This is a genomic window from Acinetobacter sp. V102_4 (genome assembly GCF_031799005.1).
GTDB classification, from domain to species: Bacteria; Pseudomonadota; Gammaproteobacteria; order Pseudomonadales; family Moraxellaceae; genus Acinetobacter; species Acinetobacter calcoaceticus.
The window spans coordinates 1-53,631 of the sequence record NZ_JAVQNR010000035.1 but is presented as its reverse complement, the minus strand read 5'-3'; the positions used below and the strand labels follow the sequence as shown (position 1 = coordinate 53,631).

General features: G+C 39.8%; 74 protein-coding genes, 2 tRNA genes, 1 other RNA gene and 3 pseudogenes (1 of these 80 only partly in view). 61 read left to right on the top strand and 19 right to left on the bottom strand.

Features of this window, described 5'->3' with window-relative positions; all coding sequences use genetic code 11:
- From RMB13_RS07255 to RMB13_RS07205, 11 genes and pseudogenes are all read right to left on the bottom strand, one after another.
- On the bottom strand, positions 1-68 hold the start of the coding sequence (locus RMB13_RS07255) for a hypothetical protein (protein ID WP_311084828.1). It extends 379 nt beyond the left edge of the window; the window shows 68 of its 447 coding nt (coding positions 1-68); it begins with the start codon at positions 66-68; its stop codon lies beyond the left edge, outside the window.
- A gap of 9 nt (positions 69-77) precedes the next feature.
- A complete protein-coding gene (locus tag RMB13_RS07250; protein ID WP_264748028.1) occupies positions 78-395 on the bottom strand; it encodes a hypothetical protein in 318 nt (105 codons plus the stop codon).
- The gene (locus RMB13_RS07245; protein WP_311084827.1) at positions 392-1,141 is read right to left on the bottom strand and encodes a hypothetical protein; all 750 of its coding nucleotides are present in this window, start codon (positions 1,139-1,141) and stop codon (positions 392-394) included. Before RMB13_RS07245 ends, RMB13_RS07250 begins: the two co-directional genes overlap by 4 nt.
- Positions 1,138-2,061 carry a hypothetical protein gene (locus RMB13_RS07240; RefSeq protein ID WP_311084826.1) on the bottom strand — a complete coding sequence of 308 codons (924 nt, stop codon included), beginning with the start codon at positions 2,059-2,061 and terminating at the stop codon, positions 1,138-1,140. The genes RMB13_RS07245 and RMB13_RS07240 overlap by 4 nt, the downstream gene beginning before the upstream one ends.
- Positions 2,062-2,070: 9 nt before the next feature.
- Positions 2,071-2,151, bottom strand: a pseudogene (locus RMB13_RS07235) (DUF551 domain-containing protein); the annotation flags it as partial.
- An 18-nt stretch (positions 2,152-2,169) separates the two neighbouring features.
- Positions 2,170-2,304 (bottom strand): hypothetical protein, encoded by a 135-nt coding sequence (locus tag RMB13_RS07230; RefSeq protein ID WP_311084825.1) that lies wholly within the window; start codon positions 2,302-2,304, stop codon positions 2,170-2,172.
- Positions 2,304-2,690 (bottom strand): hypothetical protein, encoded by a 387-nt coding sequence (locus tag RMB13_RS07225; protein ID WP_311084824.1) that lies wholly within the window; start codon positions 2,688-2,690, stop codon positions 2,304-2,306. Before RMB13_RS07225 ends, RMB13_RS07230 begins: the two co-directional genes overlap by 1 nt.
- The gene (locus RMB13_RS07220) at positions 2,687-3,388 is read right to left on the bottom strand and encodes a hypothetical protein (protein WP_311084823.1); all 702 of its coding nucleotides are present in this window, start codon (positions 3,386-3,388) and stop codon (positions 2,687-2,689) included. Before RMB13_RS07220 ends, RMB13_RS07225 begins: the two co-directional genes overlap by 4 nt.
- Positions 3,381-3,614 (bottom strand): transcriptional regulator, encoded by a 234-nt coding sequence (locus RMB13_RS07215; RefSeq protein WP_311084822.1) that lies wholly within the window; start codon positions 3,612-3,614, stop codon positions 3,381-3,383. Before RMB13_RS07215 ends, RMB13_RS07220 begins: the two co-directional genes overlap by 8 nt.
- A 4-nt stretch (positions 3,615-3,618) precedes the next feature.
- Positions 3,619-3,804, bottom strand: coding sequence for a hypothetical protein (locus RMB13_RS07210; RefSeq protein WP_311084821.1), 186 nt, complete (start codon positions 3,802-3,804; stop codon positions 3,619-3,621).
- A gap of 192 nt (positions 3,805-3,996) precedes the next feature.
- Complete coding sequence (locus RMB13_RS07205) at positions 3,997-4,701, bottom strand: S24 family peptidase (protein ID WP_311084820.1); 705 nt, start codon at positions 4,699-4,701, stop codon at positions 3,997-3,999.
- A gap of 124 nt (positions 4,702-4,825) precedes the next feature.
- Here RMB13_RS07205 and RMB13_RS07200 point away from each other — a divergent pair, with 124 nt between their 5' ends.
- The 46 genes and pseudogenes from RMB13_RS07200 (at position 4,826) to RMB13_RS06975 (ending at position 34,929) form a co-directional block, all read left to right on the top strand.
- On the top strand, positions 4,826-5,053 hold the full coding sequence (locus RMB13_RS07200; protein WP_311084819.1) for a hypothetical protein: 228 nt from the start codon (positions 4,826-4,828) through the stop codon (positions 5,051-5,053).
- Between the two features lie 111 nt (positions 5,054-5,164).
- Positions 5,165-6,028 (top strand): hypothetical protein, encoded by an 864-nt coding sequence (locus RMB13_RS07195; RefSeq protein WP_311084818.1) that lies wholly within the window; start codon positions 5,165-5,167, stop codon positions 6,026-6,028.
- Positions 6,021-6,800 carry a hypothetical protein gene (locus RMB13_RS07190; RefSeq protein WP_311084817.1) on the top strand — a complete coding sequence of 260 codons (780 nt, stop codon included), beginning with the start codon at positions 6,021-6,023 and terminating at the stop codon, positions 6,798-6,800. The genes RMB13_RS07195 and RMB13_RS07190 overlap by 8 nt, the downstream gene beginning before the upstream one ends.
- Positions 6,801-6,811: 11 nt before the next feature.
- Positions 6,812-7,558, top strand: coding sequence for a site-specific DNA-methyltransferase (locus tag RMB13_RS07185; protein ID WP_311084880.1), 747 nt, complete (start codon positions 6,812-6,814; stop codon positions 7,556-7,558).
- On the top strand, positions 7,555-8,127 hold the full coding sequence (locus RMB13_RS07180) for a hypothetical protein (protein WP_311084816.1): 573 nt from the start codon (positions 7,555-7,557) through the stop codon (positions 8,125-8,127). The genes RMB13_RS07185 and RMB13_RS07180 overlap by 4 nt, the downstream gene beginning before the upstream one ends.
- Positions 8,124-8,627: a hypothetical protein gene (locus tag RMB13_RS07175; RefSeq protein WP_311084815.1), complete on the top strand. Its 504-nt coding sequence runs from the start codon at positions 8,124-8,126 to the stop codon at positions 8,625-8,627. The genes RMB13_RS07180 and RMB13_RS07175 overlap by 4 nt, the downstream gene beginning before the upstream one ends.
- Positions 8,624-8,899, top strand: a complete 276-nt coding sequence (locus RMB13_RS07170; protein WP_311084814.1) for a hypothetical protein — start codon at positions 8,624-8,626, stop codon at positions 8,897-8,899. The genes RMB13_RS07175 and RMB13_RS07170 overlap by 4 nt, the downstream gene beginning before the upstream one ends.
- Entirely contained in the window at positions 8,896-9,213 is a 318-nt protein-coding gene (locus tag RMB13_RS07165) for a hypothetical protein (protein WP_311084879.1), read from the top strand. The genes RMB13_RS07170 and RMB13_RS07165 overlap by 4 nt, the downstream gene beginning before the upstream one ends.
- The gene (locus RMB13_RS07160; protein WP_311084813.1) at positions 9,210-9,410 is read left to right on the top strand and encodes a Lar family restriction alleviation protein; all 201 of its coding nucleotides are present in this window, start codon (positions 9,210-9,212) and stop codon (positions 9,408-9,410) included. Before RMB13_RS07165 ends, RMB13_RS07160 begins: the two co-directional genes overlap by 4 nt.
- 195 nt (positions 9,411-9,605) lie before the next feature.
- A complete protein-coding gene (locus RMB13_RS07155) occupies positions 9,606-10,082 on the top strand; it encodes a hypothetical protein (protein ID WP_311084812.1) in 477 nt (158 codons plus the stop codon).
- The gene (locus RMB13_RS07150; protein ID WP_311084811.1) at positions 10,075-10,356 is read left to right on the top strand and encodes a hypothetical protein; all 282 of its coding nucleotides are present in this window, start codon (positions 10,075-10,077) and stop codon (positions 10,354-10,356) included. Before RMB13_RS07155 ends, RMB13_RS07150 begins: the two co-directional genes overlap by 8 nt.
- Before the next feature lie 7 nt (positions 10,357-10,363).
- Positions 10,364-11,041, top strand: a complete 678-nt coding sequence (locus RMB13_RS07145; protein ID WP_311084810.1) for a metallophosphoesterase — start codon at positions 10,364-10,366, stop codon at positions 11,039-11,041.
- 9 nt (positions 11,042-11,050) lie between these two features.
- Positions 11,051-11,599, top strand: coding sequence for a hypothetical protein (locus RMB13_RS07140; RefSeq protein WP_311084809.1), 549 nt, complete (start codon positions 11,051-11,053; stop codon positions 11,597-11,599).
- A gap of 105 nt (positions 11,600-11,704) precedes the next feature.
- On the top strand, positions 11,705-11,935 hold the full coding sequence (locus RMB13_RS07135) for a hypothetical protein (protein ID WP_311084878.1): 231 nt from the start codon (positions 11,705-11,707) through the stop codon (positions 11,933-11,935).
- A 157-nt stretch (positions 11,936-12,092) separates the two neighbouring features.
- Positions 12,093-12,263 (top strand): hypothetical protein, encoded by a 171-nt coding sequence (locus RMB13_RS07130; protein ID WP_202741498.1) that lies wholly within the window; start codon positions 12,093-12,095, stop codon positions 12,261-12,263.
- Positions 12,256-12,532: pseudogene (locus RMB13_RS07125) on the top strand (hypothetical protein). Before RMB13_RS07130 ends, RMB13_RS07125 begins: the two are co-directional and overlap by 8 nt.
- A 46-nt stretch (positions 12,533-12,578) precedes the next feature.
- Positions 12,579-12,974: a hypothetical protein gene (locus tag RMB13_RS07120; RefSeq protein ID WP_311084808.1), complete on the top strand. Its 396-nt coding sequence runs from the start codon at positions 12,579-12,581 to the stop codon at positions 12,972-12,974.
- Positions 12,975-13,038: 64 nt separating this feature from the next.
- The gene (locus RMB13_RS07115) at positions 13,039-13,527 is read left to right on the top strand and encodes a hypothetical protein (RefSeq protein ID WP_311084807.1); all 489 of its coding nucleotides are present in this window, start codon (positions 13,039-13,041) and stop codon (positions 13,525-13,527) included.
- 347 nt (positions 13,528-13,874) lie between these two features.
- Positions 13,875-14,081, top strand: coding sequence for a hypothetical protein (locus RMB13_RS07110; RefSeq protein ID WP_311084806.1), 207 nt, complete (start codon positions 13,875-13,877; stop codon positions 14,079-14,081).
- Between the two features lie 94 nt (positions 14,082-14,175).
- Positions 14,176-14,397, top strand: a complete 222-nt coding sequence (locus RMB13_RS07105) for a hypothetical protein (RefSeq protein ID WP_311084805.1) — start codon at positions 14,176-14,178, stop codon at positions 14,395-14,397.
- Positions 14,339-14,617, top strand: a complete 279-nt coding sequence (locus RMB13_RS07100; RefSeq protein WP_311084877.1) for an HNH endonuclease — start codon at positions 14,339-14,341, stop codon at positions 14,615-14,617. Before RMB13_RS07105 ends, RMB13_RS07100 begins: the two co-directional genes overlap by 59 nt.
- Complete coding sequence (locus tag RMB13_RS07095) at positions 14,614-14,769, top strand: hypothetical protein (protein WP_311084804.1); 156 nt, start codon at positions 14,614-14,616, stop codon at positions 14,767-14,769. The genes RMB13_RS07100 and RMB13_RS07095 overlap by 4 nt, the downstream gene beginning before the upstream one ends.
- A gap of 178 nt (positions 14,770-14,947) precedes the next feature.
- Positions 14,948-15,397 (top strand): terminase small subunit, encoded by a 450-nt coding sequence (locus RMB13_RS07090; RefSeq protein WP_311084803.1) that lies wholly within the window; start codon positions 14,948-14,950, stop codon positions 15,395-15,397.
- Positions 15,398-15,407: 10 nt separating this feature from the next.
- Entirely contained in the window at positions 15,408-15,590 is a 183-nt protein-coding gene (locus tag RMB13_RS07085; protein ID WP_311084802.1) for a hypothetical protein, read from the top strand.
- Positions 15,591-15,802: 212 nt separating this feature from the next.
- Positions 15,803-17,479, top strand: coding sequence for a terminase TerL endonuclease subunit (locus RMB13_RS07080; RefSeq protein WP_311084801.1), 1,677 nt, complete (start codon positions 15,803-15,805; stop codon positions 17,477-17,479).
- Positions 17,480-17,534: 55 nt separating this feature from the next.
- Positions 17,535-18,146 carry an HK97 family phage prohead protease gene (locus RMB13_RS07075; RefSeq protein ID WP_311084800.1) on the top strand — a complete coding sequence of 204 codons (612 nt, stop codon included), beginning with the start codon at positions 17,535-17,537 and terminating at the stop codon, positions 18,144-18,146.
- The gene (locus tag RMB13_RS07070; RefSeq protein ID WP_311084799.1) at positions 18,140-19,480 is read left to right on the top strand and encodes a phage major capsid protein; all 1,341 of its coding nucleotides are present in this window, start codon (positions 18,140-18,142) and stop codon (positions 19,478-19,480) included. Before RMB13_RS07075 ends, RMB13_RS07070 begins: the two co-directional genes overlap by 7 nt.
- A gap of 90 nt (positions 19,481-19,570) precedes the next feature.
- Positions 19,571-19,738 (top strand): hypothetical protein, encoded by a 168-nt coding sequence (locus RMB13_RS07065; RefSeq protein WP_311084798.1) that lies wholly within the window; start codon positions 19,571-19,573, stop codon positions 19,736-19,738.
- A gap of 10 nt (positions 19,739-19,748) precedes the next feature.
- Positions 19,749-21,209 carry a phage portal protein gene (locus tag RMB13_RS07060; protein ID WP_311084797.1) on the top strand — a complete coding sequence of 487 codons (1,461 nt, stop codon included), beginning with the start codon at positions 19,749-19,751 and terminating at the stop codon, positions 21,207-21,209.
- Complete coding sequence (locus tag RMB13_RS07055) at positions 21,206-21,499, top strand: head-tail connector protein (RefSeq protein WP_000029571.1); 294 nt, start codon at positions 21,206-21,208, stop codon at positions 21,497-21,499. Before RMB13_RS07060 ends, RMB13_RS07055 begins: the two co-directional genes overlap by 4 nt.
- A gap of 7 nt (positions 21,500-21,506) precedes the next feature.
- Positions 21,507-21,686 (top strand): hypothetical protein, encoded by a 180-nt coding sequence (locus RMB13_RS07050; RefSeq protein WP_311084796.1) that lies wholly within the window; start codon positions 21,507-21,509, stop codon positions 21,684-21,686.
- 10 nt (positions 21,687-21,696) lie between these two features.
- The gene (locus RMB13_RS07045; RefSeq protein ID WP_311084795.1) at positions 21,697-22,044 is read left to right on the top strand and encodes a phage head closure protein; all 348 of its coding nucleotides are present in this window, start codon (positions 21,697-21,699) and stop codon (positions 22,042-22,044) included.
- A 91-nt stretch (positions 22,045-22,135) separates the two neighbouring features.
- Positions 22,136-22,303 carry a hypothetical protein gene (locus RMB13_RS07040; RefSeq protein ID WP_311084794.1) on the top strand — a complete coding sequence of 56 codons (168 nt, stop codon included), beginning with the start codon at positions 22,136-22,138 and terminating at the stop codon, positions 22,301-22,303.
- A complete protein-coding gene (locus RMB13_RS07035; protein ID WP_311084793.1) occupies positions 22,296-22,700 on the top strand; it encodes a hypothetical protein in 405 nt (134 codons plus the stop codon). Before RMB13_RS07040 ends, RMB13_RS07035 begins: the two co-directional genes overlap by 8 nt.
- A 49-nt stretch (positions 22,701-22,749) precedes the next feature.
- Positions 22,750-23,211 (top strand): HK97-gp10 family putative phage morphogenesis protein, encoded by a 462-nt coding sequence (locus tag RMB13_RS07030; RefSeq protein ID WP_311084792.1) that lies wholly within the window; start codon positions 22,750-22,752, stop codon positions 23,209-23,211.
- Positions 23,208-23,570 (top strand): DUF3168 domain-containing protein, encoded by a 363-nt coding sequence (locus tag RMB13_RS07025; protein WP_311084791.1) that lies wholly within the window; start codon positions 23,208-23,210, stop codon positions 23,568-23,570. The genes RMB13_RS07030 and RMB13_RS07025 overlap by 4 nt, the downstream gene beginning before the upstream one ends.
- Positions 23,571-23,643: 73 nt before the next feature.
- Positions 23,644-24,105, top strand: coding sequence for a phage tail tube protein (locus RMB13_RS07020; RefSeq protein ID WP_311084790.1), 462 nt, complete (start codon positions 23,644-23,646; stop codon positions 24,103-24,105).
- An 8-nt stretch (positions 24,106-24,113) separates the two neighbouring features.
- Positions 24,114-24,584: a phage tail assembly chaperone family protein, TAC gene (locus tag RMB13_RS07015; protein ID WP_311084789.1), complete on the top strand. Its 471-nt coding sequence runs from the start codon at positions 24,114-24,116 to the stop codon at positions 24,582-24,584.
- 313 nt (positions 24,585-24,897) lie between these two features.
- On the top strand, positions 24,898-25,329 hold the full coding sequence (locus RMB13_RS07010) for a hypothetical protein (protein ID WP_311084788.1): 432 nt from the start codon (positions 24,898-24,900) through the stop codon (positions 25,327-25,329).
- 12 nt (positions 25,330-25,341) lie between these two features.
- Positions 25,342-25,746 carry a hypothetical protein gene (locus RMB13_RS07005; RefSeq protein WP_311084787.1) on the top strand — a complete coding sequence of 135 codons (405 nt, stop codon included), beginning with the start codon at positions 25,342-25,344 and terminating at the stop codon, positions 25,744-25,746.
- A gap of 58 nt (positions 25,747-25,804) precedes the next feature.
- Positions 25,805-28,444 carry a hypothetical protein gene (locus RMB13_RS07000; RefSeq protein ID WP_311084786.1) on the top strand — a complete coding sequence of 880 codons (2,640 nt, stop codon included), beginning with the start codon at positions 25,805-25,807 and terminating at the stop codon, positions 28,442-28,444.
- Positions 28,445-28,446: 2 nt separating this feature from the next.
- Positions 28,447-28,929, top strand: coding sequence for a hypothetical protein (locus tag RMB13_RS06995; protein WP_311084785.1), 483 nt, complete (start codon positions 28,447-28,449; stop codon positions 28,927-28,929).
- Complete coding sequence (locus RMB13_RS06990; protein WP_311084784.1) at positions 28,930-29,436, top strand: DUF1833 family protein; 507 nt, start codon at positions 28,930-28,932, stop codon at positions 29,434-29,436.
- Positions 29,433-29,753, top strand: a complete 321-nt coding sequence (locus RMB13_RS06985; protein ID WP_311084783.1) for a hypothetical protein — start codon at positions 29,433-29,435, stop codon at positions 29,751-29,753. Before RMB13_RS06990 ends, RMB13_RS06985 begins: the two co-directional genes overlap by 4 nt.
- Positions 29,750-32,572: a host specificity factor TipJ family phage tail protein gene (locus tag RMB13_RS06980; protein ID WP_311084782.1), complete on the top strand. Its 2,823-nt coding sequence runs from the start codon at positions 29,750-29,752 to the stop codon at positions 32,570-32,572. Before RMB13_RS06985 ends, RMB13_RS06980 begins: the two co-directional genes overlap by 4 nt.
- 59 nt (positions 32,573-32,631) lie before the next feature.
- Positions 32,632-34,929 carry a hypothetical protein gene (locus tag RMB13_RS06975; RefSeq protein WP_311084781.1) on the top strand — a complete coding sequence of 766 codons (2,298 nt, stop codon included), beginning with the start codon at positions 32,632-32,634 and terminating at the stop codon, positions 34,927-34,929.
- A 3-nt stretch (positions 34,930-34,932) separates the two neighbouring features.
- Here RMB13_RS06975 and RMB13_RS06970 read toward each other — a convergent pair whose 3' ends face one another.
- A complete protein-coding gene (locus RMB13_RS06970) occupies positions 34,933-35,793 on the bottom strand; it encodes a hypothetical protein (protein ID WP_311084780.1) in 861 nt (286 codons plus the stop codon).
- Positions 35,777-36,898 (bottom strand): O-antigen ligase domain-containing protein, encoded by a 1,122-nt coding sequence (locus RMB13_RS06965; RefSeq protein WP_311084779.1) that lies wholly within the window; start codon positions 36,896-36,898, stop codon positions 35,777-35,779. The genes RMB13_RS06970 and RMB13_RS06965 overlap by 17 nt, the downstream gene beginning before the upstream one ends.
- Positions 36,899-37,022: 124 nt before the next feature.
- Here RMB13_RS06965 and RMB13_RS06960 point away from each other — a divergent pair, with 124 nt between their 5' ends.
- The 4 genes from RMB13_RS06960 to RMB13_RS06945 all read left to right on the top strand — a co-directional run bounded on the left by RMB13_RS06960 (position 37,023) and on the right by RMB13_RS06945 (position 38,524).
- Positions 37,023-37,373, top strand: a complete 351-nt coding sequence (locus RMB13_RS06960; protein ID WP_311084778.1) for a hypothetical protein — start codon at positions 37,023-37,025, stop codon at positions 37,371-37,373.
- Complete coding sequence (locus RMB13_RS06955) at positions 37,370-37,588, top strand: hypothetical protein (protein ID WP_311084777.1); 219 nt, start codon at positions 37,370-37,372, stop codon at positions 37,586-37,588. The genes RMB13_RS06960 and RMB13_RS06955 overlap by 4 nt, the downstream gene beginning before the upstream one ends.
- Positions 37,578-38,132 carry a lysozyme gene (locus tag RMB13_RS06950; protein WP_311084776.1) on the top strand — a complete coding sequence of 185 codons (555 nt, stop codon included), beginning with the start codon at positions 37,578-37,580 and terminating at the stop codon, positions 38,130-38,132. The genes RMB13_RS06955 and RMB13_RS06950 overlap by 11 nt, the downstream gene beginning before the upstream one ends.
- 203 nt (positions 38,133-38,335) lie before the next feature.
- Positions 38,336-38,524 carry a hypothetical protein gene (locus RMB13_RS06945; RefSeq protein ID WP_311084775.1) on the top strand — a complete coding sequence of 63 codons (189 nt, stop codon included), beginning with the start codon at positions 38,336-38,338 and terminating at the stop codon, positions 38,522-38,524.
- Here RMB13_RS06945 and RMB13_RS06940 read toward each other — a convergent pair.
- Positions 38,521-39,735 (bottom strand): integrase arm-type DNA-binding domain-containing protein, encoded by a 1,215-nt coding sequence (locus RMB13_RS06940; protein WP_311084774.1) that lies wholly within the window; start codon positions 39,733-39,735, stop codon positions 38,521-38,523. The genes RMB13_RS06945 and RMB13_RS06940 overlap by 4 nt on opposite strands.
- Positions 39,736-40,055: 320 nt before the next feature.
- Between RMB13_RS06940 and coaD the strand changes: the two genes are divergently transcribed.
- The 6 genes and pseudogenes from coaD to RMB13_RS06910 all read left to right on the top strand — a co-directional run bounded on the left by coaD (position 40,056) and on the right by RMB13_RS06910 (position 42,310).
- Entirely contained in the window at positions 40,056-40,547 is a 492-nt protein-coding gene (gene coaD, locus RMB13_RS06935; protein ID WP_004641605.1) for a pantetheine-phosphate adenylyltransferase, read from the top strand.
- Between the two features lies 1 nt (position 40,548).
- Positions 40,549-40,812: a YfhL family 4Fe-4S dicluster ferredoxin gene (locus RMB13_RS06930; RefSeq protein ID WP_003653306.1), complete on the top strand. Its 264-nt coding sequence runs from the start codon at positions 40,549-40,551 to the stop codon at positions 40,810-40,812.
- Between the two features lie 27 nt (positions 40,813-40,839).
- Positions 40,840-41,195: RNase P RNA component class A (gene rnpB, locus RMB13_RS06925), an RNA gene on the top strand.
- 63 nt (positions 41,196-41,258) lie between these two features.
- A tRNA-Met gene (locus tag RMB13_RS06920) sits at positions 41,259-41,335 on the top strand.
- Between the two features lie 155 nt (positions 41,336-41,490).
- Positions 41,491-42,076 (top strand): annotated as a pseudogene (locus RMB13_RS06915) (flavin reductase family protein); the annotation flags it as partial.
- Between the two features lie 157 nt (positions 42,077-42,233).
- Positions 42,234-42,310: transfer RNA gene (locus RMB13_RS06910), tRNA-Met, on the top strand.
- A gap of 42 nt (positions 42,311-42,352) precedes the next feature.
- Here the strand turns inward: RMB13_RS06910 and RMB13_RS06905 are convergent.
- From RMB13_RS06905 to RMB13_RS06885, 5 genes are all read right to left on the bottom strand, one after another.
- On the bottom strand, positions 42,353-43,381 hold the full coding sequence (locus RMB13_RS06905) for a hypothetical protein (protein WP_311084773.1): 1,029 nt from the start codon (positions 43,379-43,381) through the stop codon (positions 42,353-42,355).
- Positions 43,374-44,999, bottom strand: coding sequence for an NAD+ synthase (locus RMB13_RS06900; RefSeq protein WP_205469769.1), 1,626 nt, complete (start codon positions 44,997-44,999; stop codon positions 43,374-43,376). Before RMB13_RS06900 ends, RMB13_RS06905 begins: the two co-directional genes overlap by 8 nt.
- A gap of 385 nt (positions 45,000-45,384) precedes the next feature.
- A complete protein-coding gene (locus RMB13_RS06895; protein ID WP_005042683.1) occupies positions 45,385-45,945 on the bottom strand; it encodes a hypothetical protein in 561 nt (186 codons plus the stop codon).
- 182 nt (positions 45,946-46,127) lie between these two features.
- Positions 46,128-46,580, bottom strand: coding sequence for a protoporphyrinogen oxidase HemJ (gene hemJ / locus RMB13_RS06890; protein WP_005048623.1), 453 nt, complete (start codon positions 46,578-46,580; stop codon positions 46,128-46,130).
- Positions 46,581-46,598: 18 nt separating this feature from the next.
- Complete coding sequence (locus RMB13_RS06885; protein WP_311084772.1) at positions 46,599-47,828, bottom strand: beta-ketoacyl synthase N-terminal-like domain-containing protein; 1,230 nt, start codon at positions 47,826-47,828, stop codon at positions 46,599-46,601.
- Positions 47,829-48,128: 300 nt separating this feature from the next.
- On the opposite strand from RMB13_RS06885, the gene RMB13_RS06880 reads away from it, so the two are divergent.
- The 5 genes from RMB13_RS06880 to RMB13_RS06860 all read left to right on the top strand — a co-directional run.
- Positions 48,129-49,448, top strand: a complete 1,320-nt coding sequence (locus tag RMB13_RS06880; RefSeq protein WP_311084771.1) for an EcsC family protein — start codon at positions 48,129-48,131, stop codon at positions 49,446-49,448.
- A 199-nt stretch (positions 49,449-49,647) separates the two neighbouring features.
- Entirely contained in the window at positions 49,648-50,022 is a 375-nt protein-coding gene (rpsL, locus tag RMB13_RS06875) for a 30S ribosomal protein S12 (RefSeq protein ID WP_002050319.1), read from the top strand.
- Between the two features lie 160 nt (positions 50,023-50,182).
- Positions 50,183-50,653: a 30S ribosomal protein S7 gene (gene rpsG, locus RMB13_RS06870; RefSeq protein WP_004638185.1), complete on the top strand. Its 471-nt coding sequence runs from the start codon at positions 50,183-50,185 to the stop codon at positions 50,651-50,653.
- A gap of 177 nt (positions 50,654-50,830) precedes the next feature.
- Complete coding sequence (gene fusA / locus RMB13_RS06865) at positions 50,831-52,969, top strand: elongation factor G (RefSeq protein ID WP_004641624.1); 2,139 nt, start codon at positions 50,831-50,833, stop codon at positions 52,967-52,969.
- Between the two features lie 93 nt (positions 52,970-53,062).
- Positions 53,063-53,631 (top strand): GTP-binding protein (locus RMB13_RS06860; RefSeq protein WP_311084770.1); only part of this gene is annotated, 569 nt, incomplete at its 3' end.

Below are 53,631 nucleotides of genomic sequence, written 5' to 3'. Positions count from 1 at the left end.
TCCATAGCTTCTTTCTTGAAACTTTCAATTTGAGCTTCTAGCTCTCTTTCCTTATTCAAATCTGTCATGCTGCCACCTCACCAAACCAAATATGCAATTACTTCAGTTCCTTCGTCTTTAGAAGCAACCTTTTTATATTCATCGTAATAAGATGATTCTGATCTCTCACCTGTATCGTCACTAATCCACTCTCGTTTATGCTGGGTGCATTTACTATCAAGCTCAATTTCAATCAGGTTCTCTATGAACTGCTCTTTTGTCTCATCTTGGCACTCTTCGGTAGAGCCATAGTTTTCTACAAAATAGTCATAAACATCTTCTTTGGATTTAGCTACGTACACAGCTTCATCGTGATTTTCAAAAATCTTATACCCATTGATTTCTAAGTCGTTCATGCTGCCACCTTCGCCTTAATACGCTCTTGATATAACTTTGAGTAGTACTCTTGAGCATGTGGAATTTTGTCTTTGATCTTTTGGATCATGGCTTCGTCACGTTTGTAGGTGACAGTGGTTAAGCGCTCTCTAAGATCGATACGTTCAACTAAATCAATTAGCTGCTCTCGGTCATCCCAATCTTTTGTAAGTTCAATTGGGCAAGGAAATAGCCAGAAATCAACCTCTGCAATTTCACAGTCGTAAAGCCACATGTAGCCTTGCATCTGCCAGTCATAACCTGCTTTCTTTGCCTTTTCTTCCGCTTCATCTTTAAAGAATGGGTGAGTGCCAATATCCCATGTGCATTTAGTGTCGATGATCAACTTGTTATTCAGATCAAGAATGTCGCACTCGCCAGTAATCAAATCATTTTCAAGTCGACCGCTATGTTTGTGGAATTGGCGGAAGCGAACCTTCCCAGACAAATCAATCGCAATATCTTCGAGTAGATTGCCTTTAACTGTGTACTGGTTGCCTTTGAAAGACTTGAATGTGGTCAAATCTTCTTTAACAATTGATCTGATTTCTGACTTTGCTGTATCAGACAAAGTCTTATTTTTTAATTGCTCAATCGTTGCATTCTCAGCTTCAGAGCGTTTTTTCTTTTTGATTAAAGATTCGATTTCTTCATTTCTAAACTCTTGGGCAATGCTTTGAGCATCACCCATTAACTTATGAAGACTAGAGCATCTGAATAGTTTCATAGCGCATCTACCTCACTTTTTTGAGCTTCAGTAAGCGCATAACCACCAAGAACATATTCTTTTGTGATGGCATCAGATTTAAGCTGCTCAACTAACTTTATAAAGTCGTCACTTGATACAGTAGGCTTTTGCTTCTCAACAGTTATATCAACCTTAATATCAAACCAGTCTGCGGGCTGACTCATGCCATCTTTAATGCTTGTTCCGATTTTGATAAGAGAAACAACTTGAGCAGGGGAAATAGCCTCAATACGACATTGAATTCGCTTTTCAATAGCTTCTTTAGTCACTCCATGTTTTTCAAATGACTTGAGAAGCTTTTGCACTCCTTCTGGCGAAGTGTCGGCATGTGCTTGAATGGTTGCCTCACATTGAGCAACAGCAGCATCAATTACGTCTCCTGGAATAACACCAAGGATGCAGGCACGAAGACGACGAGCACCATTGTTGGCTACAAGTTCATAGATGTCACGTGGATCTGTTAATTTATACCCGCCTTGTTTAGTGTGTCTCCAATGCTTTACTTGAAATACTTTTGTTTGACGGGTGTTTGTCTCAACATCCCAAGCAAATGCTTCAACTGTAGATTCTCCGTTTTCTGCAGATAATTCACGAATACCGAATTGAATATTCCCCCAGTTTTGGGCTAATGCCTCTGCTAATCGAATTGATGGACCAACAATTGATGTACCACCTTTTGCATATGAATAAACTGAAGATTGAGCAAGGTTAGGGCGCTGACACGCATTCATAATGCGGTCATAAGCTTCATTCATATTTCTCGGAAACTGCTTTGCAATAACTAAAGCGGCTTGAACCTCTGCAATTGCACGTTGACTATCAGATTGAACTGTAGACATTGCCTGCGATTGAGGAGCAGCAACCGCAAAAGGGTTCATGTTTTGTACCGGCGCATTCATAATCTTCTCCTAATTCTTTGGTGGTTCTGGTAGTGGCATCCAGTGGGTTACATGGGTAGGCATCATAAAATCGTATTCACCTTCATAAACAACCCAATTCCCATCATCTTAAATATGTCCAAAACCTATTGATGGATGACTATTTGAATCAGAGACAACTACGGTGTTTGAAATTTCCATTCCTGTTTGTGTGCATTCGTGCTTACATTGAGGCAAGCCTTCTTCAACACTAATCCACTCCATCACCCACCTCTCAACTCATTGATTTTTTCTTCTCTTGCCAGTTCTTCTAGATACTCATTCAACTTAAGAATCTGAATAGAAGTCAGGGCAAAGGGCATGCCTTCGACTGCGTCAACATAGTTGTATTCATCGACATGTGGGCGGCTAGAAGAAGCAACTGTCATCATGGTGTAATCCACATCTTTCCAGTCTTGATAGTCCAAGCCTTCGCCATATTCGAAAGTGTCGATTTTCTCAATTCCTTTGACACTTGCAACGATGTAGATGTGCTCAGCGTTATGAACTGATAAAGAGAACTGAACTACGCCATCCTCGACACCTACATTCATTACTTCAAGGCTTGTGAATACCGCAGCATCAAACGAGATATTGGCTAACATATTCATGAGTTAGTACCTCTCAGCTTGTCAGCAAATGCATTGCGTTCTTCGCGAGATTTGAACTCGTAAGTGACTGCAAAAACTTCTGTATTTTGTCGAGTTTCCTTATTTGGTTTAGGTAATTCTGAATTAACCTTAATTGTGCGAGGAACTATTCTGAAACTAAAATCAGGGAACTTTTCGTGGTTAAGGAAAACCCCAATATTGCAGTTAAGCGCTGTGTCCCAATCTTGTGCTCCGTAACCTGAGTACTGAACATTTTCACCAGCTAATAGGGCTTGGTGTGCATCCGCACCGCTAATCAAGGCTGGGTCTTGGGTAATGGGTTCTAATCCTTCATCTGTATTAATTTCTGATCCAACCCATTTACCTTCAAACATGAAGTAATAAATCCCATCACTGCTTTTAAAGTAGAGTCCATCAGACACTTTTTTACTTCTGTAATTCGCATCCTTCACATCATTACGCTTCAATACAACAAGGTCTCGAAGTTGAGGGAGGGTGAGTTCTTGGTGATTAGGATTTTCATCATAATAATCACGACATAGTTCGCCATCTTCAAACCCTGAGTAGATACAAGAAGTTGTAAATTTCATTGGGGTCTGGCATTTTGTGTCAGACCAAACATAACCCAACTCAAAAAACAACTCCTGAGCCTCTTTGCTCTCAGCTTCATCTTTAACTTTGATTTTGTAGTTATCCATGAGAGGGCTCCTTGTCTTGTTCAACCTTCTTGCTGTTATGCCAATCAACGAGCTCCTTATAATCAAAGAAAACTGGGGCTTGCTTTGTGGTACCCATTTTTATTGGCTTTGGAAACGTGGGGTCTTTTCTAATAGTGTGACGTAGAGTTTCACGTGTTACATCAAGTAGCTCACAGGCTCTTGGTAGGCTCACTCGAATTGGATCGATTTTGTTAAAACCACTCATCACTTCACCCCTCAACCTGAACACGCACATACATGTTCTGTTTTGCTTTGAGTTCGTTTGCTGCTTGTTCGTCAGCACATCCACGTAAGAAGGCAACAATGAAGAAGGTCATTACCCAGAAAGCTGCGAAAGCTTTTGAGCCATCCCTAAAGGCTTGGCTAAACTTGTACTTTTCAATTCTTTGATTCATACTTATCTCCGCATTAGATGCAAACCGCCTAGACTTCGACCCCTATGGCGGTTTTTGTTTGTTGATGAGATAAATATAAGATAGATTATAATTATGGTCAATAAGGAATCTTATAAAAATATAAATAAATTTATAATTCCATAATTCAGATAATAAAAAAGCACCCGAAGGTGCTTTATTTTATGAGATGGGTTATAGCAGGCCGCCTTTCCAAACCACACGACCTTCAATTTGAAGGTTATTCATAGTCTCTTGGCTTATCTCAATATCAGGGTGGTCATTTTTATCTGGATTGTCAGAGCGGATTACCCAGTGAGTAAGCATATTAACCAAGCGTTTAATATAATACTCATTATCAATACACATAAAGTAAATCTTTGAATTTCTTGGTGACACATCAGAAGTATCAACCAGAAGAACTTGCCCGTCTTCAATAGTAGGGTACATACTGTCCCCAATTGCATGAATAACTACTAATTTATCTTTATTAAGTCTTTGAGATAGTATCCAATCTTCGCTAAATACCAAACCGCCTTTAACATCCACATGGTCAATGATAGAGCCAGAGCCACAAGACCCAGCCACATCAAACTTTGGGATCAATACATATTCCTCCTTAGAAGGAACTTCACCAGCTTTGTCACCCCCAATGATTACAAAGTCATCGAACGTTCCTTTTTGTTTATCTATGTATTCTTGGCCGCTTAGAAGGTATTCACTCGATACATTTAAAGCTTTAGCTATTTGTGGCAAGTATTTTGACTGATCACTAATGTTGTTCTCAACATGTGAAATAGTAGCTTGTGTTAATTGCGCTTCCTTCGCCAATTTTTCTTGAGACCACCGCTTTAACTTCCTGCACTGACGGACGCGATCTCCTACTGTTAAGCCAACCATGAATAAGCCCATCGAAATATAAACACCCTTATAATCTACCAACATTCTTTATAAAATAATTTATTGATCTTTTATAAGTCAAGTTATATATTATAAGAAATCTTATGAAACTTGGGATCTGGTCATGGATAAACCTAACTGGGCCGAACTAATTAAACAACTTATTGAGTGCGGTTATACGGAAGAGAGCATTGCAGATGCAGTTGAGGCTACTCAACCAACAATCCACTACTTGAAGACTGGGAAGACTCAGGAAACGAAATACAGCACAGGCGCAGGAATCATTCGTTTGTGTACGTTAAATGGCATTTCAATCAACAACAAAAAAGCCCCAGTTACGGCAAATAACTAGGGCTGACACATTCATAGGAGCTTAATCGAATGAATGCAACACCAAATATAACACAGCAATCAAGACAGGTGAAGCATGGCGAAATCTGTTCTCAAGGATCAGGAGGACGAAATGTCTAAACTCCTGATAAATGAATCGCCATTGCAAGTACAGCCGTCACTCGCTATGGCAATTGGCTTGAATGAAGCAATCTTTCTACAACAACTTCACTATTGGCTTGGGGCATCTAAGTTCAAACGTGATGATCGTGTGTGGGTATATAACACCTATCCAGAGTGGTTGCTTCAGCTCAAATACATGTCTTTGGCTACTCTTAAGCGCACAATTAAATCTCTTAAGGAGCAAAAATTAATCCTTATTGAGCGCTTTGATAAGGCTAAATCTAACCAAGTGAATTTCTATGCAATTGACTACGATATTTTGGCAATTGTAGAGGAAAATATTACTCAAGCTCTTGATTCTATTGATCAGCTCAAAATGAGCCATTCGATTAGCTCAAATTGCACCATTCCATCAGCTCAAAATGAGCCAATGGATAGGGTCAAAATGAGCCAATCTCTACAAGAGAATAAACAAGAGATTACACAAGAGAATATATATAAAAAAACAAAACAAAAAAGTTCTAAGTTTTCTTTGGAAGATGCATGTGCTGTAACTCTACCAAATGGTGTTGATCGTTCACTTTGGATTGCATACATTGAGATGCGTCATGGAATGAAAAAAGCACCAACTCAAAAAGCGGTTGAGCTTGCAATTGGTGATTTAACAAAAATGGGTAGCAGCGTTCTTGCTAACCAAGCTCTTGAAAACTCAATTAAGAACTCTTGGGTTGGATTGTTCAAACCGAAAGAAGCAGTTCAGTCTTACTCGAATGCTCGCAATGATCGTGATGCAGCATGGGCTGAGTATTACCGTAATCGTGAACAACAACATGAATCAAACCTTGTAGATATTCAGGGGGTGACACATGTCTGAGTTCTTCTTTGGTAAATCTCAAGCAGAGCAGCTAGTAGACACCATGCGAGTTATTCATGGTGGCTTGTTTGCGAATCAAATGGGCAATGTTAGTCCAGCTCAAATTGAGACCATCATCATAGGCGCTCTATTTGGCATCACAGAGCAACAATTCCACTTTGGGCTATCTCAGCTTAGCTCAAGCCGTTTCTGTCCCACTATCGCTGAATTTAGAGCAATGTGCCTCACTGGTTCGTGGTGGTCTGTGGATGAAGCATGGGCGAGAGCATGCGAGTACACAAAAGATCGAAATCAAAAGATTACAACACTAACCAAATACGCACTTGAGCAAGTAGAGCACTTAATCACATTGGGACAAATGACTGAGGCACGTAGCCAATTTAAAGGCGTTTACTCAGCAAACCTCATGAAGGCTCAAGCGTCTGGCAAGCAGCAAGAGTGGTATCAAGCGCCTAAGCAAATTGCGCTCAAAGTAGCTGACAAGCCAGAAGGCAATAAGTTTGAACTCAATGATGATGAAAAGCGTATTCAACTTATGACTTCTCAACTTATGAAACAGGGAATGGGTTTTAAGCAAGCCTTCAATCAAGCGCAAATAGCCATTCGTGGTGAAATCAAGGAAATCAACAAGATGACCGACGATTTAAAAAAGCTTGAACTCAAACCCGACACTGAATATTGGCCTGATCCATTCGACCAGAAAGAAGACTTCAAACAAATGCTTGAAGCCGATGGTCTTAAGTTGCCTATGGCGTTGAGAGGTGCGGCGTGAAACATAATCTTATGTTAGGCGATTGTCTCGAACGCATGAAAGAAATTGATACGGGTACCGTGGATATGATCCTGTGTGATCTTCCTTACGGTACCACTTGCTGCAGTTGGGATGCTGTTATTCCGTTTGAACCTCTATGGGAACAGTACGAGCGTGTGATTAAAGAGAATGGCGCAATTGTTTTATTTGCAGCTCAGCCTTTTACAGCAGTACTTGCAACATCAAACCTAAAGTTATTCCGTTATGAGTGGATTTGGGAGAAACCTGCAGCGACTGGATTCTTTAATGCTCATTTCCAGCCATTACGTGCACACGAAAACATCCTTGTGTTTTACAAGGTTAAACCAACGTTTAATCCAATGAAAACCTTTGGCCATGAGCGTAAGACAGCTAAGCGTAAAGACATTGGGTCAGAGCATTACGGCAAGCAAGTAAATATCAAATCTTATGACTCAACAGAGCGGTACCCACGTTCAGTTCAGATATTCAGCAGCGATAAGCAAAAAGCTAATTTTCATCCAACACAGAAACCAGTTGCTCTTTGTGAGTACTTGATTCGCACATACACAAATGAAGGCGAAACAGTATTAGACAACACAATGGGTAGCGGTACCACAGGTGTTGCTTGTGTAAATACAGGGCGTTCATTTATTGGGATTGAGCAAGAGCAGAAGTACTTCGAAATAGCGAAAGAACGCATTGCTCAAGCAGGTACCGAGAAAGACATGCAGCCTGACCTATTTGGAGAAGCAGTATGACTCTATCAGAAATCAGAGAACAACTTGCAGTAGTTGCGGAGCGTAATGGTCGTCCACCTTATGACGTATGTGTCCTTAAGGCAGTTCAATTTGCTGTGATGAATGGCACAGAGCATCCGCTTAAAGAGCATTTGAATAAGCCTCAAGTAGAACTAAAGCGTGTGGCGACTGTGAAAGGCCCCTCAGCTAAGTCAGGCCCTAAACGTGCTCAAGCAACTACAGAAGAAATTAAAGAGCTATGTGAGTGGGTTGAAGATGAAGTAGGCCGTCAAGCAATGTTGGCTGAAAAGGCAGGTACAGCACCTTCTGTCCTATGGAGAATCAATAAAACTCAAACTTGTACTAAGGCTCTTTACAACCGTTTGATGACAGCTAGAAAAGAAATTGAAAAACGCCAAAAAGGGAATCCACTCTTAAAAACTCGTAATGAAGCAATGGATAAAGGGCTGCCTTATTACTCAGGAAGAGAGTGCGAAAAGTGCAAAACAACAACTCGCTATGTCACATGCAATAAGTGTGTCCACTGCATGGCTGAAGCTAATAAGCGCAAAAAGGAGATGGCAGCATGAGAAAGCGTAAACAAAATAAAGCTCAGCACTTCCAATTGTCATGGAACGTGTTCAATGCAGTTGAGATCGTAGAGCAATACGAAAAGCAATCAGGTGATACGACAGGTCAATTGCCATTACCAGTGCTTATGAAGATTTACCAAGGTTCATTACTTACAGCTTTGCAATTTGGAACTATTCCAAATCATCAAACTTATGGCGTGACTTTCTTCGCAAAGATCAAGAAGGATTCAGGCGAGGAAGGAATTGTAGAGCGTGGCTTCCGTATCGATACACCAATGAAGCTATCAGAGTTCATCAATGGTTATTCAGATTGCTATGTGAACAAAGGACATGGGCTTAAGACCAAAGGATGGAAAGGAGCTAAGGAAGAATGGCTTTCAATGATGGATGAAGAGTTCAAAGGCGATACATGTCTTGATGCTTGGGCAGTGGCTAATTGTTTGCACAAAGGAAACGTAGCTAAAACCATGACTAGACGTTACAAGGAGGCGGTATGAAACCACTTCATGCATTAAGAGGATTGGCTAGGGCTTATAAGGCGCAGGCTACTGTTAATGATTTCTTCAAAGAAGTTGAACAGCATTTTAGCTCATTGGGTGCTCAGGAAATTGGCATTACATACTGTGCTGGAGATGGATTTCTTATAGCGGATGGTCGTGGTAGAGGTAATAACTATGAAGCAACGACTGAAAACATAGATAAGCTTTTTTCACTTAAGACAGCAGAGGAAGTTTACGCCTTTGTTGACTCGTTGGGGTGCTCATTATGAAACCAGAACAGTTTATTCGTGAGTTTGGGGTGGAGAAGGCGAGAGAGGTTGTTGAGGGGGCGCCTGAACGAGCTACTCATTTGCTCAATGGTGAGTATGTTCGAGTAAGCGATCCAAGATGGATTTTAGATGGCTATGTGTCAATTGCAGACATCAATCGCCTCGTTGAGAGCGTATTCCTAGTAAAAGAGCATTACACACTTGATAGAGCTAAAGCTTACGCAGCTTCCCCGTTTACAGCCCCAGAACTAAAAGAACGACTACAACAAGCCATCGCAGACTACGAGGCAATTTATTCGGGAGCGGAACAATGAGCAAAAAATATAAAAAAGCAGAATATCTTCAAAAACTTCTTCCATGCCCGAAATGTGGCAGTGATGAATGTCGCGAAGATGGGAATGAATCAGAATCGGCTGTGAGTTGCTTAGACTGTGGATTTGAAGTAGTCACCAACAATGTTGCTAAGTCTAAAACCAAGTGGAACAAATTGGATCGAGGTGAGCATGTTTAAGGTCGGTCAGAAGACAATTAGGCTTGATAATAAGTCACCGCACATTTACTCAATTCAAAAAATTGAAGATGGTTTGGTAACTATTGTTCGGAAAGTTAGACACCAAACATGGGGTATGTGGTTAGGTTTTGATGAAATTAGATTAGCAACCCCCGAAGAAATCAAATTAGGTCACAGAATTGAGCAGGTGAAGTGATGAGAAGTGAATTTGAGAAAAATAGATACTGGATAGGGTTGTATCGCTCAGATGTTGATTTCGATGAAACTCTTGGTGAGTTTGGTAGATATGTAGCCAACGGCTCAAGAAGGTTTGATGCGGCAAATTTAGAATCTTTTAATGAGAAGTGGGAGGCTTATGCCAATGCTTGGCAACACCGACAGACCGAGGTGGATGAGCTTAATCAAGAGCTGCACCTTGTTTTAGATAACTGGAATGACCTAACAAAGGCTATTCATGCAAGAACCAATGGCACAGCAGTAGCTGAGGCTAGACAGCTATATGAGAAAGTGGATGAGCTGCAAAAGCGGGTGGATGCTGCTAAATACTACATGAAAAATATTTTCAGCGGTGTTGCCGAAGTAGACCAGTGTCATCTTGGCGACTTGCTGGACATTTTGGATGGGAAAATTGTCGATGAGTTAGAGCAAGCGCTCAAGGGTGGTCATGCGTAGAGCAGCAAAGATCGATGCGAATCAAACAGAGATCGTAAAGGCACTACGTCAAGTTGGGGCAAGTGTTCAGTCGCTTGCTTCAACTGGTAAGGGTTGCCCAGATTTATTGGTTGGTTTCCGTGGTGTGAACTGGTTATTAGAAATTAAAGATGGTCAGAAAGTGAAGTCAGCAAGAAAGCTTACTCCTGATCAGGTTGAGTGGCATGAGTCATGGCGAGGCAGAGTCTACATAGTTGAATCAGTAGATCAGGCCATTAGCTTATTAAACGGTTGAGAGGTAGGTGATGCTAGTAAAGGTTTGGGATAAAGAGATCAAAGGAAAACTTTTCGCAGTTGGCGATATTCATGGCTGTTACAACTTGCTCATGACTCAACTTAATGAAATTGGTTTCGACTTTGAAAACGACTTATTGGTTGCAGTTGGCGACTTGGTGGATCGTGGAACTCAAAACATCCAATGCGTAGAGTTACTTGGAAAGCCATGGTTCACATCAGTTCGTGGCAATCACGAAGATTTATGTATTGGTGGTCTGCACAATGAATCATACAAGCGCTGCCATGTGGCGAATGGTGGAGAGTGGTTTTATCAATTAGATGGGCAAGCGATGTACAACATTGCAAAAGTATTTGCTGAGCTTCCTGTGGTTTTAGAAGTAAACCATAAGGGTAAAAAGTTCGGTTTTGTTCATGGGCATATTGAGCAGAACAACTGGGAAGAGTTTAAGCATTCGTTTAATGAGAAACCTACAGCATTTCGCGACCCATCTGAATTGGCAATGTGGGGCCGTGAACGTCTTGATTCAGATAACAAACAATACACTCATGTCACTGGTGTTGATGCCGTGATCATGGGGCATACAGTGACACAAAAGCCATGTAAGCGAGACAACTGTTATTACATCGACACAGGTGCTGTTCACTGGGGAACTTTAACAATACTAAATTTAGAAAACATTTGAGGTGACGGTATGAATGCGGCAGTAGTAACAGAAAAATTATCAAATCTTGAATGGGTTGGGCAGCAGATGAGAGCTAAGACAGCAAACTATGAAGCATCTACAATGTCGACCGGTGACAAGGCTCCAACGTGGGAAGAGCGTTGTGGTGCTATTGCATCAATTGAAGATCAAGCAACAAAGGCATATTGTGAAATGCTGGTTTGGGGTGATTCCCGTGATACTACTCAAGCATTCAAGATTCTGGTTGAGCATATTGGCCAGATTTTATATGACGCAGAAATCACAGAACGCCAGCGTCATCACTTTGATTTAAAGCTGTTCTGCAAGAAGATTGCCCGTATGCAGGTGTATTTCTCATTGCGCCCAGAGATCAAAGAAGATCGTACATTGCAGGGCCAGTTAAAGTTCTGTGGTATTGATGAGATAAAGGCAGATACATACAGCAAGAATTATGCTTATCTCGGTGCCATGGTGAATATCATGCTGAAAGACATGGAAGATGAGATCGACTTTTATGTGGGTGAATACCGCAGAAAACTAAACAAGACAATCAATTGACAGCTATAAGGATTTAAGATATTGTTTTCCCATACTGGTCGTATTACGGTTCATACCGAGACCAAGCCATTAAAGCTCATCGAAAGGTGGGCTTTTTTGTTGTCTATGGTATATTTATCTCAAACAACTAGAGAGAATAATGTCATGGGAGAATGGTCTGATTATTTTGAAGACTATCCTGAAGAGGATATGGGGAACTACGTTAATGGAAGGTTTGATCCTGAATTAGCTAGAAAACGAAATATGCAGAAATATGAACCTAGTGTTTCTGATCGAGAGAAGAAACTGAGACAGGAGCAACAAGAGCTTTTGTTAAAACACAAAGGGATTAAATAATCCTCAAAAGACCTCCTTCTGGAGGTTTTCTTTTATGCCCTGCTTCGGTGGGGCTTTTTATTTAGAGAAGTGTGCTGCATAGATATAGCCTCTTGCCAGAGTGGATATCAAAGCTGTGGAGTAGCTCACTTCATCTAAGTTTAAAAAAGGATTGTCTATGGACACAATCGAAGCGAAGAAGAATCTAAACGCGCTATGCAATGAAATAGAAAAGCTTCAAAGCCTTTCGCGTGGATTGATGACTGAAAAAGAAATGTTGGCCATTGATGCTAAGATTCAACGTCATAAGCAACAAGTAAGAAATATCAGAAGTAATCTTCATGCGTGATACAAAGCGATTAGCAGCGATAAGAGAATTGCCTTGCGTTAGATGCGGCTATCCTCACTCACAAGCGGCTCATTCTAATTTCAGTGAACATGGTTAAAGGCAAGGGGATTAAAGCAGATGACAAATACACTATTCCGTTGTGCCATACCTGTCACCAATGGTTTGACCAGTATCGAGGGATGGGACGGGTAGAATCAAAAGAATGGTTCGACAAGATGTTAAAAAGAACAGAGCGCATGCTTAATCTTAAAGATGAAGAAATATTTTAACTGAGCCGAAAGGCTCTTTTTTATTGCATAAAGAAAGGTGTGGGATATGAAATTCAATCAAAAAGGTTCTACAGACATTGTTGCAATTGTTCTAACAGCAGCATTGATCTTAATCATTATCATCTTGGTGCTATTCGCTTGGCCCCACTACAAGGTGTGGAAGCAAGGCATGAATGGTCAAGCAGCGTTAGCAGAAGCTGAACAATCAAAAATGATTCAAGTACAAACAGCTAAGGCTGAACTTGAAAGTGCTAAGTTGCGAGCAGAAGCTATCCAAACAATTGGTAAGGCTGCTAAAGAATTTCCTGAGTATCGTAAGCAGGAGTTTATTGGTGCATTTGGCGATGCTTTACGTGATGGCAAAATTCAGCAAATTATTTATGTTCCAACAGAAGCGAACATTCCAGTTTTGGAAGCTGGCAAGAGAACTACAGAAGAGTAGTTTCCCACATAGCTGGATTTCAGCCGCCTCTGCAATGGGGCTTTTTTAATTCTGAGAGGTCAAAATGGAACCTAGATTCGTCATCAAAAACCATTCTGACATCAACTATGTAATTGGCTATCTCAATACAAACCATGCAAAGGCTGCGAGTGAAGGGAGGCCTTTGGTTGTTACTATTACTTGTAAGCAAGAAAGTCTTTCAGCAGCACAACGAAGATTATATTGGCTCTGGATGACTGAATACGGGAACTATAGAGGTCTGGATAAAGAAGAGGCCTCATCTTTCTTTAAATACAAATATCTTTCGGTAATTTATAACCGTGACAATGTTGGTGAGTATCCAGAAACCTTTAGAACAATGAAGGAACTCAAAAAGACTGGTGCAAGTCAATATGAATCTTTGCGGCAGTTTGTTGCCAATAGAATCAGTATTACAGAAGCAACAACAAAGCAGATGAAAGAATTCTTAAATGATATCGAAATCTTTTGTCTAAAGGATGGTGTGAAGCTCACATGTCCAGATGATCTTAAATATATACTTAATGCATTATAGCTTTGTGTACATGGTAAGCTAAAGTGATCAAGCTGCTTTTGCAGAGGTGCAATATGTATCTAAATCCAACTAATGACAAATTTAAATTACTTGCTGAAAACCTATCAGTATTTGGATGTTTTGCGCCTATAGAAGATCACTCATTAAAGATTGAGAGCATTGAGATTCTGCATAAAAGCAAACACTCAAAAACCAGTGAAGTTCGAATTATTTTATCGGATTGTTGGAGCTGCAAAGAAAAAGGCATGGTTTGTAATGGAGAAAACTTATTTCGAAACTACATTGCCTCCCTTATCAAGTAGGGATTTTAGTAGCTAAGTATATGGCCCTCTTCGGAGGGTTTTTTAATGGATGTCGTTATGGCCTGTAAAGGATGTGAGGAACGTCGTGAGTGGATCAAACAACAATTCGAACTGTTCAAAGAAAGATTGCAGTTGCGGAAACAAAGAAATACTTCAACTGCTCACTCAGATGGTGGAGCAGAACACAGCACTGATTCAGCAGGTGGCGAACAAGGATCAGGTAATACTGGCAGCACTGGAACAGAACAATGAGTTGCTAATGCAGCTAAGTGAGCAAGAGACTCAGGTTGTGTATAGCAATAAGACGTTGGATTAAGTGAGGTGAGATATGGGTAAGTATTTAAGCGTGAGAAATATTGAGTACGCTGGTGGGAAGACTGGCACAGGCACCAAGGTAAAACTAAGTGATGGTAGTTATTTATATGGTGTTAGCTTTGTTGAGACTACAGTTGGTGTTGACCAAGTAGCAGAAGTTCTTATCCGGTTGACTCCAGACTTTGAGAATCCAAATGAAACTACAAACACTCAAACCGAGACTACAGGCACAGAGAACACCAAGGCAGAATAGCTGGGGTTCGGGTCGTGGTGGTCGTTCTTGGCGCAGACTCAAAGCAAAGATACATCTTCAAGATAAGTACACATGTCAGTCCTGTGGTGTTGTCACCATGGACCTTGAGTTAGATCACATCGTTAATATCGCACAAGGCGGTAATGATGATGAGTCAAACCTACAGAGCTTATGTGTGCCTTGTCATAAAGAGAAGACATTGAAGGAGAGTAGGCTATGAACAATGATGAATTATTAGAGCAGCTTGAATCAATTGCTAACTTCATGCGTGGTATGCAGTTTGATCCACGTATACCAGTGGATACAAAAGAAGCATTAAACAACCGTGTACAACGAATAGATGAAATTGTTGAGAAGTTTCAGGAAGAATAGGAAAAAGAGAGGATTTTTTGCATTTTCGATGGATTTATATCTAAATGAGAATTATTCTCGATAAGATCCGTGTCAGGAGGGGGGAGGCAAAATTTTCAAGCTCCTCGCCGCCGGACACCGCCTGCCCTCTCACTTATAAAAAAATTTCCCATTCCATAAATATGTTAAAGGAGGGTATATGGCTTTAACAGAAAAGAAGAAGGCATTTGCTCTCGCAAAACAAAAAGGCAAAGATAATAAAGAAGCTGCAATTTTGGCTGGATGCCCTGAAAAGACTGCATCTGCGGCAGGTGCCCGTTTAGCAAAAGATCCTGATGTTATTGCTTATCTTGAGAGACTTGAAAAAGCTACCCCAGCGCAAGTTGTTAAACATGATGTTAAGCCATTAACAACTAATACAACTATTGAAGCTGCTAAGAATCTAGCCGACCCATTAGCTTTTTTAGAGTCTGTTTACACTGATCCGGTTGAAGATATGGCTTTAAGAGTTCGTGCAGCCCAAGCAGCCCTTCCATACGTCCACGGTAAAGTGGCAGAAAAGGGCAAGAAAGAAACCAAAGAAGATGCAGCTAAGGCTGCGACAAAGTCAGGCAAGTTTGGGACTTTGAATAATCAATTGCCTAGTTGAGATATAAAAAATGCTGTCAGAAGAAATCAAGAAAAATGCTCCCAAAGGGGCTGAGTTTTTTGTAAAGCGAGACGGTTACTATTACAGATATGACCACTATGAAGAATTGTATTATTGGCAACCTGACTCGCAGAAGTGGATAGAAATGAAAAAAGCTTTTCCAGAACCTCACGAATTAGAACCACTCAATTAGCCGCCTTATGGCGGTTTTTATTATACAGTTTTGTCTGAATCCGTGGGCGACACGGTGTGAGAGTAAGCAATGTCCTGAACCAGTATGGGGATGCGTAGCCAGGCTTTTGAATGTGCCATAAACATCAGCTTATCTCAGCCATACATGCAGGGGTTCGCAACCTGCCAGACAATTTATTCCGCCTTCGGGCGGTTTTTTATTGGACAGAATAAATGACCGCAATGCTTCCAGAATGGACAACCGCTTGCCCAGACTGGGAGGAGCGTATTGTTGCCAAACAGTCGCTCATGCCTTGTGAGCCTTTATTTCCACAAGTTGCAGATGTTGCTGAGCGAATCTTTAAAGAACTGATTCTTGTCGATGTGATGGGCAGCCCGAAGATGGGCGAAGTAACGTTGCCTTGGGTATTAGAATTTGTGCGGGCAATTGCTGGTGCATTAGATCCGAACTCTAAGCGTCGATTAATTCGTGAATTTTTCCTTCTGATTTCTAAGAAGAACACTAAATCCACGATTGCCGCAGCAATTATGCTTCTTTTGCTGATTCTTAATGACCGTCTTTCTGCTGAACTTATTATCTTAGCTCCGACAAAAGAAGTAGCTGACAATAGTTTTAACCCAATTCGCGATTTCATTCGTTCTGACGATGAATTAAGTGAAATGATGAATGTGTCTGAGCACACAAAAACGGTCACTCACTTAGGTACAGGCGCAACACTTAAAGTAATTGCGGCAGAATCTAATGCGGCAGCAGGAAAGAAAGCCTCAATCATTTTAATTGATGAGGTTTGGCTCTTCGGTAAGCGTGCTAATGCTGAGTCTATGTTCCGAGAAGCTAAAGGCGGTTTGGCATCGCGTCCAGAAGGTTGTGTTATTTATCTGTCTACGATGTCGGATGAAGTTCCATGTGGTGTATTCAAGCAGCTTTTAGACTATGCCCGTGATGTTCGAGATGGGATTAAAGATGATAAACAATTCCTACCTTTAATTTATGAATTCCCTAAAAAGATGATAGAAGCAGGCGAACACTTAAAACCTGAAAACTTCTACATCACAAACCCGAATTTAGGTGCATCAGTTGACCTTGAATATCTGATTTCAGAGTTTAAAAAGGTCAAAGACGCTGGCGAAGAATCACTTCGAGACTTCTTGGCCAAACACTTAAACATCGAAATCGGCATGAACCTTCGTGCTAACCGGTGGGCAGGTGCGGAGTATTGGAATAAGCAAAAGCATGTTTTTGGATTGGACCAACTTATAGAGCAGTCTGATGTCATCACGATTGGAATCGATGGGGGTGGGTTAGATGACTTGCTTGGATCAGCTGTTTTAGGCCGCCTCAAAAAGGACCCCCGTGTCTGGTGGCTATGGAATCATGCATGGGCAAATAAGATTGCTTTAGAACGTCGTAAGGAAAATATACCTAAATACGATGACTTCAAACTTGAAGGCTCATTAACAGTCGTTGACCGAATAGGCGACGACATTGACCAACTCGCAGCAATTGCTAAGAAAGTTTATGACAGTGGCAAGCTAAACAAGATCGGACTAGATCCACTTGGTTTAGGTGGTCTTTTAGATGGCTTACTTGAGGCCGGAATACCAGAGGAAAGCATGTTCGCTGTTCCGCAAGGTTACAAGCTCATGTCTTACATCCTCACCACTGAACGCAAATTAGCAGAAGGCAATCTTTACCATGCTGGGCAACAACTAATGACTTGGGCAGCAGGTAATGCACGGGTAATTATGGTCGGTAATGGTATGCGAATTACCAAACAAGAATCAGGTGTAGGAAAGATTGACCCTTTGATTGCCACGTTTAACGCAGTTGCTCTCATGTCCATGAATCCAGAACCAACAAACAAAGAATATAACGTCTTTTTCGTCTAATTAAATTTTTAACTCAAGGCTCGCTTAATGCGGGCTTTTTTATTGGAGTTTTGCCATGAAAAACAAGGCTTATTCAGTCTTGCAGGTGAAAGCATTTGATGAAGAGAAGCGTGTTTTTACTGGCATAGCTTCGACTCCAACACCTGACAAGGCAAAGGATGTCCTGATTAGCACAGGAGCAAAATTCACTTTGCCAATGCCATTACTTTTCCATCATGACCATGAAAAGCCTATTGGCAAAGTCATTTCAGCAGATGTCACTAAGAAAGGCATTGAAGTGCAGATTGAACTTCCAGAAATCGAAGAGGAAGGGGCACTTAAAGAGCGTGTAGATGAGGCATTTCAAAGCCTGAAATATGGGCTTGTAAATGGGTTATCAGTTGGATTTACCGCTGATTGGAAGGCTGTAGAGCAATTAGAAGGTGGCGGTTTCCAATTTAACGAATGGAACTGGCATGAGCTAAGCCTAGTTGCTGTTCCTTGCAACAACGAATCCTACATAAACCAAATCAAATCAATTTCTAAATCTTTCGAGCAGCTGGATGACACCGCGTTGGGTGGACAGGCGCAACAACCGGAAGAAAAGAAAACAACTGTCAGCGATGTGGCAGAAAACAAACCAATCGAATTATCAGATCCAAATAAAGGAAGTATCCAACTATGTTAAAAGCACAGTTAGAAAAAGTGAAAGCTACCATCGCTGAAAAACAAAAAGCTATGGAAGCATTAATGAATGCTGCTCATGAAAAAAAGCAAACGCTTAATGATGAGCAAAACACACAATATGCAGCACTTGAAAAAGATGTTGAACGCTTAGAATTTGAAGAAAAGCGCCTTGAAAAACTAATTCAAGCAGCAGAAAAAGCAGCAACTACTGCCACACCGGTTGCGGGTGGAAACCCTGTAGAGGCTGCAAAGTCAGCAGGTGGTGATCCAGAACCAGCAGGGAAAATCATCGTTAAGTCTAATTTGCCTAAAGGTATTGGCTTTGCTCAATACGCCCAAGCAAAAATCGTTTCACAGCTTAATGCTAAAGAAGGCCGTTTTGAGTCTCCATTAGAAGTTGCTAAACGTATGGGCTTCGGTGATGAAGTACAAGACTTAATTACGAAAGCTACATTAGGTACAACAACGGATGCAGGTTTCGCAGCCACTCTTGTTCATGAAAACCAATTGGTTGGTGAATTTGTAGAGTTACTTCGCCAAGCAACAGTATTCGATAAGCTTCAAGGCTTCCGTGCAGTTCCGTTCCGTTCAAAAATCCCTTCTCAAGTTACTGGTGGTACTGCTTCTTGGGTTGGTGAGGGCGCGCCTAAGCCATTAACGAATCCTACTTTTGGTGAAGTTGAAATTGGCGAGCATAAACTTGCTGCAATCACTGTTTACACACAAGAGTTGATGCGTCGTTCAGACCCGTCAGTAAGTGTTTTGGTACGTGATGACTTAATCGCAGCAAGTGCAGCTTTAGTAGATGCAACATTCCTTGATTCAGTGGCTGCTTCTGCTGTTCGTCCGGCTGGTGTATTGAATGGTGTTACTGCTACACCAAATACCGGTGAAACTGCTGCAGCATATGAAAAAGATTTATTGGCCCTCATCACAACTTTTGTAAATAACAACTTAAGTTTAGATGGCTCTTATTTCTTAATGTCAGAAACGCGTGCTGCTCAAATTGCCTTACTTCGTGACGCTTTGGGTAATACTTACTTCCCAGGCATGGGCTTGCGCGGTTCACGTACCTTACTTGGTATTCCAGTTATCACTTCACAGTCTTTAGGCAACAAGATCATCCTTGTGAAAACAAGTGAAATCCTTCTTGCACAAGATGGCGGTGTGGATGTTTCTTACAGCGACCAAGCAACTCTAGTTGATGGATCAACTACTCACCACTTATGGCAAGAAAACAAATTTGCTGTACGTGTAGAGAAGTTCATCACTTGGGCTAAGCGTCGTCCAGTGGCTGCAGCATATCTAGACTACACAACTACTCCAACTCCATAAGTTGGTGTATTGATCTTTAAACAGCTCCTTAATAGGGGCTGTTTTCATATCTGAGCAATGAAACTTCATTGTTGAGCTATGGGAGCAGCTATGAAAATTGAATATTTACAGGTTATGCACAATGCCAATGTGGGTGATGTGCTTGAAGTAACCGATTTTGAAGCAAATATCTTGATTAAAACAGGTGTTGCTAAGCCTTTTGAGGAACCTAAAAAGGCACCAAGCAAACCTAAAAAAGAAGTAAAAACTAGCGAATAAGGCGGTAAAAATGGGCATTTTTGACTGGTTAAGAGGTAAAAAGAGCTTTCAAAGTGTCCATAGTGCTGGGCAGACTTGGAATAGCCTATTTGTACAAGAGCCATACTCAGGTGCTTGGCAGAAAAATGATGAATTAACACGTGATGACCTCGTCGCATCTCATGCAATATTCGCTTGTGTAAGTCTTATCTCAAAAGACATTGGTAAATTGCCAATTCTTTTGAAGCGCAAGAAAGAAGGTGTATTGGTTAATGTAGATATCCCTGAAAAGTTGCGCGTTTTAAAGAAACCAAACAACTATCAAACTTGGCAGCAGTTCCAAGAGCAATGGACTTCTAGTTTGCTACTTCGTGGCAATACTTACGTTTGGAAACTCCGCGATGTTTTTGGCGAAGTCTACCGAATGGTGGTACTTAACCCTGATCTTGTTTGCCCACTGGTTGATGACTACGGCAATGTGTTTTATCAGTTCAACACTGACCGCTTAACACAAACAGAATCAGTGATTGTTCCAGCATCTGAAATCATCCATGACCGTATCAACGCTTTCTATCATCCCTTAGTGGGCTTGTCTCCAATTATGGCTTGTGGTGTTGCTGCGGGAATGGGTGTGAAGATCATCAAGAATGCCGCAAACTTCTTTGGAAATGGAAGCAGACCAGGCGGAATCTTGGTTGCTCCTGGATCTATCACAAAAGAAAAGGCAGAAGAAATCCAAGCTCGCTGGAACACAAATTATTCAGGTGCAAACTTTGGTAAGACTGCGGTCATTGGTGATGGCATGACTTACACCGCTTTGGGTATGAGTGCTGCTGATTCTCAAATGATTGAATTGCTCGAAATGTCGGGTCGTGTGGTTTGTAGTGTGTTCAATGTCCCACCTTTCAAAATTGGCATTGGCACAGTTCCTGATGATTCTGAAAAGGCTAATGGGATTTACTATTCTGACTGCTTACAAGCTCTCATCGAAGCTCGTGAAAACTTGTTAGATGAAGGTTTAGATCTGACTTCATTTAAAGTTGAGTGTTTCCTTGACATCGACACACTCATTCGCATGGATTCTGAACGGTTCCATACTATGGTTCGTGATGACGTGAAAGGGTCATTGCTCACACCTAATGAGGGCCGAGCAAAAATCGGGAAACTGCCTTTGAATGGTGGCGATACAGTTTACATGCAACAGCAAAACTACTCGCTTGACGCACTTGCCAAACGTGATGCTAAGGATGACCCGTTCAATCCTTCATCAAGCGCTTCACAGCCTGCCGAAACACCTAAAGCTGATGAAGAGCAGCCAGAAGGTGAAAACGCGCTTAAATCGCTCTATAAAGGCATATTTAAGGACGATGTTAAGTATGAGAAAGGACAGTTCATCACTAAAAATGGTTCTTTATGGCATGTTGAGAACGACCATATAGGCGAATTTGATCATAAAAACTTTAAGTTATGCGCGAAGGAGTGGACAGAATGAGCATAGTTACTCTTGCGGAAGTTAAAGAACACCTTCGCTATGACGATGATTCAAATGATACTAACTTGGAAATCTATAGAAAAGCGGCTGAATCGGCCGTTTTGCGTTATACAGACGTTATTCACCATGTTGAGCCATATCCCGAAGAGTTCCGATTGGCCGTGCTTGTATTTGTTGGATATTACGACAAGCACCGTAACGCTGAATCTGATGCACCAGTGAATGGCAATTTTATGCCTCAGCCAGTGCAATCACTCTTATTCACTTATCGAACGCCTACGGCTGTGTGAGGTTTTTATGGTTGATTTGAAAGTTAGAGCAAGTAAAAGAAAGCCAAAAGGAGCTACGCATTTTCATTACATTGACAAGTTTATCTACTATGCAATTAAAGGTGAGCAAGTTTGGCAATATGGTGAAGATGGTATATGGCGCATTCCCACAGTAATAATTAAATCTCCAATGATGGAACTATATTGAGGTAGTTGTCATGGGACAAAACGCAGGTGAATTACGTCATCGAGTTACCATCCAAGCATACACTGAACCTGGCAGAGATGATGACGGCTTCCCAATTGAAGGCGGTTGGTCTGAATACAAAAAGCTTTGGGCCAAGGTCACGCCATTATCGGCCAAAGATTTAATTGCAGCACAGGCTGACCAATCCGAAGTAGTCGCCCGAATGAAAATCCGCTATCGAGAAGACATTACGACTAAGATGCAAGTGCTATGGAAAGGTTGGATATTCTCAATTAAAAGCCAAGCATTAGATGATAGTGAAGACTCATACACTTACTGTACTTTCTTGCTTGGACAAGGGCTTGAAAAGCCGAAATAGTGTATAATATTTGAGTGGCTAGGCTGATCACCGAACGCTGTTTTACCTGAACAGTTGCCACAACCATAATCAGGTATTGCAGAGGTGCAAGATGGAAAATATAGATACTCAATTATTTGAAAGGAATCTTTTAGAAACTTTTGAAGATGCCGAATATAAAAGAATTTGCGAACTCTTTGACAGTGAGGATGAGGAGTTTTACAAAGGTGTTAGGTTCACACTTGCTTATTTAAAAGCCAAAGAGGTGAGTCATGACTAATAAGAAAAAATCACCATACAGTGATTATCTTAATTGTGAGATATTTGAAGGCGATTTAATACAACATCCATCAGGTGAAAAAGGAATTGTAGTTTTTGAGCAAAGAACAGAAAGCGATTCAGATAATTGGCTTGTTCATTATGAGGACGGAATTAAATCACGATTATGCCTCCAAGTGGGTGACAAAGGTCAAGCCTACGTGATTGAACATGAAGATATTGTAGCCCGATTCGGCGGTAAAGCCAGAGTAGAAGAAGCTACTAGATCTAAAGCGATTGATGATGTTTATTGCTGGGAACTTGGCAAGTGGTTTAACCATAGATACTGGGTAGAGAAAATGGAGAATAACCATACTGGTGTTACCCTCCGTGAGTTGGCAATAGCTGCAAGAATTTAAAAACTAGAAAGCCTCCTTCGGGAGGTTTTTTTACGTCAGGAGAAACCTTATGGCTGATGTAGACGTAAAAATCGAAGGGCTAGATGAAGTCTTGCGAAAGATGAAGCTGTTAGGCGATCCTCGACGCACTAGAAACGCTGCAACACGTGCTGCTCGTAAAGCAATGAATGTTGTCCGTGATGCAGCAAGACAAAATGCTAAGGCCATTGATGACCCTGAAACCGCAGCTAAGATTTGGAAGAATATTAAAGTTGGTGCAGGGAAAATGAGAGATAAAAGCCAAGTATTGATGCGTGTTGGTGTTGATGGTGGAGCTTCGTTTTCCAATCCAACTCCAAAGCCTACTAGTGGTGGTGACACTCGCCATTGGAGATGGATTGAGTATGGTAAATCAGATGTGCCAGCAGTTCCATTCATGCGTCCAGCATTAGCAAACAATGTTCAAAAGGTCACAGACACTTTCAGCGAGTCATTCAGTGCTGAACTAGACAAGGAAATAGCAAAACTATGAGCTTTCTCCCAATTTATCGAACTCTCAATGCTGATGCTGCGGTCAAGGCTATTTTAGGCACTGATTTGCGTGTTTATGAGGATTTAGCGCCTCTTGATACGCCTACACCATATGCAGTATGGCAAGACATCGGTGGACCAGCAGAAAACAATTTAGATTGCCCAGCAGAAGTTGATCATGTCATGTATCAGGTAATGGTGTATGACACCAATCAAAAACGAGCCTATGAAGCTAGAGAGGCAATTCGGAAGTCTTTAGAAAAAATTAGCTTTATTTTAAATCCACGGATTAGCGACTTTGAAAAAGAAACAAAGTTGTTCGTCCGTGGCTTTGATGCCAATTGGTTTTTATACCGTTAAGTCACACAACAATCCAAAACCACACCGCCAAAAGGCGGTTTTTTATTGCCTAAAATTTGAGGAGTAGCTACTCATGGCAGTTTTACGTACACAAGGTACTAACGTTTTTATCTCTGATGGCACAGCCATTACTAAAGCAATCTGTATTACTGCAATCGATTTAGGCAGTGACAGTACTTCTAAACTTGAAAATACATGTTTAGAAGAAACAAGTTCAAAGTCTTACTTAACTGGTTTGAATGATCCGGGTGATGGCTCAATTACTTTCAACTTAGATCCAGAAAACGACACACACGTTCAACTTCTGGAATGGGCAGATGCACACAAAGAACTAACTTTCTACATTGGTGCAAGTGACGGTACAGCAGAACCAACGATTGCCACTGGTGCAGTGACAGTTCCAACGACTCGCACGTTCTGGACTTATAAAGCTTCATTAGCCCCATCAACTCCAACATTTGAAGCTGACTCACTCGTAAGCTACCAAGTAACTATGCAGCGTAGCACTGGTGTTCAGATTATTCCTAAAGCTTAAGGTGAAAGATGAAAAAGTTATCAGTAGCTAATCTGAAAAAAGTTAGTCTTTCTCAAGGTGCACCAGTCGAAAAGACGGTGCATTTTTCCTTAAATGGGGAAGATTACGAAGCTCAAGTTTTTGTTCGTAAACTATCTTTTAAAGACCAAGAACAGATTTTAAAAGCTTACAAATGGAAGTTCGACCCTAAAGACTTGGAAAACTCTAAGCTTGAAAGTATCGACGGTATTCGCTTACAGGCTGCCCGCATCCTTGGCTCAATTTGCGAAGATGCAAAAGGTTCACCTTTCTTCAAATCAATTGATGAAGTTTTAGATTGTGACGTTTCGGTTTGCAACGCCTTTTATGCTGTCTCAGATGAAGTGAACAACTTCATGGGAAAGTTGATGAAGAAGAGTTCAAACGAAACGAATTCTGGGGAGAACTCGTCCTCTGTGGGGTCGGCGGCAACACAATCGAAGACGCGAAGCAAAAAATAAGTAATGAAGAATTCCACTTCTGGCGTGCATATCGTCAGAAGTATGGTTCCCTTTTCTTTGGCCGCCGAATAGAGCAGGCAATAGGTAATCTATTTGCACTTTATATTTCTTCTAAGGTAAAAAAAGGCACCAAGATTGATGCTCTAAATTATATGCCACATGAAAGCAAACCAGAGCCGCAGAATTTGGAGTCATATTTACGTGCCCAATTACCTGAATAATCTCAATATAATCAAGAGTCGTTTTATGTAATGGTTTTTATTGCCACTTTATTAACCGCTTGTTAAATTACCTCTAAACATAGGGGTAATTCATGAGAAATATTATTTTAGTAGGGCTGATATTTGGGCTTGTTGGTTGTGCTGGTAAACCGGTGAAGGCATTAGATAGTGCAAAACTAAATACAATCCGTGAAGTTTGTATTGAACGTAACAGTAAAGTTACTATCCCATCATTTGAGAATGATTTAGAACGAGCTTTTATTGAAAATGGGATTAAATCTAAATTCTATTCAGATATCAAACCAACTGAATGTCAAAATAGATTAACTTATTCAGCTCAGAGATCATGGGATATGGCAGTATGTACTTCTGTTATCCAATTAGATCTATACGATGCAAATGGAGACCAAATTGCAAAAGTAGACTGGGAACAAAACCCATTAGCACTAAATAAGTGGCGTGGTACAGATGCTAAAGTGCTAGATACAGTAAATAAATTACTTGGCAAACCGAAGATTAATTAGAGTGGAAAAACAATGAAAAAATTATTCTTTTCTGTTCTAGTTGGTATTGTTGCATGTGTTGTAATACTTGGCAATATAGGACCGAAAGATTCCAAAGACAATAATGCAAATGCGGATATAAACAGCAAGTCAATAATTAAACCAGATACCAATTTGATTGTTAAAGCGAAAAGGCATCTTGGTAATTTGTCTAAAGATCCTGATTCTATACAGTATAAAAACGTCACTGCATATATTGATGTGGATGGGAATAGTTATGCGTGTGGCGAATTTAATGCCAAGAACTCTTTTGGGGCCTATGTTGGATATAGAAAGTTTATTTATAACGGGTCAACTTTACTACTAAATGGTGAAACGAAAGTTCCATTTACTGAATTAGAGCAGAAATTCTGCAAGCTTCATGAAATAAGCAACTAGTAATGAAATATCTACAAAGCCCCCATATGGGGGCTTTCTTTTTGGCTGGAGAAAAGTGATGGCAACAAAGTTAGGAACCTTGACACTAGATTTGCTAGTAAGAACAGGTAAATACACTGAAGCTTTTAGGAATGCTGAAAAGACCACAAAAAACTCTGTTGCCAATATTACTAGCTCTATTTCAAGTATGAAGGTTGCATGGGGAGCTGTAGGCGCTGCAGTAAGTATTGCATCAGGGTTAATGGCTTCTAAGTTAGTTGCAGTGCAGCGTGAATTTGATGTACTTAATGCTGGATTAATTACAGCCACTAAATCCTCAAAGGATGCAAAAATTGCATTTGATGCACTATCACAATTTGCAAAAGAAACCCCGTATGGGCTTTCTCAGGCAGTAGAGGCATTTAATAAACTAGTTAATCTAGGCTTAACACCTTCTGAGCAAGCTTTAATGTCTTATGGCAATACAGCTTCTGCTATGGGTAAGGATTTGATGCAGTTAATTGAAGCAGTTGCAGATGCTTCAACCTTCGAGTTTGAACGCTTAAAAGAATTTGGTATCAAATCAAAACAAGAGGGCGACAAGGTAAAATTTACCTTTCAAGGTGTAACTACTGAAGTTAAAAAGAATGCATCAGACATTGAGCAATATCTGATAAAGCTAGGTGAAAATCAGTTTGCAGGCGCAATGTCTGAGCGAATGAACACCCTAGATGGCGATATTGCTGGACTAGAAGATTCATGGAATAGTTTGTGGCTTTCAGTATCTCAATCTGGTGTAGGTGACCTAATTCGAGTAGGTATCCAAAATGCCACAACTTCTATTGATGATCTTACCGATGTTGTTAAATCTGGTGCTATTGAAACTGCATTAGCTGGAATGGGGAAAGCATTTAATATTTTCTCGAATGGCGTTCAAGATGATACTGATGATATTGGTATTAACTTTAGTGAACTAAGTAAACACCTTATTCAAGTTTGGCAATCAACCATCAATGAGCTTAATGCAATTGGCAATGCATTAAATATCGGTAAATCTTGGGTTCAAAAAGCTACAGTGGGAGTTGCAGCTGGTTGGGATATCATCACTGACCCATTTAACAAGCAAAGTTCTAATAGTGCAAAACAAGCAGCTTATGAAAGTAGTATTGCTGCAATTGATGCTGAATTAGCTTCGAAAAAAGATGCAGTTGCTAAAGCATTTAAAAATGCAGAAAAACAACTAGCTGCCTATACTTCAAAAACTAAGGAGTCTAGGGATGTTTTAGCTGATTACAAAGTTAAAACTCAAGATTCTGCTAAAGATACTGAGAATGATGCAAAGAAAAAACGTGAAGCTGCTAAAGCGCAAGCAGAGCTTAATAGACAATTGGAGGAGCGCAAACGCCTTCAGAATTCGCTCATTTATGCATTTGGCGATCGTGAATATCAAATGCAGCTTGATTATGAAAAGCATATTAATGACATAAAAATTGCTTTTGTTGGGGAACAGCAAAAACAATTCTTAAATGTTGCGCGCGGCCGCTATGAAACTGAAAAGGATCTATTTTTAGCTAAGCTTGCTTTCGAATTAAGCGAGTATCGACTTACTGAAGAGGAAAAAATTAACTTCCAATATGAGTTGTCTAAGAAAGAAATCGCAGCTCGCACCGATATTACTGATAAGGATAAAGAGGCATTCTACAGAGCAGCTAAAGATAAGCATCAACAAGAGTTATCTTGGATGCGTCTTGAATCTGCTCAACGTCTGAATGATGCACAATCTGCATTCCAAACAGACATGCAAAACATCACTGCTAAGTATGAATTTGAACGTGAGCAAATCCGTTTGAATAAAAGCCTAACTGGTGATGAAAAAGACTTTCTTATTGGTGCTTCATATAAAACCCAAGACCTTGAGAACGATGATAGTCGGCGTCAAGCTTGGATGAATTATCAAGGCGCAATTGGAGTTGATACATCTGCTGAAGATGCAGCATCACAACGTGGTGAAGTAATACAGCAGGCTTTTGAGTGGCAGTTAATTACCCAAGAAGAGTATCAACAAAGGATGCTGGAGAGTGAGCGCAAGTATCATGCTGACCGAGCAGCGCTTGGATTGTCTTCTAATCAAGCATTTTTTGGATCTATGGTGGATATGCTCAAAAGTGCAGGGGATGAGCAGTCAGCGATATATAAGACCATGTTTGCAGCCGAGAAAGCTTTTGCAATAGCATCGGCAGCAGTTCAAATTCCAGATGCTATGTCTAAAGCATTAAACAATCCGTTCCCTGCCAATATTGCTGCAATGGCAAATGTTGCAGCACTTGGGGCGGGAATTATTGCAAATATCAAGTCTGTAAGTGATGTTGGTTTCGCTACAGGTGGCTACACAGGCAACATGGGGCGTACGGATATTGCTGGAGTTGTTCATGGCCAAGAATATGTACTTAATGCTTCTGCTACCAAACGAATTGGTGTTGATACTCTTAATACACTTAATAGTGGTGGTAGTTTGGGGAATAGTAACGGAGATAGTCCAACCGTCAACGTCTACACATTGCCAGGGCAAACTGCTACTGCAACTCAAAATGACGACGGTTCTTTAGATATCCGCATTCAACAGATTGCCGAGCAAACAGTATCTAACCAATTGGCTAACCCTAATAGCCGAATCTCTAAAACTATGCAGCAAAACTACAATGCACAACGGAGACGATAAGCATGAACAGGCTTAAATACTGCGTGACGCAGAGTGGTTACACTGCAAAAGTTGGTGATGGTGTAATTTCTCAAAGATTAGATGGTGGTGCTAGTCGCTACCGTCGATCTCTTAAAAATGTTTCTCACACGGCTAATGTGCAGTGGGTTGTAGGTGAAGGAGGCTATCAATATCTGATGGCTTTCTATCGAGTTTGGCGTCGTACACCTAGCCAGCCATTCATTGCTCGTCTAATTATTGATGATGGAGAAGTTCAGGATTATCAGTGCTACTTCATTGAAAGCCCTACATTGTCTGCTAAAGAAGGCAAGGTTTTTACTATTACTGCACAGTTTGAAGTTAAGCCTCAGCCAGAAGATGAAGGAATGGATGATCTAATTGTTGAGATAGGTAATGAAGGTGGCGGTGATGACCTTTGGGATTGGGTGAATCCACTCGAAGAATTGGTAAATGAAGATTTACCAAATGCGATGGAGGGTATTTAGATGCCTGACTATACATCCTTCTTTCTAAATTCCAGCAGTGGTGTGGTGCCTTTAGAATGTGTTGAGATTTCACACCCTGACTTTACAGCGCCTTTCCGCTTTGTGAAAAACGATACAGAAGGTGTGACAGTAAAGCATGAGTCAGCAGGGCCTGATATATCCTATGACTATCAACCTATGTCCATTCAGCGTTCTACAGTCAATAATGACCTTGATCAGAAGCTAAACCTTACAATTGCAGATGTAGACGACGAACTAATTAAATCGGTTGTATCTGCTCGGTTAGGCACTAATTGGAAAGTTCGACCTTCTGTTAGATGGCGTCTTTATCGAGATGATGATCTAACAGCTCCGATGGTTTCATTGCAGACTTTAGAGATTGGCACTTTATCGAAAGACAATTCTGGAAACTGCACCTTTGATGCTCAGGCACCTGAACTTAATAGTGTGAAGACTGGTGAGATTTACTCTCTCGAACGATTCCCATTGTTGAGGGGGATGATATGAATCTTGACCATCTCCATAATCATGTCTGGACCAAGGTTTACACCTGCAATGAATTTTTATGTGATGCATGGAAAGATGTAACAGGGCGTGATTTAAAAAAGCGTTTAGAAAGATTTTTAAATGGGAAGGGTAGCTTTAAGAAACTTCAGGAACCTATTTCCCCTTGCATTGTATTTTTTACGAATGGCAAAAGAAGCTCGGCACATGTCGGGCTTTTTTATTGCGACAAGGTTTTGCATTTAACAGGCCGTGGAGTGCAGTACGTTCCACTTGAAATTATTTCCATGAACTTTCGGGAAACGAGGTTTTATATATGAGTTTGAAAAAAGTCATCATCGTTCCTGATGTTTATGATCGTTCTACATGGTCAGAAGCAGAAGTTGAAGATGTTCTGGCATATATTTACCAACAGTTTGATGTATGGCCTGAAAACGCAAAAATCTATCATGACCAGATCGCAGAAGCTTGTGATGTTACTCCGAACCATCCAAAGAGAATTAATGCACAGCTTGAGCATATTCAAACTCTTGAAGGAACATTTTTTGTAGTGATTGAGCCAGCATGGTGGCAAATTATTTACTACGCAATTGTAGCTATCACAGCGGCTTATAGTCTTTACACAGTATTAACTATGCCTAAGCCACAGTCACCTACAGTTGGCTCTTCCAATAATGAATTAGCACAACGTTCAAACCAAGCTCGTTTAAATGGGCGCATACCAGATATGCTTGGTAGAGGGCGCTCATATCCAGATTTAATTGCAGAAGCTTATACAGTCTACAAAGATGGTATAGAAGTTGAAGAATGCGTGATGTGCATTAGTCGCGGGTACTTCCAAATTTTGGATATGCGAGACGGTGACACAGATGTAGCGAATATTGCAGGCACATCAGTATCTGTTTATGACCCATTTACTTCGATAATTGGTAGTCCAATTTATCAAGTCGGCGACAGTTTTACAGAATTGCCAAAATATGTTCGGCGATCAAATTCAATCAATGGTCAGACTATCGAATTGCCTAATATTGCAGTAGTTGAATCAAGTAATGTGTGGTTCCAAAGCCCGAACTTAATTAAATCGGCAGGGCTAGATTTCACCCAGTACTTTGCAGCGACTGATCGAGTTGCCTTAAGTGGTGCGGTCTATGGTATTGAGGATGTGAACCTAAGCGGATCTATCATGGTGAATGAAGACAAGATGGTTATCATTGAGTCATCAACCAATATTGATAATCCCAACTTGTTTAAAGGTTTGCAGTTGACCGGTGCATTAGTTGATATCGAGACTACTACAGGAACACCACCAGTCACAGAGACGAATACTCGCGATCTATCTGGTCAATATGTTGTTTCAGGTGTGACTAAGACTGTGATTGCAGGTGGTTTTCATTATGAAATTACATTGTCAAACCCTGAAAAAGTTAATGCTAACTGGCAGTACGTCAACAACAGCTACACCATTACAGCAGGGGGGCTATTAAATCGAAACTCGAACTCAATTACCCTTGATGACACATACACAATCAACAGCGTGACAGCAGATACGATTGCTTTAGTAAACCCATCAGCAATTAATAGCGATTGGGATAAGTTGCTGACACTTCCAAGTCAAAGCACACAAGGACAAGAGGTTCTAGTCCGCTTTGATGCTGTAAGTTCAAAGTATGTCGGCTGGATCAACTTCGATATGCCAGAGGCGACTCAAGCTGTATTTAACTTCTTCTTTCCAAATGGTCTATTTTACCAAGACAGTAAAGGCGGTATATGGGAAGAAAAAATTACAGTCATTATTGAGTTGCAGGCTATCGATAGTAATGGTGATCCAGCTGGATCAATAGCAACGATCAATCAAGAGATTCGAGCCAACAATAAGTCTCAGTTCGGTAAAACGATTTACATTGATTTGCCTACGGCTGGTTCTTTTCGCTTCCGTTTAAGTCGCACCACGGCAACGCAAGCAGGAAAAACCCAAGACACATGCAAGATTAAGTCTGTATACGGCATGGCTGATTCAATAATCAGTGATTATGGCAATGTGACTGTATTGCGTTCTCGCACAGTGGCTACTGACGGGGCGCTATCAATTAAAGAGCGAAAGCTTAACTGTTTGGTGAATCGTAAACTTCCGCTTGATGGCACAGGGCCTTTACAGGTTACACGTTCAGCAGGGCAAGCACTAATTAATCTAGCCTTGGATCAGTACATTGGCCGTCGAACAAGTGCAGAGGTGGACATTGCCCAAATCAATGCGGAGATTGAAAAAGTTAACTCATACTTTGGCTCAAGCTTGATGTCTGAGTTCAATTACACCATTGATGACGACAATCTTAGCTTTGAAGAAATTGCTGGGATGGTGGCTAGTGCTGCATTCTGTGAGCCGTACCGGTTCGGAAGTCTAACTCGCCTTAAGTTTGAGCAACCCCAAGAAAACGCTATCTTACTTTTCAACCATAGAAACAAAGTGCCTTTAACTGAAAAGCGCTCTTATACATTTGGTGTTCAGAAAGATTATGACGGTGTTGAACTTGAATACACTTCTGATATCGACGATGCCCGTGTAAAGTACATTATTCCTGAGGATATTACACCTAAGAATCCCTTGAAGATCACCACTACAGGTATTCGTAATGCAGCACAAGCGAAAGTTAGGGCGTGGCGCGAGTGGAATAAGCTTCGCTACAAGTACATGTCTTGTGAGTTTGAAGCACTAGATGAATCGGAGCTACTGATTCGTAACGATCGTATTTTAGTGGGAAATAACACAGTTGTAAGTACACAAGATGGTGAAATCGAATCGGCTGATGGGCTGGTTATCAAAACTTCACAGCCCTGTACTTTTGAAGTGGGTCATGACTATTACATCTTTCTTCAGATGTCTGATGCGAGTGTGGACATGGTGCCATGCACAGCAGGTGCTGATAAATATCATGTCGTGCTTAGCCGCCCACCTGTGCAACCACTTGTTGTAAGTGACGATCGATACGTTAAAACACTCTACACATTAGTTCGCGCTGATCAATCAGAAACACAGGCATTCATGCTTGAAGAACTTACCCCCCAAACACAAATGACCAATATGCTTAAGGCTTCTAACTACGATGCTAGATTCTATGAGCGTGACCATGACTTTATTTAATTAATTAACAGAAATCCAAGCCCCTTGATCGGGGCTTTTTTTATGCTTGGAGAAAGGGTATGGCAGGAATTGTTACTATCCAACAATTGAAGAATGCGAGTGTTGACGCAGAAAAGCTTGAGCACATTCTAAATGATGCTGAGTGGGTTGAAATTGAAACGCGCCTGGGCCGTAAAGTTTACTCAATTGCTACAATTAATGCCCTTATTAGTAAATTGAATTTAGATGTTGGTCAAGCAATAGAAGATTTGCAAGCTGCAATTGAGATTGCTCTAGAGGCTGGTGCAGGAGCGAACGGCTGGACAGCAGATTTAATTTCTTATAATGGAAGTACCCAATCAAATTTTAACGACGATGTAAATCGTAAATTTAGCAATACTATTATTATTGATAACTCTGTAAGTGATATCTCTAGTATTCTTAATTCAGCACCAGAAAATACTTTAGTTCAAATTCGAAATGGTCAATACACTGGTTCAGGCATTCAAATCGAAAAGAGCAATTTTAAAATCGAAATGCAAGATGGGGTTGTTTTAACCCTGAAAGCAGGCTCGAATGGAATTTTCTTACGCTTTGGTAAGCGGGGGGCCGATACAGATACAAATGCCGATAACTTACCTCAACATAATGGAACAATTGATTATTGGGATGAAAATGAATTTAGTCCTAGCACTCCAACATTTATTCGTCACGAAAATCTAGGAATTACAGGCGGAACCATTGTTATTGATAATACGAATGGTGTTGGTGGGAATACTGGAATTGACTTTTATAGATGCAATAGTCCAGTACTAGAAACCAAAATTAAATGGTCCTCTAAGTTCAATTTTGGTAATGCTGTGCGAGTATGGTTTTGTAAAGACTTGCAGTCAAACTACCTAAAAATTGATGATAATGAAAACTCCACTTTTACTATGCTTTATTACTGGTCATATGGTTTAAGAGCTGGTGATTGGGATATCGGTAAAGGTGTGGACACATCAATGGAATTTAAGCATTCTGTTGATGGTTACGTTAGAACCTTAAAGGCCAGAGGGTCTGATGGTGTTTGTAAAGCAGTAAACTTTGGATATGGAAGTATTAACAATACAATTGACCGGCTCGAAGTTCGTGGCGGATCAGTGCGATTAAAAGCTAGTGAAGAGTTTGATCTAACTCGTGGCATTGTGATTAATGATCTTGATATTGAAAATATATCTGCCGAAGGTTTAATTATCATGCATGTATCGGGGCTTAGAATTGGTAAATTTAGAATTAGAGCAAAAGTACCTCTCTATTTTTCTGCAACACCTTTTTATATGTTTAGTTCAACTAGAGGCATAACTCCTAGTCAAAGTACAGGCGAATATACTTTTGACGGGAATTATAGAACTAGTGAAGTATCAGGAAGTATTACAAAGTATTTTGAAAAACGTGCTTACCCTGTTTTACAAAATGCTTCTTTCGGTCAAGGTGAGTTAATAGCTACTGCAACAGCTACACAGGTAATCTTCTCTAACGTTTCCGGTGGTGTAGTTGATATGATGACTTCTACAGGCAAGTTGAGACGTTATGAAGAAGGCCAGATAACAGCGCGCGGATATAATGAGAATTGGAGAGCATCCTTTAAATATGAGTATTCAGCGCCAAATGCTATTGAAGATGTAGATTTTGGTGATATGACAATCAAGGCAGAGAATAATGCTGCAAACATTAGTTCAATGGTTCAATTCACATCACCTTTAATTAAGTGTAGAGGAACCTTAAGAACATATGCTGATAAAAAATCGCTGCAATTTATTTGGATGTTTGATTCGAATATCAATTTGAATACCAATAGATACTTAACTGCTTCAGCTGGGTTTGTTGTTGAAATGGATTCCATGGTTCGTTCGACAATTGGTGGGAAATTATTAGCTAATGGCAGGGTAGTAAACTTTAAAGGCGGAAGTCCAATTTATTACACGGATGGCTATGTTGACCATAAATTAACTGGTCGAATTATTAGATCGTCTGCCCCAATATCTACACCACCTCTATACACTAACTTCTCTAGTTCTAGTAATACATGGAAGCCGCTTTTCATTTCAGGATTAAATATTTATGCAGAGGATGGGACTAGTGTTGCAGCTGACGCCTCTATAATTCGTCACAATGGAAGTATCCCTGCTGGTGTTTCTACAGCAAACGGTGCTGGTTATATCTGTGACCAAGCATGTGTTACTGACCACAACCAACGTTTTAGACGAATTTTCACGGATGCAAGTGCAGAAACTCCACCACCTTTAACACCAAACTTTATTGGTGAACTTGCAGTTAATACAACTACAAATACGTGGTGGAATGCCAATAGCTCTACAACATGGTCAAAACTTTGATTGTTATTGTGCTGCTTTAACCACAGATCGGAAGGCTGCCTTATTCACGTCGAATATGGCAGCTTTATTATCACTATCTTGTATAGAAGTTCCGCTTTCCCATACAACAACACCATCAGCCCCAAGCCCTTTAAGATAATTAATGGTTTGGTTCATATTAGTTTCAGATAAAGGGTCAATTTTGTATTTTCCTTTTGATACATTCCACGTGCTTAATGAAATGAAAGGAATAATTTTAAGGTTATAACGTTTTGCATAGCGTTGTGCCTCAATCATATTAAATTGAGCCTTGGCTTTCCAAACATTCATATCTTTAAGATTGTAGAAATATAGAGTCGGAGAGAGGAAATCTACATTCTTCGCAATCTCACTATATTGATCATTTAAAGTTGAATATTTATTCTTCCAGTTGCTAGAAAGCATGCTGTTTGGAGTGCGTTGTGGTAAAACACCATACACGCCGACAGGTGCCGCACCGCCATATTTCTTATACAGCTTTAACGCATCAAGAATTACAGGCAGGTTTGTTTCTGGCTTATGGGCATTTCCTATCTCAATATCAAAACAAATTGGCATAGATGGGTTTTGTTTTGACTTCTCGGCAATTAGTTTGATTTTTCTTGGGTCTGCTTGTCCGTTAGTTAAAAGCTCAGGGCCATACTTAACATCCATTTTCTTGATGTTATAGGTTTTAAGATAATTCTGGAATTCAGTATTATCTTTCGTATAAACCACTTTCCCTGAATCTGTCTTGTAGTAACGCCAATTTATGAATTGATACACATCAAATGCATGAGCAACTGATGAAAACAAAAATATGGCAGGGGCGATTAACGCAATGCTTTTCTTAAGATGATTGCTCATGATTTTTCCAATATTTTCTAGTAGATACAGCCCGATACAGCAAGCCCAGTGCTAAGAATGGGATAATCCAGTAATAACTCTTAGCTGAAGCTACACCGATAATACAGAAGGTACTTAAAGCAAATATGAAGAGATTGTAATTAGTTCTTAACTTAAAATTCTGAACAATAAAGACGATGTATAGCAACACCATCAATATTAAAAAGGCTAAACCTACAATTCCAAATTCAGCTAAATAAGAAATAAAGTTATGTGCATAAGAGCCTTCACCATAAATATTCTTGTAGTATCCAAAATTACCAAGAATTGGGTGGTTTAGATATTCTTGATAGCCGACTTCGTTAAATGTCTTTCTTAGATTTAAAGATGTATCAGTATCGGAACTAAATAACAGGCGTAATAAACGGTTGTCATTATAGTTTGTGATGGAGTCGTTTAAACTCATTACAAATTGATATAAAACATATAATGCAGGCGGAAGGAAAAATGAGAAGCGCCAGAAACCATATTTCGCATAAATAAGAATAATTGCTATAAACGTATAAATTAATACCCCTGCACGTGATCCAATTTCATAAAGTGCAAAAGAAGAAATAGCCACAGTTAGAAGGGTGATGAAGAACCGCTTTTGATATGAAACTAAAAATAGTGATGTAGTTACAAATGCATCTGACAATCTTAGATAGTTACCATCAGGTGTATATCTTAAGGTGAAAATTGACATGATGATTAGTAAGAAAAGAGCTATATGTTTAAAAGATAATGAGTTTTTTTGCTTGAAATAGTCATACATCATTAACCCAGTAAAGAATATTCCTATCGTTTTTGCCCAGTAGAGATAATCCATTCTGTCTGCATTTTGGGATAATGCGATAAAAAACACAAAGCTTCCCAAGAAAACAAAAATAAATAGGTCTGAAACTCGTAAACCTTTTTTTAGAAAAAATATGATGATGAGAGCAAATGAAAGAGCAGCCCCTAAAAACCCGATCGGAATACTAGGAAAACCAATATGACCTAGCGTGTAAGCTATATAATCAAGAGGAAATATTAATAGAAAGGCGAACATTGCCAAAGCATTAATATTGAATTTTGTTAAGTTCATGATGAAGTTATTTAGAAAATTTAACACATGATAAACAATATGTGTTTATCACTCAACAAAACTCAATAGGCCCTAGCTTTAAATAAGTTAGGGCTTTTTTATTGCCAAAAAATTAGGGGGCAGCATGTCTGATACAGAAACTTATGGTATCCGCTTAGAAAAGAAAGTGGACGATATTAGACAAGAGGTTAAATCTCTATCTGAGGGTTTAATTCAGATAAAAACTATTAATGAACACCAAAAGGCCCAAAGTGAAGAAAACGCAAGAAAGATTGAAAAGCTGGAGGCAGGCGCTCAAAAGTCAGAAGGTGCTATTACTTTTCTAAAATTCTTTGGTGGTTTTGCATTAACAGGGATGATCACATTCTGCACTTGGATTGTCTCCACAAACCAAGCTATGCATCAGCGTATTTCGGATACTAATCAAAAGGTCGCTGTGATTGAATCAAAAATTGCATTCAGGGGCACTCCATGAATAGTGAAAACACACGTACTTATTTAGCCTTTGCAGCTATTGCGATGTCATTGTTTTGTGTAATTGGCCTTTTCTTTGTAGAGATGCCAGAGAAGAATCGAGATTTAATTAATGTCGCGTTGGGCGCCATTCTGGGCTGGTCTGGAACTGTGGTGGCTTTCTATTTTGGATCTAGTGATAAACAGAAAAAAGAGGGAACAACTAATGAGCACTAAACCATTCTTTGATGCTGCCCGAGTGATTGCAGGTGGCAAGCTGACACAGGCACAAGTAGATGATCTAAATAAAGTGGTCAATAAACTTACTCCTTTAGGGGTCACTACAAGTCAAGTTGGGGTTGATCTTATTACTAGTTTTGAGAGTATCAAGTTAAAGGCTTATGACGATGGCGTTGGAGTCTGGACCATTGGTATTGGAACTACTATTTACCCCAACGGGGTAAAGGTTAAGCAGGGTGATACTTGTACACTTGATCAAGCAAAATCTTACTTTAAACATGACTTAGCTAAATTTGAAAAGACTGTAAATGAATCTGTGACAGTGCCTTTAACTCAAAATCAGTTTGATGCTTTGGTTTCACTAACATACAACATTGGTTCAGGTGCTTTTAAGAATTCAACTTTACTTAAGAAACTCAATAAATCTGACTTTCAAGGCGCTGCCGATCAATTCCTTGTTTGGAAAAAGGCAAAGGATAAAGTACTTACTGGTTTAGTTCGTCGCCGAGAAGCAGAGCGAGCACTTTTCCTAAAGAAGTAACTTATATGTGTAAGCGAACTAAAGCTGCATCGATCATCACATTGCTGTGCTTTCTATTATCAGGTTGCACAGCTCACACAATTAACAGTAATGTGAATGTTTCAATTTGCGTGAGAGCACTTTAAGTGAATTGAGCATAATTTTGCTCATAATCTGCTAAAAAGAAGTTTCTTGTGCAAATAATTGCTCATTAAGGATGTGTCATGCAGCTAATCAAAATCTTCAAAAATGGAAGCACCAACTTTGTAGACCTGTTAGCCGAACTTGACAAGAATGGGGAAGTCACTAAAATCTACGACTACAACGGCAATGAGCTTAAAATTAATTTCTTGCGTAATGAAGTTTATTATAAAAAAATGTGGTGCCAATTTCAGAGGAAGCAAGACGGTTAAACCGCCCAGCTATCAACAATATCGGCCCAGTCTTGCATCATCTTCCGTCTAGCATCTAAGTGCTGTGAATGATCATAAGATGCTTTGGTCTTATTGGATTCAGCATGAGCAAGTTGTTTTTCAACCCAAGCTTCTTCATATCCCTTTTCATAAAGCAAGGTTGATGCAGTGGCTCTAAAGTCATGAGTGGTGACGCCTTTCAAGCCAATATATTCAAGCATACTGTTTAGTGTTTCTTTAGCTAGCATCCCATCATTTTTCTTGCTAAAGATTGCAGGGAATACCAACTCTCCATCACCTGATATTTCATATTGTCGCTTAAGTACTTCGTATACTTGATCAGAGATGGGAAGAACATGAATTCTTGATTTTTTCATTGCCTCTTCTGGGAATCTTACTACTCTTGTGTCAAATTCAACCCATTTCCAGTGCATCTTTCTAATTTCTATAGCGCGCAGCATTGTATATAAAAGAACAAATCCTGCATTCTTAACAGTTTCTGTCCCATTATATTTAGGCAATTGTGTTCGTGCCTTTTTCCTTTCTTCCCTTGTTAATGCTCTAGCATGTTTTACACGAGGTCGCTTGATAACATCTCGTACAGCATAAGTAGGGTCATTCTCAAGTCTTAAAGTGGCAATTGCATAGCGAGTTACAGCGCCAATGAACCTTCTGTTTTGCAATGCAGCAGATTCACCTGTCATTTTCCCGTCTGTTTCTTTAGTAACGCGATTAATTGTATTGTTTAAAATCTTCAATACGTCTGACGCAGTCACATCTTTAATATTCTTTTTGCCAATAACAGGACAAATATCTTTTTCTAATGCTGTATCAAACTTCTCTTGGTAAATTTCAGACTTTAATGTCATTCTTTTTTCTTTGAATTCTGTCGCAATAGCATTGAAGGTATTTTTTCCTTCTTCCAACGCCCTAGCTTTATTGTTTTGTCTGTCTTCTACTGGATGTATACCTTTAGCTAGTTTGGCTCTCATCTCATCTTTTAAGATTCTTGCATCTGCCAAAGTAATAGCTGGGTACTCACCAAGACTCATGGAAGATTCTTTACCATTAAAAACAAACTTAAACCGCCAAACCTTTGCGCCAGATGGGCGAACTTCAATGTAAAGTCTATCTGCATCTAAGATTCTATAGACTTTTTCTTTTGGTTTCAGTGCTTTAATTTTTAAATCAGAAAGTTTGACAGAGGCCATGATAGAAGGACAATCAATTCGTTACCCGCATTATTACCCGTTTTTTTAGGGGATGTAAATAAACTAAAAGGAACTAAAAAGAACATCAATTATTATAATTCAAAAACTTATATTAAAATTAAGAACTGTAAAGAATTAAAATAAACATCCACACTTATTATTCTTTACTACTGTTGCTTTCGCCATAATTCAAACTTCCACAATTATGCCTATTGTGCCGTAAACTGATGCTAAGGTGAAGTTTTTCCTGCACATGAATATTTCGCCTCATGTATAACTTTTGCTAAAATAGGTTCACAATACAATTAGAGTACTAGCGGATGTCTAAAACGCGTGTAATTTATCCTGGAACATTTGACCCCATCACGAATGGACACGTTGATTTAGTTACTAGAGCATCAAGAATGTTTGATGAGGTTGTAGTAGCAATTGCAATTGGACATCATAAGAACCCCTTGTTCAGTCTAGAAGAAAGAGTTGAACTGGCACAATCATCTTTAAGCCATCTATCAAATGTTGAATTTGTAGGCTTCGATGGTTTACTGGTTAATTTTTTCAAAGAACAAAAGGCAACCGCAGTACTTCGTGGTTTAAGAGCGGTTTCTGATTTTGAATATGAATTTCAACTCGCCAATATGAACCGTCAACTTGACCCACATTTTGAAGCGGTGTTTTTAACACCATCTGAGCAGTACTCTTTTATTTCTTCGACATTGATTCGGGAAATTGCTCGTTTAAAAGGGGATGTAACCAAGTTTGTTCCGCAAGCTGTGGTTGAGGCCTTTGAACGTAAACATCAACAAGGTTGGTAACGTGTCGTTATATATCACCGATGAATGCATAAACTGTGATGTTTGTGAACCAGTTTGCCCGAATGAAGCAATTTTCATGGGTGAAGTGATTTATGAAATTCATCCAGATTTGTGCACTGAATGCGTTGGTCATCATGACCAACCGCAATGCCAATTGTTTTGTCCTGTAGATTGTATTCCTAAAGATCCAGAGCATGAGGAAACGGAAGAACAGCTATTCGACAAATATAAAAAATTAATTGCTCAAAAAAGCACGAGCAATTAGTAAATAAATTTGTTAATATGCGCCCCTGAAGTGAGCTGGATGGTCGCTGCTGTGGAGGTCTTCGTGACTGAAGCAGGGGAGGAAAGTCCGGGCTTCATAGGGCAGGGTGCCAGGTAACGCCTGGGCGGTGAAAGCCGACGGAAAGTGCAGCAGAGAGTAGACCGCCTCATTCGTGAGGTAAGGGTGAAAGGGTGCGGTAAGAGCGCACCGCGTGTCTGGTAACAGTTCACGGCATGGTAAACCCCACCAGAAGCAAGACCAAATAGGAATCCTGAGGTACGGCCCGTACTGGATTCGGGTAGGTCGCTTGAGCGTATGAGTGATTGTACGCCTAGAGGAATGACCATCCTCGACAGAACCCGGCTTATAGGCTCACTTCACCTAATTTATTTAAAATTTTTCTTGACGTGCATTAAAGAAACTAAGATAATGCGCGCACAGTTTAAGGCTATGTAGCTCAGTTGGTTAGAGCACCGCACTCATAATGCGGGGGTCACAAGTTCAAGTCTCGTCATAGCCACCATTTTATAGACCACGCTCCTGCGTGGTCTTTTTTTATGCTTTTTTTTGATTAAACACAGTTTGTAAATACCGACTTTATAATGATGAGATGTTTTTGATTTTTTTATTAGCTTATTTATATTTAAAAATTATTCCTGTTAGCTTAAGGCAATAAGCATCTTAATTGCAGGTGGTATTGGGTATTACCATTCTTATCTCAAATAGATGAGCTCGTAGCACGTGGGGCAGAGTACGAGTTACATTAAGCTTACGGTGCGCTTGAACATGCAGCTTTGTTAGATGAGCTAAAAGAGAACATACAGAGCATGTGTTCAGCTATGTTGACACAGATGGTTGTGTGCTTAACTTAGGCGAATTAATTTCATTACAATCTAAAGAAATACATGTCTATGTATGTGGACTGAAACCAATGATTGCTGCTGTGATTAATTGTTGTGATAAGCATCGCGACTGATGAATACATTCATTGGGAACAATTTGCTTCAACAGTTCCTGAAGATGAAGATGCTTTTACAGTTGTACTTGCCAAGTCTAATCAATTTTATAAGCGATCTAAACATTAAATATTGATGTTAAATGCCTATGTCGTGAAGGCGTATGTGGTACATGTGAAACTGTTATTTTGGATGGTGAAGCAGAGCATTTCGTTCAATACTTAAGTGATGCAGAAAAGGCTTCACAGAAGAGTATGATGACTTGGGTGTCGCGGGCAAAAGGTAAAAAACTGGTATTAGATTTTTAATACATTTCTGTGGTCGATCAATTATTTAAAACATAAATTTGCTAAAAAATGAACAAATAAAGATGATCTGAATCTTATTTGTTCATTTGATGGAATTTAATGATTTTGAACTCTTGACCTGTTCTGCAGAACTATAGATAATGCGCACACAGTTTACGGCTATGTAGCTCAGTTGGTTAGAGCACCGCACTCATAATGCGGGGGTCACAAGTTCAAGTCTCGTCATAGCCACCATTTTAAAAACCATGCTCATGCATGGTTTCTTTTTGTCTTTTTTTACTCATTAAAATGTTTTTCAATCATATCGAGTGTTTTTGGGCTTTGATAAAAAGGAGCTAAAATCGTATGAAGTAACGGCTCTAAAATACCGTGTTCATTAAAGACATTCATGACTTTAGGGTAAAAACGTAAAGCTTCAGTTTGTAAATCGGTTTCGGTTAAACCAATCTCACTTAATACTTCAAATAAACTCTCGTCTTTGTAAAATTCATAAAAAACTTCTACGCCATACAAAATAAGATCTTGCATAAATTGTGACTGGCGTAATTCTTTCCAATATTCGTAAATTAAAACAAAGAACTCTTCAACATCAAGAGGAGTTAACTGTTTCATAAACTCATACATTTTTTTATGTCTAAGATCTTCCCAGACATGTCGTATCAGACTTTCTAAATCTTCAGTCGACAAAAGGCTTAATTCTGTAAGTTGCTCGTGAATAAAGCTGGCAATCCAAGTTTCAAGTTTATGCTCAAGACGTTGTTGTTGTAAAAAAGAGAATTTTTTGAGTTTATGTTGCCATTCAAAATGATAGTCATCTACTCTAGATGCATTTAGAAATTTTGGTATTTTCTGTTCTAAGGTCGAGGTCGCAATATATTGGCAAAGTTGTTGAACGGCGGGGCTAGTTCTTAAAAACTGGTTGAGATAATGAGGAATATGCTCCATTTCCAAAAATTTGGAGAGCCACATTTCAAACTGGTGGTCAGATACCAGATCTTGTAGCTGTATTGGAGATTTCAAGGCGGTTAAGTAAATACGCTGGGCAATTTCCCCAATAAACTCAAGTAAACCAGCACCTAGCTGCATTTCAAAAGCATAGCGTTTCACAACAGCTTGTAATTGTTCTAAATCAACCACTTCATGAAGTTTGATTTCATCGGCATGCTGCATAAAAAGTTGGATGAACTGCCGGAAATAAATAGGTGAGTTTTCTATAGATAATTGTTTTTTAAAAAATTCCACCTGCTCAAGCAAAAGTGCTTGAGCAAGTGTTGTAGTTTTTGATGAGTTTTTTTGCTCAGTCATTCGCTGTCCAACCGTTGACAATCGGATAACGTCGTTCGCGGCTAAATGCACGAGAGGTAATTCTCGGACCGATAGCGCCTTGACGACGTTTGTATTCATTACGATCAACTAAACGGATGACTTTTTCAACTACTTCTTTATCAAAACCTTTGGCAATAATATCAGCCTGACCTAAATCTTCTTCAATATATGCGTAAAGGATGGCATCCAATACATCATATGCTGGTAAAGAATCTTGGTCTTTTTGGTCTGGACGAAGTTCTGCTGAAGGTGGACGAGTAATTACACGCTCAGGAATAACAGGAGTTTCACTTAAGCTATTACGGTATTTTGCCAATTCAAATACGATCGTTTTATAAACATCTTTTAGAACAGCAAAACCACCAACCATATCACCATAAAGTGTACAGTAGCCAACCGAAAGCTCAGACTTGTTGCCAGTAGCGAGTACTAAATTACCAAATTTATTTGATAACCCCATGAGTAATGTGCCGCGTGCGCGCGCTTGTAAATTCTCTTCGGTTGCATCTGCTGGTGAGTTGCCAAAGAAAGGATACAAGGTTTGCATAAAGCTATTTACAACTGAATGTATTTCAGCAATACCGAAAGTCACACCCATACGACGAGCTTGTTCTGCTGCATCTTCAACACTAATTTGAGAAGTGTAGGTATAAGGCATCATTACGGCTTGTACTTTTTCTGCACCGATTGCATCAACAGCAATAGCTAATGTAAGGGCAGAGTCGATACCGCCAGATAAACCTAAAATTACACCTGGGAAGCCTGAACGCTCTACGTAATCACGTGTAGCCAGAACTAATCCTTGATAGATCTCTGCAAAAGTTTCTAAAGCAGGAGCTGATTCTGTGACTTTAAATGATTTGTTTTTTGGGTCAAATTCAGCAATATAAAGGTCTTCTTTAAAGCTCGGTGCTTGTAAAGCAATTTCACCACTTTTATTACTGACAAAACTTGTGCCATCAAAAATTAAATCGTCTTGTCCACCCACTTGGTTAACGTAAACAATATTCAGATGAAGTTGTTTTGCAAGTTCACTTAAGGTTTGTGTACGGTGTTGTGGTTTACCGACTTCATATGGTGATGCATTGAGTACAAGAACAGTATCAACATTCAATTGGCTTAACTGTTTTACGGTATTAATTGACCAGATATCTTCACAAATCAATACGCCAAACTTATGTCCAAGATATTCAAACACCAAATGTTGATGTCCTTTTTGGAAATAACGTTTTTCATCAAAGACGCCATAGTTTGGTAAATTGTGTTTGTTAAAAACACCCAAAACTTGACCATCTTTCATGACAGCAGCAGAATTATAACGTTGACCATCTTCTGTCTGGTTCACAAATCCGAAAACCATGACAATATCTTTAACTTCAGCAAGTTGAGCAAAAGCCTTTTGCATACGTTTATTTAAATTTGGACGTAGCAGTAAGTCTTCAGCTGGATAACCAATAACAGAAAGCTCGGGAAAAATAATCAGGTCAGCGTTTTGTTTTTTCGCCTGATTCACTTGCTCAATCATCTTTTTGGTGTTTGAGTCAATATTGCCAATATGCGGAGAAAACTGAGCAAGGGCAACTTTAAAACTTTTCATTCAAACCTAATCCTAGATCATAACGAATATAGATACACACAGTGTTGATTTTTATAAATATAATTTTTCAACGATGTGTATGATACGATAGTAAACAATTAAAATAGTAAACAAAAATGTCAAGATCAATAATATATACCAATCACATATTTTCTGCGTAAAAATAACGAGATTTTCTGTATAGAATAGAAACAGGCTTCATTATTTTTATTGTTTGTATACTGCCTTATCACAAGCCAATTTGGAATAAGCGCGTTATATTTTTTTCAATAATTTGAATTAAGTAAGCGTGATTTTCTTGTTTAGATAAGTATTTCTGATTTATAAGAATTCTCATTTACATTAAGCAAAAAATGTTACGTTCAAAGAAAGACTGATTATTTAGTTACAAATGAAGTTGAGGTGAACAGATAATATTTGGGATTTTCCCAGAGCAAATGTCACGGGCAATTTCACCTTGTTGTTCAATGTTATAAGAGCTAAACGCCTTGTGGGGAGAGTAGGTGTATTTATAGGGATTGTAATTTTTAAAGCTAAGATAATAGGCCGATTGCAACAATGCACCTTTAAGTAGTACATGAATACCTTTTTGATATTGCATGACATGAGTGAGTTCGTGAATAAAAATACCCTGCATAAATTTAGATTCTAGAGCGTAATTTTCACTGTAATCGGAAGGGTTGACGTAAATATTTCCATTTGGTGCCATAAAAATACCGCAAGACTGCCAAGGTAAATAACGAGTAGCAATAATTTTAGGTTGTTCACAATTGAGCATGTCACCGAAAACAAGTTGTGCTAATACTTTTTCTTGAGCCGTTAGATATCTGATGGGATAGTTTTTTAAGTGACGAAAAATAAAAAGCGTAAGACGTATAAATTGTTGTTGGGTTGAGTGTTTAAGGGCAGTAAGGGTTAGCATAGCTTTGCCATTAAATGAGTTCATCTATTTCTTTAGGATAGTATAGATTACTTATTAGTAAATAAAGGGTCAGAGTTACTCATTGGGTATAACTTTAAGAGAGCATTGATTTTATGCTTTTGATTGAAAAAGTTAAATATAGGGATAACTCTGCGAGTTTTTATTGTCTAAATTAAAAAAATTGCTCGGAAAAGCAAAAGCCCCAGTTAAAACTGAGGCTTTACGACAACTAAAATCACTACAGCAAATAAGATTAAAGTTGGCATTTCATTAAAGAAACGCCAGAACCTATGTGATTTATAGTGTGCATTTCCGATAAGTTTTTTACGATAGTAGCCACATACCAAATGGTAGATGACTAATAAAGCGACTAAAGCAACTTTAAGATAAAACCATGTTGCCTGATGGTAATGTCGAGTTGCATCGCCCCATTCGACAAGAAAATGGGCGGTAATTAATGTGGCAATCATAGAAGGCCACATAATTCCGCGATACAACTTACGTTCCATTACTTCAAAGCGTTGATGACTAGCAGCATCTTCACTCATGGCATGGTAAACATATAAACGTGGTAAATAGAACAAAGCAGCGAACCAACAAACCACAGCAATAATATGTAATGCTTTTACCCACAAAAAAGCATCAGAAGGTGCATCCATCGATAATCCTACGTGGGATTATTCATCCCACTTCTTGAAAATGAGGCAAGCGTTAACACCGCCAAAGCCAAAACTGTTACTCATTACAGTATTCAATTTTGCATCACGTTTTTCAAGTACGATATCAAAAGGTTTTGCGCCTTCATCTAGTTCAGTCACATTGATGTTTGGTGCGATAAAGTCATTTTGCATCATTAGAACTGAGTAAATGGCTTCTTGTACACCCGCTGCACCTAAGCTATGACCTGTCATAGATTTGGTTGAGCTAAGAGGAGGTACATTGCCTTCGCCAAATGCACGTTCCATTGCTTTAAGTTCTGTAATGTCACCAGCTGGAGTAGATGTACCATGTGTATTCACATAGTCAATTTTGTCTACGCCATGTTGCTTAGCTTCTTCAAGTGCCATTAATACACAACGTGTAGCGCCTTCACCACTTGGAGCAACCATGTCTGCACCATCGCTGTTTGCAGCATAACCAACAACTTCAGCTAAAATGTTGGCACCACGTGCTTGAGCGTGTTCAAGTGATTCAAGTACAACAAAACCACCACCGCCAGCAATAACGAAACCGTCACGGTCTGCTGAATATGGACGAGATGCTGTTTCTGGAGTTTCATTATATTTCGAGCAAAGCGCACCCATTGCATCAAATAATAAACTTTGAGACCAATGATCTTCTTCACCACCACCAGCAAGCATAAGATCTTGTTTGCCAAGTTGAATAAGATTGTACGCATAACCAATTGCGTCAGCAGAAGTTGCACAAGCACTCGTAATGGTATGAGCAATACCTTGCAATTTAAATGCAACACCTACGTTTGCAGTAATCGTGTTTGACATGTTGCGTGGTACGAAGAAAGGTCCTACTTTACGTGCACCTTTAGTCTCTAAAAGCTCTGTCATTTCAACAACAGATGCAGTTGAACCACCACCTGAACCGCCTGCGATACCGTAACGTGGATTACCACCGATTTGTTCAGCAGTAAGTCCTGCATGTTCAACAGCAGCTACAGCAGCATTGTAAGCGTACATTGCACATACGCCCATAAAGCGTTTTAACTTACGGTCAATATGATCAAAATCTTGTTCCGCAGCAGCGCTCACATGACTTTTAAAATTGAGTTCAGCATAAGTTGGGTTAAAACGTGTCCCGGAGATTCCGTTTTGAAGTGAATGAGTAACTGCTTCTAAAGAGTTACCGATACATGAGTTAATACCCATACCAGTGATTACAACACGTTTCATCTACAGGTCCCTTTATGGTGATATTAAGAGTCTATGGTGATCAACAGCTATGAAAATGAATAGGAGAATATAGCTATAAGAAAACAAGACTCATGTTTTTTCGTTGTTAACATGATAGCAGAAAGGATTTTTATTTCTTATGGCAAATCTTTATGACAATTTTACATTTAAAAAAAATAACTAAATACATGGTATGTTGCATTTAGGGTTAACTAAAATACACACATACAAGTTGAGATAAATCCACATTCCACCTAGTATTTATGTCTAATTAGATAAATTAAAAAATCGAGGTACTTGATGACAAAATTCAATAATAATCAATCTGACAATTTGTTTTCTCAGGTCTTCGGAGTGGCTAAAAAGCTCAGTTCTACAGGATTGAGTATCTTGCAACAGAGCCAATCAGGTGATGTAAGTAAGGTAATTGAACCAATTCCAGCTGGTAAAACGGTTGAAGGTAGATCGAGAACAAAAAGCCCATTTGAAGTTGAGCAATATGAAAGTCCTCAACAAATGCTTCGAGAACAATTACCGAAAGTAACTCGTCAGGTCTTTGGACGGCATTTTACAAAAGTAAATGGTGTGGCTACATTTCTTTCCCCAGATTGGGATCAAAAAGTTTCAGGCTATTTATTTGATTGGTTGAATGACTTTAGTTCAAAAAGCACCTTAACTGAAAAAATCTTGGAAGAAGCGGGGGCTAAAGATTTATTTGAACTAACTAAGGATACGGGCCGTTCTCAACGTTTAAGTCAGGCGCTCATTGAACAAAATAAATTAATTGCGACAATACAAGGGGCAATCACAGGTGTGTCAGGTGTGGTTGGTGCTGCTGTAGATGTTCCTGTTTCACTCGTGTTGGTCTTGAGAACGATTTATCAGACAGGAAGATCACATGGCTTTGACCTTCAAGAAGTTACTGACCAAGATGTTGTCGAGTTTATTTTTAAAGAAGTTGATATTAGTCTGATTGCTGAAAAGCAAACTTTATTGTTAGCTTTAAAAACATTACGAAATATGTTGGAAACGCAAGATATTCATCAATTTCAGCAAGTGTTAGGTTCAACTACTGATTTTGATACTTTAAAGAACTGGTTAGTCGATGAAGATGGAGAGTTTAAATGGGATTGGTTAAATCGTATTCCTAAACTCTCAGCCTTTGGTAAAGTTACCCCAGTTGCTGGTGCTGTTTTAAGCGCAGTGTATAGCTGGAAACTGCAAGAGGATGTTGGTCATAAAGCACAAGCTATCTTTGGCGCTGCAAGACATTATTTAAATGAACACCCAAGTGAGCATTTATCTCCACTACAGGCTTATTATGCTGCGGTTACACTCATTCAGAAAGCCAGTCCACGTCTTTTAAATGTTGGTGAAGATGGCAATATTCACGCTGCGCATCATCATAAAGTAGAAAATCATGATGTAATTTCAAAAGTATCTATTGTCTTAAAGCCAACAGAAAGTAAAAAGAGCGAAGAGAAAATTCAGGAAAATGTTCATCAGGGTATTGAGCAACTTGCCGATAAACATGTAGAGGAACATGAGCATACTGAGCAAAAACCAGCTTTAGCTCCAGAGGAAGATGAAGAGGAGTTGAATGATAAAAAATACTCTTAACAATACGCTTACAAATAAGAGGTTTAAAAATAAAATTTGAACTCTATTTAAATTTGTAAGTTATCCTGTCAAAGATTGATATGGTCAACATTTGGTAAGTATTGCCGTGTTGACCATTTTTGCATCTTAGCTTACAATTATGTGCCCTTAAAAAGAGGTATTTCTTTTTAAGGTTTTTTAATAACGGGAGAATTGCCATATGGCAACAACGAATCAGTTGATCCGTAAGGGTCGTACGACTTTGGTTGAAAAATCCAAAGTTCCTGCGTTGAAGGCTTGTCCACAACGTCGTGGTGTTTGTACACGTGTTTATACAACTACACCTAAAAAACCTAACTCAGCTATGCGTAAGGTTTGCCGTGTTCGCTTAACTTCAGGTTTTGAAGTATCTAGCTACATCGGTGGTGAAGGTCATAACCTACAAGAGCACAGTGTTGTTCTTATCCGTGGTGGTCGTGTTAAAGACTTACCAGGTGTACGTTACCATACCGTTCGTGGTTCATTAGACTGTGCTGGTGTTAAAGATCGTAATCAATCACGTTCTAAATACGGTACTAAGCGTCCTAAGAAGTAATTCTAGGAAACTAGTCCAATAAGCCCTTTAGCGTTTCGCTTGTTTGAATTCTTCATAGATTTGTAATTCAAGCGACGTATAGTAAGGCCAGCGTCGTGTACATGACACTTGTACAAACTGCTGGATTATCCTGAAGTGTCATATTATTAGGTGTATTAAAATGCCAAGACGTCGCGTAGTCGCTGCTCGTGAGATCCTTCCAGATCCAAAATTTAGCAGCCAAACAATCGCTAAATTCATGAACCACGTAATGCAAGATGGTAAAAAATCTGTTGCTGAAGGTATCGTTTACGGTGCTTTAGAACGTGTTCAAGAAAAAAACAAAGTAGACCCAGTTGAATTTTTCGAGACTACTCTTGAAAAAGTTCGTCCTATGGTTGAAGTAAAAGCACGCCGTGTTGGTGGTGCTACTTATCAAGTACCTATGGAAGTACGCCCATCCCGTCGTACTGCCTTAGCGATGCGTTGGTTAGTAGATGCTGCTGCTAAGCGTTCTGAAAAAACGATGGCTTTACGTCTTGCTGGTGAGTTGCTTGATGCAGCTGAAGGTAAAGGTGCAGCAATCAAAAAACGTGAAGACGTGCATCGTATGGCTGAAGCCAACAAAGCCTTCTCTCACTACCGTTTCTAAGCGGATAAAACAGTCCCTAATCAGGAGAATATTCATGCGTACAGCAGCTCGATTCAACATTGCTCTTTATCAAAGTGGGAGCTTTGCGGGTATTTAAGTTGCCTGCTTGGATATTTGTACGCATCAATTTAATTGATGCGTCCTGTTTTAAATATAACATTTAGGAATGTAGACATCATGGCTCGCCAAACCCCAATTAGTAATTACCGTAACATCGGTATTTCTGCGCACATTGACGCAGGTAAAACAACTACAACAGAACGTATTTTGTTCTACACAGGTGTATCTCACAAAATTGGTGAAGTACACGATGGTGCAGCAACAATGGACTGGATGGAACAAGAGCAAGAGCGTGGTATTACAATTACCTCGGCTGCTACAACTTGTTTCTGGTCTGGTATGGGTAACCAATTCGAACAACACCGTATCAACGTAATTGACACCCCGGGACACGTAGACTTCACAATCGAAGTTGAACGTTCTATGCGTGTTCTTGACGGTGCGTGCATGGTTTACTGTGCAGTTGGTGGCGTACAACCGCAGTCTGAAACTGTATGGCGTCAAGCAAACAAATATAAAGTGCCTCGTTTAGCATTCGTGAACAAGATGGACCGTACTGGTGCAAACTTCTTCCGTGCTGTTGAGCAAGTTAAAACTCGTTTAGGTGGTAATCCTGTACCTATCGTTGTGCCAATCGGTGCAGAAGATACGTTTGCAGGTGTTGTTGACCTTATCGAAATGAAAGCGATTATCTGGGATGAAGCATCTCAAGGTATGAAGTTTGAATATGCTGAAATTCCAGCTGACCTAGTTGATACGTCTAATGAATGGCGTACCAAAATGGTTGAAGCTGCGGCTGAAGCTTCTGAAGAATTAATGGACAAGTACCTTGAAGAAGGTGATCTTTCTAAAGAAGAGATCATTGCAGGTTTACGTGCTCGTACATTAGCTTCTGAAATTCAAGTAATGCTTTGTGGTTCTGCGTTCAAAAACAAAGGTGTTCAACGTATGTTGGATGCTGTAATTGAATTCTTACCATCACCTACAGAAGTTAAAGCGATCGAAGGTATCCTTGACGACAAAGACGAAACTAAAGCGTCTCGTGAAGCATCTGATGAAGCTCCGTTCTCTGCGTTAGCGTTCAAAATCATGAACGACAAGTTCGTAGGTAACTTAACATTCGTACGTGTTTATTCTGGTGTTCTTAAACAAGGTGATCCTGTTTATAACCCAGTTAAATCTAAGCGTGAACGTATTGGTCGTATCGTGCAAATGCATGCGAACGAACGTCAAGATCTTGATGAAATCCGTGCAGGTGATATCGCAGCGTGTGTAGGTCTTAAAGACGTTACTACTGGTGATACATTATGTGATGAGAAAAACATCATTACACTTGAGCGTATGGAATTCCCAGAGCCAGTAATTTCATTGGCTGTTGAACCAAAAACTAAAGCTGACCAAGAAAAAATGTCAATTGCTTTAGGTCGTTTGGCTAAAGAAGATCCATCGTTCCGCGTTCGTACAGACGAAGAATCTGGTCAAACAATTATTGCTGGTATGGGTGAGCTTCACCTTGACATCATCGTTGACCGTATGAAGCGTGAATTCGGTGTTGAAGCGAACATTGGTAAACCAATGGTTGCTTACCGCGAAACAATCAAAAAGACTGTTGAGCAAGAAGGTAAGTTCGTTCGTCAAACAGGTGGTAAAGGTAAATTCGGTCATGTATATGTTCGTTTAGAGCCTATGGATGTTGAAGAAGCTGGTAAAGAATACCAATTCGCTGAAGAAGTTGTCGGCGGTACTGTACCTAAAGAATTCTTTGGTGCGGTTGACAAAGGTATTCAAGAACGTATGAAGAATGGTGTATTAGCTGGTTACCCTGTTGTGGGTATCAAAGCGACATTATTCGATGGTTCTTACCATGATGTCGACTCTGATGAATTGTCGTTCAAAATGGCTGGTTCGTACGCTTTCCGTGACGGTTTCATGAAAGCTGATCCTATCCTTCTTGAACCAATCATGAAAGTTGAAGTAGAAACTCCTGAAGACTACATGGGCGATATCATGGGTGACTTAAACCGTCGTCGTGGTATGGTTCAAGGTATGGATGATCTTCCTGGTGGAACAAAAGCAATTAAAGCAGAAGTTCCATTGGCTGAGATGTTTGGTTACGCGACTCAAATGCGTTCTATGTCTCAAGGTCGTGCGACTTATTCTATGGAATTCGCTAAATACGCTGAAACTCCACGTAACGTGGCTGAAGGCATCATCGCTAAGTTCCAGACTGGCGGTAAAAAAGGTGACGACGAGTAATCTTTCGATTACTATAAGCCCAAACTAATTCTTAGTTAAAACCAAGCGCTCGTGCAGTGACCCTGCATGAGCAGTTTATAAAGGAAGATCATCATGGCTAAAGCCAAGTTTGAACGTAATAAGCCACACGTAAACGTGGGCACAATCGGTCACGTTGACCATGGTAAAACAACTTTAACTGCTGCGATTGCAACTATTTGTGCAAAAACTTACGGCGGTGAAGCGAAAGATTACTCACAAATCGACTCAGCACCTGAAGAAAAAGCACGTGGTATTACAATTAATACTTCACACGTAGAATACGATTCTCCAATCCGTCACTACGCTCACGTAGACTGCCCGGGCCACGCCGATTATGTTAAAAACATGATTACTGGTGCTGCTCAGATGGATGGTGCGATCCTTGTATGTGCTGCGACTGATGGTCCAATGCCACAAACTCGTGAACACATCCTTCTTTCTCGTCAGGTTGGTGTACCTTACATCATCGTATTCTTGAACAAGTGTGACCTTGTTGATGATGAAGAATTACTTGAATTAGTAGAAATGGAAGTTCGTGAACTTCTTTCTACTTATGACTTCCCAGGTGATGACACTCCAGTTATCCGTGGTTCTGCGCTTAAAGCGTTAGAAGGCGATGCTGGTCAATATGGTGAGCCTTC

Bases quoted from the DNA above. Each gene is read 5' to 3' on its own strand.
- RMB13_RS07230 (WP_311084825.1), bottom strand. From the start codon at position 2,304: ATGGAGTGGATTAGTGTTGAAGAAGGCTTGCCTCAATGTAAGCACGAA.
- RMB13_RS07130 (WP_202741498.1), top strand. From the start codon at position 12,093: ATGGACACAATCGAAGCGAAGAAGAATCTAAACGCGCTATGCAATGAA.
- RMB13_RS07215 (WP_311084822.1), bottom strand. From the start codon at position 3,614: ATGAGTGGTTTTAACAAAATCGATCCAATTCGAGTGAGCCTACCAAGA.
- RMB13_RS07005 (WP_311084787.1), top strand. From the start codon at position 25,342: ATGAAAAAATTATTCTTTTCTGTTCTAGTTGGTATTGTTGCATGTGTT.
- RMB13_RS07190 (WP_311084817.1), top strand. From the start codon at position 6,021: ATGTCTGAGTTCTTCTTTGGTAAATCTCAAGCAGAGCAGCTAGTAGAC.
- RMB13_RS06940 (WP_311084774.1), bottom strand. From the start codon at position 39,735: ATGGCCTCTGTCAAACTTTCTGATTTAAAAATTAAAGCACTGAAACCA.
- RMB13_RS07240 (WP_311084826.1), bottom strand. From the start codon at position 2,061: ATGAATGCGCCGGTACAAAACATGAACCCTTTTGCGGTTGCTGCTCCT.
- RMB13_RS06995 (WP_311084785.1), top strand. From the start codon at position 28,447: ATGAACAGGCTTAAATACTGCGTGACGCAGAGTGGTTACACTGCAAAA.
- RMB13_RS07205 (WP_311084820.1), bottom strand. From the start codon at position 4,701: ATGGTTGGCTTAACAGTAGGAGATCGCGTCCGTCAGTGCAGGAAGTTA.
- RMB13_RS06990 (WP_311084784.1), top strand. From the start codon at position 28,930: ATGCCTGACTATACATCCTTCTTTCTAAATTCCAGCAGTGGTGTGGTG.
- RMB13_RS07115 (WP_311084807.1), top strand. From the start codon at position 13,039: ATGGAACCTAGATTCGTCATCAAAAACCATTCTGACATCAACTATGTA.
- RMB13_RS07195 (WP_311084818.1), top strand. From the start codon at position 5,165: ATGTCTAAACTCCTGATAAATGAATCGCCATTGCAAGTACAGCCGTCA.
- RMB13_RS06945 (WP_311084775.1), top strand. From the start codon at position 38,336: ATGCAGCTAATCAAAATCTTCAAAAATGGAAGCACCAACTTTGTAGAC.
- RMB13_RS06900 (WP_205469769.1), bottom strand. From the start codon at position 44,999: ATGAAAAGTTTTAAAGTTGCCCTTGCTCAGTTTTCTCCGCATATTGGC.
- RMB13_RS07040 (WP_311084794.1), top strand. From the start codon at position 22,136: ATGGAAAATATAGATACTCAATTATTTGAAAGGAATCTTTTAGAAACT.
- RMB13_RS07100 (WP_311084877.1), top strand. From the start codon at position 14,339: ATGAAACTACAAACACTCAAACCGAGACTACAGGCACAGAGAACACCA.
- RMB13_RS07155 (WP_311084812.1), top strand. From the start codon at position 9,606: ATGAGAAGTGAATTTGAGAAAAATAGATACTGGATAGGGTTGTATCGC.
- RMB13_RS07225 (WP_311084824.1), bottom strand. From the start codon at position 2,690: ATGAATATGTTAGCCAATATCTCGTTTGATGCTGCGGTATTCACAAGC.
- rpsL (WP_002050319.1), top strand. From the start codon at position 49,648: ATGGCAACAACGAATCAGTTGATCCGTAAGGGTCGTACGACTTTGGTT.
- RMB13_RS06905 (WP_311084773.1), bottom strand. From the start codon at position 43,381: ATGACTGAGCAAAAAAACTCATCAAAAACTACAACACTTGCTCAAGCA.
- RMB13_RS07000 (WP_311084786.1), top strand. From the start codon at position 25,805: ATGGCAACAAAGTTAGGAACCTTGACACTAGATTTGCTAGTAAGAACA.
- RMB13_RS07075 (WP_311084800.1), top strand. From the start codon at position 17,535: ATGAAAAACAAGGCTTATTCAGTCTTGCAGGTGAAAGCATTTGATGAA.
- fusA (WP_004641624.1), top strand. From the start codon at position 50,831: ATGGCTCGCCAAACCCCAATTAGTAATTACCGTAACATCGGTATTTCT.
- RMB13_RS07165 (WP_311084879.1), top strand. From the start codon at position 8,896: ATGAAACCAGAACAGTTTATTCGTGAGTTTGGGGTGGAGAAGGCGAGA.
- RMB13_RS06955 (WP_311084777.1), top strand. From the start codon at position 37,370: ATGAATAGTGAAAACACACGTACTTATTTAGCCTTTGCAGCTATTGCG.
- RMB13_RS07095 (WP_311084804.1), top strand. From the start codon at position 14,614: ATGAACAATGATGAATTATTAGAGCAGCTTGAATCAATTGCTAACTTC.
- RMB13_RS07010 (WP_311084788.1), top strand. From the start codon at position 24,898: ATGAGAAATATTATTTTAGTAGGGCTGATATTTGGGCTTGTTGGTTGT.
- RMB13_RS06950 (WP_311084776.1), top strand. From the start codon at position 37,578: ATGAGCACTAAACCATTCTTTGATGCTGCCCGAGTGATTGCAGGTGGC.
- RMB13_RS07220 (WP_311084823.1), bottom strand. From the start codon at position 3,388: ATGGATAACTACAAAATCAAAGTTAAAGATGAAGCTGAGAGCAAAGAG.
- RMB13_RS06885 (WP_311084772.1), bottom strand. From the start codon at position 47,828: ATGAAACGTGTTGTAATCACTGGTATGGGTATTAACTCATGTATCGGT.
- RMB13_RS07185 (WP_311084880.1), top strand. From the start codon at position 6,812: ATGTTAGGCGATTGTCTCGAACGCATGAAAGAAATTGATACGGGTACC.
- RMB13_RS06970 (WP_311084780.1), bottom strand. From the start codon at position 35,793: ATGAGCAATCATCTTAAGAAAAGCATTGCGTTAATCGCCCCTGCCATA.
- RMB13_RS07200 (WP_311084819.1), top strand. From the start codon at position 4,826: ATGGATAAACCTAACTGGGCCGAACTAATTAAACAACTTATTGAGTGC.
- RMB13_RS07065 (WP_311084798.1), top strand. From the start codon at position 19,571: ATGAAAATTGAATATTTACAGGTTATGCACAATGCCAATGTGGGTGAT.
- RMB13_RS07250 (WP_264748028.1), bottom strand. From the start codon at position 395: ATGAACGACTTAGAAATCAATGGGTATAAGATTTTTGAAAATCACGAT.
- RMB13_RS07135 (WP_311084878.1), top strand. From the start codon at position 11,705: ATGGTATATTTATCTCAAACAACTAGAGAGAATAATGTCATGGGAGAA.
- RMB13_RS06965 (WP_311084779.1), bottom strand. From the start codon at position 36,898: ATGAACTTAACAAAATTCAATATTAATGCTTTGGCAATGTTCGCCTTT.
- RMB13_RS07080 (WP_311084801.1), top strand. From the start codon at position 15,803: ATGACCGCAATGCTTCCAGAATGGACAACCGCTTGCCCAGACTGGGAG.
- RMB13_RS07055 (WP_000029571.1), top strand. From the start codon at position 21,206: ATGAGCATAGTTACTCTTGCGGAAGTTAAAGAACACCTTCGCTATGAC.
- RMB13_RS07025 (WP_311084791.1), top strand. From the start codon at position 23,208: ATGAGCTTTCTCCCAATTTATCGAACTCTCAATGCTGATGCTGCGGTC.
- RMB13_RS06960 (WP_311084778.1), top strand. From the start codon at position 37,023: ATGTCTGATACAGAAACTTATGGTATCCGCTTAGAAAAGAAAGTGGAC.
- RMB13_RS07110 (WP_311084806.1), top strand. From the start codon at position 13,875: ATGGATGTCGTTATGGCCTGTAAAGGATGTGAGGAACGTCGTGAGTGG.
- rpsG (WP_004638185.1), top strand. From the start codon at position 50,183: ATGCCAAGACGTCGCGTAGTCGCTGCTCGTGAGATCCTTCCAGATCCA.
- RMB13_RS07245 (WP_311084827.1), bottom strand. From the start codon at position 1,141: ATGAAACTATTCAGATGCTCTAGTCTTCATAAGTTAATGGGTGATGCT.
- RMB13_RS07085 (WP_311084802.1), top strand. From the start codon at position 15,408: ATGCTGTCAGAAGAAATCAAGAAAAATGCTCCCAAAGGGGCTGAGTTT.
- RMB13_RS07180 (WP_311084816.1), top strand. From the start codon at position 7,555: ATGACTCTATCAGAAATCAGAGAACAACTTGCAGTAGTTGCGGAGCGT.
- RMB13_RS07050 (WP_311084796.1), top strand. From the start codon at position 21,507: ATGGTTGATTTGAAAGTTAGAGCAAGTAAAAGAAAGCCAAAAGGAGCT.
- RMB13_RS06880 (WP_311084771.1), top strand. From the start codon at position 48,129: ATGACAAAATTCAATAATAATCAATCTGACAATTTGTTTTCTCAGGTC.
- RMB13_RS07070 (WP_311084799.1), top strand. From the start codon at position 18,140: ATGTTAAAAGCACAGTTAGAAAAAGTGAAAGCTACCATCGCTGAAAAA.
- hemJ (WP_005048623.1), bottom strand. From the start codon at position 46,580: ATGGATGCACCTTCTGATGCTTTTTTGTGGGTAAAAGCATTACATATT.
- RMB13_RS07035 (WP_311084793.1), top strand. From the start codon at position 22,296: ATGACTAATAAGAAAAAATCACCATACAGTGATTATCTTAATTGTGAG.
- RMB13_RS07210 (WP_311084821.1), bottom strand. From the start codon at position 3,804: ATGAATCAAAGAATTGAAAAGTACAAGTTTAGCCAAGCCTTTAGGGAT.
- RMB13_RS06975 (WP_311084781.1), top strand. From the start codon at position 32,632: ATGGCAGGAATTGTTACTATCCAACAATTGAAGAATGCGAGTGTTGAC.
- RMB13_RS07150 (WP_311084811.1), top strand. From the start codon at position 10,075: ATGCGTAGAGCAGCAAAGATCGATGCGAATCAAACAGAGATCGTAAAG.
- RMB13_RS07060 (WP_311084797.1), top strand. From the start codon at position 19,749: ATGGGCATTTTTGACTGGTTAAGAGGTAAAAAGAGCTTTCAAAGTGTC.
- RMB13_RS07140 (WP_311084809.1), top strand. From the start codon at position 11,051: ATGAATGCGGCAGTAGTAACAGAAAAATTATCAAATCTTGAATGGGTT.
- RMB13_RS07175 (WP_311084815.1), top strand. From the start codon at position 8,124: ATGAGAAAGCGTAAACAAAATAAAGCTCAGCACTTCCAATTGTCATGG.
- RMB13_RS06895 (WP_005042683.1), bottom strand. From the start codon at position 45,945: ATGAACTCATTTAATGGCAAAGCTATGCTAACCCTTACTGCCCTTAAA.
- RMB13_RS07030 (WP_311084792.1), top strand. From the start codon at position 22,750: ATGGCTGATGTAGACGTAAAAATCGAAGGGCTAGATGAAGTCTTGCGA.
- RMB13_RS07160 (WP_311084813.1), top strand. From the start codon at position 9,210: ATGAGCAAAAAATATAAAAAAGCAGAATATCTTCAAAAACTTCTTCCA.
- coaD (WP_004641605.1), top strand. From the start codon at position 40,056: ATGTCTAAAACGCGTGTAATTTATCCTGGAACATTTGACCCCATCACG.
- RMB13_RS07090 (WP_311084803.1), top strand. From the start codon at position 14,948: ATGGCTTTAACAGAAAAGAAGAAGGCATTTGCTCTCGCAAAACAAAAA.
- RMB13_RS06985 (WP_311084783.1), top strand. From the start codon at position 29,433: ATGAATCTTGACCATCTCCATAATCATGTCTGGACCAAGGTTTACACC.
- RMB13_RS07015 (WP_311084789.1), top strand. From the start codon at position 24,114: ATGAAAAAGTTATCAGTAGCTAATCTGAAAAAAGTTAGTCTTTCTCAA.
- RMB13_RS07120 (WP_311084808.1), top strand. From the start codon at position 12,579: ATGAAATTCAATCAAAAAGGTTCTACAGACATTGTTGCAATTGTTCTA.
- RMB13_RS07045 (WP_311084795.1), top strand. From the start codon at position 21,697: ATGGGACAAAACGCAGGTGAATTACGTCATCGAGTTACCATCCAAGCA.
- RMB13_RS07020 (WP_311084790.1), top strand. From the start codon at position 23,644: ATGGCAGTTTTACGTACACAAGGTACTAACGTTTTTATCTCTGATGGC.
- RMB13_RS06980 (WP_311084782.1), top strand. From the start codon at position 29,750: ATGAGTTTGAAAAAAGTCATCATCGTTCCTGATGTTTATGATCGTTCT.
- RMB13_RS07170 (WP_311084814.1), top strand. From the start codon at position 8,624: ATGAAACCACTTCATGCATTAAGAGGATTGGCTAGGGCTTATAAGGCG.